This window comes from Bacteroides sp. AF29-11 (assembly GCF_003602895.1).
GTDB classification, from domain to species: domain Bacteria; phylum Bacteroidota; class Bacteroidia; order Bacteroidales; family Bacteroidaceae; genus Bacteroides; species Bacteroides uniformis.
The window spans coordinates 1-57,671 of record NZ_QTLY01000011.1 but is presented as its reverse complement, the minus strand read 5'-3'; the positions used below and the strand labels follow the sequence as shown (position 1 = coordinate 57,671).

54 protein-coding genes and 1 pseudogene (1 of these 55 running past the window's edge) are annotated in these 57,671 nt (G+C 46.5%); 21 read left to right on the top strand and 34 right to left on the bottom strand.

What is annotated here, in order from left to right; genetic code table 11:
• The 3 genes in view from DWZ03_RS18005 to DWZ03_RS17995 are tightly spaced (at most 17 nt apart) and all read left to right on the top strand, a layout consistent with a single transcriptional unit that may run on beyond the window.
• A protein-coding gene (locus DWZ03_RS18005) for an efflux RND transporter periplasmic adaptor subunit (RefSeq protein ID WP_005826657.1) crosses the window boundary here: on the top strand, window positions 1-239 show its 3' portion. It extends 1,036 nt beyond the left edge of the window; the window shows 239 of its 1,275 coding nt (coding positions 1,037-1,275); the start codon falls outside the window, past its left edge; its stop codon occupies window positions 237-239.
• Window positions 240-246: 7 nt separating this feature from the next.
• A complete protein-coding gene (locus tag DWZ03_RS18000; protein ID WP_120130489.1) occupies window positions 247-3,357 on the top strand; it encodes an efflux RND transporter permease subunit in 3,111 nt (1,036 codons plus the stop codon).
• Window positions 3,358-3,374: 17 nt separating this feature from the next.
• Complete coding sequence (locus DWZ03_RS17995) at window positions 3,375-4,751, top strand: efflux transporter outer membrane subunit (protein WP_057088121.1); 1,377 nt, start codon at window positions 3,375-3,377, stop codon at window positions 4,749-4,751.
• Window positions 4,752-4,840: 89 nt separating this feature from the next.
• Here DWZ03_RS17995 and DWZ03_RS17990 read toward each other — a convergent pair whose 3' ends face one another.
• Together DWZ03_RS17990 and DWZ03_RS17985 are read right to left on the bottom strand one after the other, a co-directional pair.
• Entirely contained in the window at window positions 4,841-5,332 is a 492-nt protein-coding gene (locus DWZ03_RS17990) for a cold-shock protein (RefSeq protein WP_120130488.1), read from the bottom strand.
• 79 nt (window positions 5,333-5,411) lie between these two features.
• Window positions 5,412-5,717 carry an RNA recognition motif domain-containing protein gene (locus tag DWZ03_RS17985; protein WP_057088124.1) on the bottom strand — a complete coding sequence of 102 codons (306 nt, stop codon included), beginning with the start codon at window positions 5,715-5,717 and terminating at the stop codon, window positions 5,412-5,414.
• Window positions 5,718-6,024: 307 nt separating this feature from the next.
• Here DWZ03_RS17985 and DWZ03_RS17980 point away from each other — a divergent pair, with 307 nt between their 5' ends.
• From DWZ03_RS17980 to DWZ03_RS17965, 4 genes are all read left to right on the top strand, one after another.
• On the top strand, window positions 6,025-7,671 hold the full coding sequence (locus DWZ03_RS17980; RefSeq protein ID WP_005826644.1) for a diphosphate--fructose-6-phosphate 1-phosphotransferase: 1,647 nt from the start codon (window positions 6,025-6,027) through the stop codon (window positions 7,669-7,671).
• Between the two features lie 69 nt (window positions 7,672-7,740).
• Window positions 7,741-8,604, top strand: coding sequence for a glycoside hydrolase family 25 protein (locus DWZ03_RS17975; RefSeq protein WP_080650792.1), 864 nt, complete (start codon window positions 7,741-7,743; stop codon window positions 8,602-8,604).
• Between the two features lie 144 nt (window positions 8,605-8,748).
• Entirely contained in the window at window positions 8,749-10,053 is a 1,305-nt protein-coding gene (locus DWZ03_RS17970) for an ABC transporter permease (RefSeq protein ID WP_016273402.1), read from the top strand.
• Between the two features lie 6 nt (window positions 10,054-10,059).
• On the top strand, window positions 10,060-11,331 hold the full coding sequence (locus DWZ03_RS17965) for an ABC transporter permease (RefSeq protein WP_016273403.1): 1,272 nt from the start codon (window positions 10,060-10,062) through the stop codon (window positions 11,329-11,331).
• A 4-nt stretch (window positions 11,332-11,335) separates the two neighbouring features.
• On the opposite strand, the gene prmA is transcribed toward DWZ03_RS17965, so the two are convergent.
• Entirely contained in the window at window positions 11,336-12,178 is an 843-nt protein-coding gene (prmA, locus tag DWZ03_RS17960; protein ID WP_057256391.1) for a 50S ribosomal protein L11 methyltransferase, read from the bottom strand.
• A gap of 280 nt (window positions 12,179-12,458) precedes the next feature.
• On the opposite strand from prmA, the gene DWZ03_RS17950 reads away from it, so the two are divergent.
• A complete protein-coding gene (locus tag DWZ03_RS17950; protein ID WP_120130487.1) occupies window positions 12,459-13,835 on the top strand; it encodes a hypothetical protein in 1,377 nt (458 codons plus the stop codon).
• 36 nt (window positions 13,836-13,871) lie between these two features.
• Window positions 13,872-15,533 (top strand): OmpP1/FadL family transporter, encoded by a 1,662-nt coding sequence (locus DWZ03_RS17945; RefSeq protein WP_044468198.1) that lies wholly within the window; start codon window positions 13,872-13,874, stop codon window positions 15,531-15,533.
• A 111-nt stretch (window positions 15,534-15,644) separates the two neighbouring features.
• Here DWZ03_RS17945 and DWZ03_RS17940 read toward each other — a convergent pair whose 3' ends face one another.
• The 6 genes from DWZ03_RS17940 to DWZ03_RS17915 form a co-directional block, all read right to left on the bottom strand.
• The gene (locus DWZ03_RS17940) at window positions 15,645-16,550 is read right to left on the bottom strand and encodes an outer membrane beta-barrel protein (protein ID WP_120130486.1); all 906 of its coding nucleotides are present in this window, start codon (window positions 16,548-16,550) and stop codon (window positions 15,645-15,647) included.
• Between the two features lie 20 nt (window positions 16,551-16,570).
• Window positions 16,571-17,041 carry a DUF4252 domain-containing protein gene (locus DWZ03_RS17935; RefSeq protein ID WP_005826627.1) on the bottom strand — a complete coding sequence of 157 codons (471 nt, stop codon included), beginning with the start codon at window positions 17,039-17,041 and terminating at the stop codon, window positions 16,571-16,573.
• Between the two features lie 12 nt (window positions 17,042-17,053).
• Window positions 17,054-17,512: a hypothetical protein gene (locus DWZ03_RS17930; RefSeq protein WP_005826626.1), complete on the bottom strand. Its 459-nt coding sequence runs from the start codon at window positions 17,510-17,512 to the stop codon at window positions 17,054-17,056.
• Window positions 17,509-18,033, bottom strand: a complete 525-nt coding sequence (locus DWZ03_RS17925; protein ID WP_005826624.1) for an RNA polymerase sigma factor — start codon at window positions 18,031-18,033, stop codon at window positions 17,509-17,511. Before DWZ03_RS17925 ends, DWZ03_RS17930 begins: the two co-directional genes overlap by 4 nt.
• A gap of 124 nt (window positions 18,034-18,157) precedes the next feature.
• Complete coding sequence (locus DWZ03_RS17920; protein ID WP_005836026.1) at window positions 18,158-18,715, bottom strand: NADH peroxidase; 558 nt, start codon at window positions 18,713-18,715, stop codon at window positions 18,158-18,160.
• Window positions 18,716-18,741: 26 nt separating this feature from the next.
• A complete protein-coding gene (locus DWZ03_RS17915) occupies window positions 18,742-19,176 on the bottom strand; it encodes a Fur family transcriptional regulator (protein WP_005826619.1) in 435 nt (144 codons plus the stop codon).
• 297 nt (window positions 19,177-19,473) lie between these two features.
• Here DWZ03_RS17915 and DWZ03_RS17910 point away from each other — a divergent pair, with 297 nt between their 5' ends.
• Window positions 19,474-21,399 (top strand): NAD(+) synthase, encoded by a 1,926-nt coding sequence (locus tag DWZ03_RS17910; RefSeq protein WP_120130485.1) that lies wholly within the window; start codon window positions 19,474-19,476, stop codon window positions 21,397-21,399.
• Window positions 21,400-21,672: 273 nt separating this feature from the next.
• Here DWZ03_RS17910 and DWZ03_RS17900 read toward each other — a convergent pair whose 3' ends face one another.
• From DWZ03_RS17900 to DWZ03_RS17800, 20 genes are all read right to left on the bottom strand, one after another.
• Window positions 21,673-22,503 carry a transporter substrate-binding domain-containing protein gene (locus DWZ03_RS17900; protein WP_044467289.1) on the bottom strand — a complete coding sequence of 277 codons (831 nt, stop codon included), beginning with the start codon at window positions 22,501-22,503 and terminating at the stop codon, window positions 21,673-21,675.
• Window positions 22,504-22,514: 11 nt separating this feature from the next.
• Window positions 22,515-24,725: a putative porin gene (locus DWZ03_RS17895; protein ID WP_120130483.1), complete on the bottom strand. Its 2,211-nt coding sequence runs from the start codon at window positions 24,723-24,725 to the stop codon at window positions 22,515-22,517.
• Window positions 24,726-24,979: 254 nt separating this feature from the next.
• A complete protein-coding gene (locus DWZ03_RS17890) occupies window positions 24,980-25,525 on the bottom strand; it encodes a 2-oxoacid:acceptor oxidoreductase family protein (RefSeq protein WP_005826606.1) in 546 nt (181 codons plus the stop codon).
• 22 nt (window positions 25,526-25,547) lie between these two features.
• Window positions 25,548-26,309: a thiamine pyrophosphate-dependent enzyme gene (locus tag DWZ03_RS17885; RefSeq protein WP_005826605.1), complete on the bottom strand. Its 762-nt coding sequence runs from the start codon at window positions 26,307-26,309 to the stop codon at window positions 25,548-25,550.
• Between the two features lie 11 nt (window positions 26,310-26,320).
• A complete protein-coding gene (locus DWZ03_RS17880; RefSeq protein WP_005826603.1) occupies window positions 26,321-26,494 on the bottom strand; it encodes a hypothetical protein in 174 nt (57 codons plus the stop codon).
• Complete coding sequence (locus DWZ03_RS17875; RefSeq protein ID WP_016273409.1) at window positions 26,491-27,576, bottom strand: 3-methyl-2-oxobutanoate dehydrogenase subunit VorB; 1,086 nt, start codon at window positions 27,574-27,576, stop codon at window positions 26,491-26,493. The genes DWZ03_RS17880 and DWZ03_RS17875 overlap by 4 nt, the downstream gene beginning before the upstream one ends.
• A gap of 19 nt (window positions 27,577-27,595) precedes the next feature.
• Window positions 27,596-27,823 (bottom strand): ferredoxin family protein, encoded by a 228-nt coding sequence (locus tag DWZ03_RS17870; RefSeq protein WP_005826600.1) that lies wholly within the window; start codon window positions 27,821-27,823, stop codon window positions 27,596-27,598.
• A gap of 16 nt (window positions 27,824-27,839) precedes the next feature.
• Entirely contained in the window at window positions 27,840-28,115 is a 276-nt protein-coding gene (locus tag DWZ03_RS17865) for a tetratricopeptide repeat protein (RefSeq protein ID WP_005826598.1), read from the bottom strand.
• A 175-nt stretch (window positions 28,116-28,290) separates the two neighbouring features.
• Complete coding sequence (gene rpiB, locus DWZ03_RS17860; protein WP_005826596.1) at window positions 28,291-28,728, bottom strand: ribose 5-phosphate isomerase B; 438 nt, start codon at window positions 28,726-28,728, stop codon at window positions 28,291-28,293.
• Window positions 28,729-28,819: 91 nt separating this feature from the next.
• Window positions 28,820-30,829, bottom strand: a complete 2,010-nt coding sequence (locus DWZ03_RS17855; RefSeq protein ID WP_118274961.1) for a transketolase family protein — start codon at window positions 30,827-30,829, stop codon at window positions 28,820-28,822.
• Window positions 30,830-31,019: 190 nt separating this feature from the next.
• The gene (locus tag DWZ03_RS17850) at window positions 31,020-32,564 is read right to left on the bottom strand and encodes an alpha-N-arabinofuranosidase (protein WP_120130482.1); all 1,545 of its coding nucleotides are present in this window, start codon (window positions 32,562-32,564) and stop codon (window positions 31,020-31,022) included.
• Window positions 32,565-32,587: 23 nt separating this feature from the next.
• Window positions 32,588-34,186, bottom strand: a complete 1,599-nt coding sequence (locus tag DWZ03_RS17845; RefSeq protein WP_120130481.1) for a xylulokinase — start codon at window positions 34,184-34,186, stop codon at window positions 32,588-32,590.
• 124 nt (window positions 34,187-34,310) lie between these two features.
• Entirely contained in the window at window positions 34,311-35,819 is a 1,509-nt protein-coding gene (araA, locus tag DWZ03_RS17840) for an L-arabinose isomerase (RefSeq protein WP_005836040.1), read from the bottom strand.
• A 38-nt stretch (window positions 35,820-35,857) separates the two neighbouring features.
• Window positions 35,858-36,544, bottom strand: coding sequence for an L-ribulose-5-phosphate 4-epimerase (locus tag DWZ03_RS17835; protein WP_044468144.1), 687 nt, complete (start codon window positions 36,542-36,544; stop codon window positions 35,858-35,860).
• A 9-nt stretch (window positions 36,545-36,553) separates the two neighbouring features.
• Window positions 36,554-37,231 carry an NUDIX hydrolase gene (locus DWZ03_RS17830; protein ID WP_044468143.1) on the bottom strand — a complete coding sequence of 226 codons (678 nt, stop codon included), beginning with the start codon at window positions 37,229-37,231 and terminating at the stop codon, window positions 36,554-36,556.
• Between the two features lie 33 nt (window positions 37,232-37,264).
• On the bottom strand, window positions 37,265-39,007 hold the full coding sequence (locus tag DWZ03_RS17825; RefSeq protein ID WP_044468142.1) for a sodium:solute symporter: 1,743 nt from the start codon (window positions 39,005-39,007) through the stop codon (window positions 37,265-37,267).
• 22 nt (window positions 39,008-39,029) lie between these two features.
• Window positions 39,030-40,169 (bottom strand): aldose epimerase family protein, encoded by a 1,140-nt coding sequence (locus DWZ03_RS17820; RefSeq protein WP_117959099.1) that lies wholly within the window; start codon window positions 40,167-40,169, stop codon window positions 39,030-39,032.
• A gap of 266 nt (window positions 40,170-40,435) precedes the next feature.
• The gene (galK, locus tag DWZ03_RS17810; protein ID WP_005826576.1) at window positions 40,436-41,590 is read right to left on the bottom strand and encodes a galactokinase; all 1,155 of its coding nucleotides are present in this window, start codon (window positions 41,588-41,590) and stop codon (window positions 40,436-40,438) included.
• Between the two features lie 49 nt (window positions 41,591-41,639).
• Entirely contained in the window at window positions 41,640-42,950 is a 1,311-nt protein-coding gene (locus DWZ03_RS17805; protein ID WP_005826573.1) for a sugar MFS transporter, read from the bottom strand.
• A gap of 42 nt (window positions 42,951-42,992) precedes the next feature.
• Entirely contained in the window at window positions 42,993-44,090 is a 1,098-nt protein-coding gene (locus DWZ03_RS17800; protein WP_034528954.1) for an aldose epimerase family protein, read from the bottom strand.
• A gap of 198 nt (window positions 44,091-44,288) precedes the next feature.
• Between DWZ03_RS17800 and DWZ03_RS17795 the strand changes: the two genes are divergently transcribed.
• Complete coding sequence (locus tag DWZ03_RS17795) at window positions 44,289-45,260, top strand: type I phosphomannose isomerase catalytic subunit (protein ID WP_005836045.1); 972 nt, start codon at window positions 44,289-44,291, stop codon at window positions 45,258-45,260.
• Window positions 45,261-45,334: 74 nt separating this feature from the next.
• Here DWZ03_RS17795 and DWZ03_RS17790 read toward each other — a convergent pair whose 3' ends face one another.
• From DWZ03_RS17790 to DWZ03_RS17775, 4 genes are all read right to left on the bottom strand, one after another.
• The gene (locus DWZ03_RS17790; RefSeq protein ID WP_005826570.1) at window positions 45,335-45,595 is read right to left on the bottom strand and encodes a hypothetical protein; all 261 of its coding nucleotides are present in this window, start codon (window positions 45,593-45,595) and stop codon (window positions 45,335-45,337) included.
• Window positions 45,596-45,607: 12 nt separating this feature from the next.
• Window positions 45,608-45,961 carry a phage holin family protein gene (locus tag DWZ03_RS17785; protein ID WP_005826569.1) on the bottom strand — a complete coding sequence of 118 codons (354 nt, stop codon included), beginning with the start codon at window positions 45,959-45,961 and terminating at the stop codon, window positions 45,608-45,610.
• A gap of 19 nt (window positions 45,962-45,980) precedes the next feature.
• On the bottom strand, window positions 45,981-46,190 hold the full coding sequence (locus DWZ03_RS17780) for a YtxH domain-containing protein (RefSeq protein ID WP_005826568.1): 210 nt from the start codon (window positions 46,188-46,190) through the stop codon (window positions 45,981-45,983).
• Window positions 46,191-46,282: 92 nt separating this feature from the next.
• On the bottom strand, window positions 46,283-47,560 hold the full coding sequence (locus tag DWZ03_RS17775; protein WP_120130480.1) for a DEAD/DEAH box helicase: 1,278 nt from the start codon (window positions 47,558-47,560) through the stop codon (window positions 46,283-46,285).
• Window positions 47,561-47,734: 174 nt separating this feature from the next.
• Here DWZ03_RS17775 and DWZ03_RS17770 point away from each other — a divergent pair, with 174 nt between their 5' ends.
• The 10 genes from DWZ03_RS17770 to DWZ03_RS17725 all read left to right on the top strand — a co-directional run bounded on the left by DWZ03_RS17770 (window position 47,735) and on the right by DWZ03_RS17725 (window position 57,205).
• A complete protein-coding gene (locus DWZ03_RS17770) occupies window positions 47,735-48,139 on the top strand; it encodes a lipocalin-like domain-containing protein (RefSeq protein WP_195657627.1) in 405 nt (134 codons plus the stop codon).
• A gap of 48 nt (window positions 48,140-48,187) precedes the next feature.
• On the top strand, window positions 48,188-48,688 hold the full coding sequence (locus DWZ03_RS17765; protein WP_117749527.1) for an SPOR domain-containing protein: 501 nt from the start codon (window positions 48,188-48,190) through the stop codon (window positions 48,686-48,688).
• Window positions 48,689-49,223: 535 nt separating this feature from the next.
• On the top strand, window positions 49,224-50,048 hold the full coding sequence (gene cysQ, locus DWZ03_RS17760; protein WP_117713963.1) for a 3'(2'),5'-bisphosphate nucleotidase CysQ: 825 nt from the start codon (window positions 49,224-49,226) through the stop codon (window positions 50,046-50,048).
• 7 nt (window positions 50,049-50,055) lie between these two features.
• Window positions 50,056-51,609, top strand: a complete 1,554-nt coding sequence (locus DWZ03_RS17755) for an SLC13 family permease (RefSeq protein ID WP_120130478.1) — start codon at window positions 50,056-50,058, stop codon at window positions 51,607-51,609.
• A 21-nt stretch (window positions 51,610-51,630) separates the two neighbouring features.
• The gene (gene cysC / locus DWZ03_RS17750; protein ID WP_005836053.1) at window positions 51,631-52,236 is read left to right on the top strand and encodes an adenylyl-sulfate kinase; all 606 of its coding nucleotides are present in this window, start codon (window positions 51,631-51,633) and stop codon (window positions 52,234-52,236) included.
• Window positions 52,237-52,242: 6 nt separating this feature from the next.
• Window positions 52,243-53,154 carry a sulfate adenylyltransferase subunit CysD gene (gene cysD, locus DWZ03_RS17745; RefSeq protein WP_005826557.1) on the top strand — a complete coding sequence of 304 codons (912 nt, stop codon included), beginning with the start codon at window positions 52,243-52,245 and terminating at the stop codon, window positions 53,152-53,154.
• Between the two features lie 31 nt (window positions 53,155-53,185).
• Window positions 53,186-53,545 carry a four helix bundle protein gene (locus DWZ03_RS17740; protein WP_057281831.1) on the top strand — a complete coding sequence of 120 codons (360 nt, stop codon included), beginning with the start codon at window positions 53,186-53,188 and terminating at the stop codon, window positions 53,543-53,545.
• Entirely contained in the window at window positions 53,542-55,044 is a 1,503-nt protein-coding gene (cysN, locus tag DWZ03_RS17735; RefSeq protein ID WP_120130477.1) for a sulfate adenylyltransferase subunit CysN, read from the top strand. The genes DWZ03_RS17740 and cysN overlap by 4 nt, the downstream gene beginning before the upstream one ends.
• A gap of 63 nt (window positions 55,045-55,107) precedes the next feature.
• Window positions 55,108-56,214 carry a sulfotransferase family protein gene (locus tag DWZ03_RS17730; RefSeq protein ID WP_120130476.1) on the top strand — a complete coding sequence of 369 codons (1,107 nt, stop codon included), beginning with the start codon at window positions 55,108-55,110 and terminating at the stop codon, window positions 56,212-56,214.
• A 25-nt stretch (window positions 56,215-56,239) separates the two neighbouring features.
• Window positions 56,240-57,205 (top strand): PCMD domain-containing protein, encoded by a 966-nt coding sequence (locus DWZ03_RS17725; RefSeq protein ID WP_120130515.1) that lies wholly within the window; start codon window positions 56,240-56,242, stop codon window positions 57,203-57,205.
• Between the two features lie 82 nt (window positions 57,206-57,287).
• Here DWZ03_RS17725 and DWZ03_RS17720 read toward each other — a convergent pair.
• Window positions 57,288-57,671 (bottom strand): annotated as a pseudogene (locus DWZ03_RS17720) (hypothetical protein); the annotation flags it as partial.

Sequence of the window (57,671 nt, the reverse complement as noted above, 5' to 3'; positions counted from 1 at the left end):
AACTGGGACCTGAATTTGGCAACAATTGGGTGGTTGAGCGTGGTCTGGTTGCCGGAGAACAAATTGTGACTGAAGGTTTCCACAAGCTGACTCCGGGTATGAAAGTACGTGCCCAGGCTGCCGTTCCTAAAAAGGAGGAAGAGCAGACGAGTGATTCTCTGAACAAGCAGGTTGTTTCCGAAACGAAGCAGACTACTCCGGCTGAGAATAAATCAAAGGACAACAACCCTTCAAAGTAATGATGTTATGAAAGTAAGTTTCTTTATAGACCGCCCGGTATTCTCGGCGGTGATATCGATTGTGATTGTAATTGTCGGTATCATTGGCCTGACCATGCTGCCGGTAGACCAATATCCGCAGATAACGCCTCCCGTAGTGAAAATCAGTGCTTCCTATCCGGGAGCCAGTGCATTGACTGTTTCGCAGGCGGTGGCAACCCCTATCGAGCAAGAGATAAACGGTACTCCCGGTATGCTGTACATGGAGTCCAACAGTTCTAATTCCGGAGGATTTTCAGCTACGGTCACTTTCGACGTGTCTGCCGACCCGGATTTGGCTGCCGTAGAAATACAGAACCGTGTGAAACTGGCGGAGAGCCGTTTGCCAGCCGAAGTGATTCAGAACGGTATTTCTGTGGAAAAGCAGGCTCCCAGCCAATTGATGACTATCTGTCTGACTTCCAGTGACCCGAAGTTCGACGAAATTTATTTGAGTAACTTTGCTACTATCAATGTACTCGACTTGTTGCGCCGTATCCCCGGTGTGGGACGTGTTTCCAACATCGGTAGCCGCTACTATGCCATGCAGATATGGGCGTTGCCCGACAAACTTGCCAACTTCGGACTGACGGTGCAGGATTTGCAGAATGCCCTGAAGGACCAGAACCGTGAGTCTGCTGCGGGTGTTTTGGGACAACAGCCGGTGAAGGGACTCGACATTACTATCCCTATCACTACCCAGGGACGTTTAAGTTCGGCAAAGCAGTTTGAGGACATTGTGGTCCGTGCCAATGCCAACGGTTCCATTATCCGTCTGCGCGATGTGGCGCGTGTTTCATTGGAAGCATCTTCATATAGCACGGAGAGTGGCATCAACGGTGAGAATGCTGCCGTTCTCGGTATCTATATGCTTCCCGGGGCCAATGCAATGGAAGTTGCAAAGAGCGTAAAGGCTGCTATGGAGGAAATCAGTGCAAATTTCCCTGAGGGGATGAGTTATGAGATTCCCTTCGACATGACGACTTATATTTCCGAATCCATTCACGAAGTGTACAAGACGTTGTTCGAAGCGCTGATTCTGGTGGTGCTGGTTGTATTTCTATCCTTGCAAAGTTGGCGTGCGACGGTGATACCGATTGTTGCGGTACCTATTTCCCTGATTGGTACCTTCGGTTTCATGCTTATTTTCGGTTTCTCTCTGAACATACTGACTTTGCTTGGATTGATTCTCGCCATCGGTATTGTGGTGGATGATGCCATTGTGGTGGTGGAGAATGTAGAACATCTTATGGAGACGGAGAAATTGAGCCCGTATGAAGCTACCAAAAAGGCGATGAACGGATTGGCAAGTGCCTTGATTGCCACATCATTGGTGCTCTGTGCCGTGTTTGTGCCGGTAAGTTTCTTGAGCGGAATCACCGGACAGTTATACCGTCAGTTTACCATTACTATCGCCGTTTCCGTATTGCTTTCTACGGTAGTGGCCCTGACGCTTAGTCCCGTCATGTGTTCGCTCATATTGAAGCCCGACAGTGGAAAGAAAAAGAACATAGTTTTCCGCAAAATCAATGAATGGCTGAACTTGGGCAATCACAAATACGTGGCTGTCATTAACCGGGTCATCAGGAATCCCCGCCGCTTGATGAGTGCGTTCGGCCTGGTACTGGTTGCCATTTTCATTATCCACCGGTTGGTGCCTACCAGCTTCCTGCCGGTAGAAGACCAGGGCTATTTTAAGATAGAGTTGGAGTTGCCGGAAGGTGCTACTTTGGAGCGAACCCGTGTGGTGACCGACCGTGCCGTGCAATACTTGGAGAAGAATCCCTATGTGGCCTATGTGCAGAACGTGACGGGTAGCAGCCCCCGTGTGGGTAGCAACCAGGCACGCAGTGAGCTGACGGTTATTCTGAAACCGTGGGAAGAGCGTAAGGGGATTTCCATCGATAAGATAATGGAGAATGTGGAGCAGGACCTGAAGGAATATCCCGAATGCAGGGTCTACCTTTCCACACCGCCGGTCATTCCGGGATTGGGTACCTCGGGAGGTTTCGAAATGCAGCTTGAGGCGCGTGGAGAGGCGACGTTTGACAACTTGGTGCAGGCGGCAGATACGCTGATGTATTATGCCCAGAAGCATAAGGAGCTGACGGGGCTTTCATCATCCTTGCAGTCTGAAATACCGCAACTTTATTTTGATGTGGACCGTGATAAGGTGAAAATGCTGGGTGTGCCCCTGGCGGATGTATTCTCTACCATGAAGGCCTATACCGGTTCAGTATATGTGAATGACTTCAATATGTTCAACCGTATATATAAGGTGTATATCCAGGCCGAGGCTCCTTATCGTGAGCATAAGGACAATATCAACTTGTTCTTTGTAAAGGCAAAGGACGGAGTGATGGTGCCGCTTACTTCCTTGGGAAATGCCTCTTATACCACCGGTCCGGGCAGTATCAAGCGTTTCAATATGTTTACCACTGCCGTCATCCGCGGTTCTGCGGCACAAGGCTACAGTTCCGGCCAGGCAATGGAGATTATGGAGCAGATTGCACGTGACCACTTGCCGGACAATATCGGTCTGGAGTGGAGTGGCCTTTCCTATCAGGAAAAGAAGGCGGGAGGACAGACGGGTCTTGTGCTTACGCTGGTATTCCTTTTCGTATTCCTCTTTTTGGCTGCGCAATATGAAAGTTGGACGGTGCCTATCGCTGTATTGCTTTCACTGCCGGTTGCCGCTTTGGGTGCCTATCTGGGCGTTGTGATATGCGGATTGGAGAATGATATTTATTTCCAAATCGGCTTGGTGATGCTGGTGGGGCTTGCGGCAAAGAATGCCATTTTGATTGTGGAGTTTGCCAAGGTGCAGGTTGACAAGGGAGGAGACTTGATACAGTCTGCCATCCATGCTGCCCAACTCCGTTTCCGGCCTATCCTGATGACTTCCCTCGCCTTTGTATTGGGAATGCTTCCTATGGTGTTGGCAAGCGGACCGGGCTCGGCGAGCCGTCAGGCCATCGGTACGGGTGTTTTCTTCGGAATGATATTTGCCATTGTATTCGGTATTGTGCTTGTACCGTTCTTCTTTGTCCTGGTATACAAGACAAAAGCCAAAGTGCAGCATAAGATTAAGAAAGACTGATTTTAAAGACAACGTTTATGAAAAGAAAGAACATATATATTATTTTGTTGCTGAGTATGTTTGCCCTTACCTCATGCAAGGTGGGCAAGAGCTATGTGCGTCCGGAGATGGCATTGCCGGATAGCCTGGCACAGCAGCAGGATAGCATGAGCATAGCCGATGAACAGTGGCAGGCAGTTTATACGGACAGCACGCTGCGTGCTTTGATAGACCGTGCTCTGGAATATAACAAAGACATGCTGATTGCAGCTTCCCGTGTCAAGGAGATGGCTGCCCAAAAACGTATCAGTGTTGCCAACCTTCTGCCGCAGCTCACCGGAAAGGTGGAGGCTGAGCGCGAGGTGGAGAATTACGGTGGTCATAGCCGTGATGTAGGCAATACTTACGAAGCCAAGGCGTTGCTCTCTTGGGAACTGGACCTTTGGGGAAACTTGAGATGGAAGAAAGTGGCTGCTGTGGCCGAATATTTGCAAAGTGTGGAGGCGCAGCGTGCGTTGCGCATGACCATCGTTGCCGAAGTGGCGCAGGCTTATTATGAGCTGGTAGCCCTTGATACGGAACTGGAGATTGTGCGCCAGACACAAAAGGCGCGTGAAGAGGGAGTGCGCTTGGCGCGTATCCGTTTTGAAGGAGGGCTGACCTCGGAGACCTCTTATCAACAGGCTCAAGTGGAGTTGGCTCGTACGGCTACTCTTGTTCCGGATTTGGAACGCCGTATCTCTCTGAAAGAAAATGATATATCCTTCCTTGTGGGGGAATTCCCTACCCGTATCAAGCGTGTCAATTTTCTGCAGGAACTGGATGTGCCGGAGTTCTTACCGGTAGGTCTGCCTTCCGATTTGTTGGAACGTCGCCCCGATGTCCGTGTGGCAGAGCAGCAGTTGAGGGCTGAACATGCCAGAGTGAAAGTTGCTTATACCAATATGTTCCCCCGTTTGGCCCTGACCGGACAATTTGGATTGGAAAGTGATGTGTTATCCAATTTCCTGGAATCTCCCTATTCCTTATTGAATGGGGCAGTCTTGGCACCACTTTTCGGTTGGGGAAAGAACCGTGCTGCATTGAATGCACAGAAGGCTTCTTTTGAAGCCGAAGTGCATAGCTATGAAAAGACAGTGCTGAATGCTTTTAAGGAAGCGAAGAATGCCATTGTAGATTTCAATAAGATAAAGGAGGTCTACCAACTGCGTGCCAAACTTGAACGTTCTGCCAAGGGATATGTGGATTTGGCACAGTTGCAATACATCAACGGTGTCATCAATTATATGGATGTGCTCGACGCCCAGCGTGGTTATTTCGATGCCCAAATAGGAGTGAGCAATGCCATCCGCGACGAACTTATTGCCATGGTAAATGTCTATAAGGCGTTGGGAGGCGGCTGGCAAACCGAATGACGTGTGATTAAAGAAAACAGTAAGGGCGTGTATATACCATCAAATATTCGGTATATACACGCCCTTGTTCTATAATTGGCTTATTTCATCTAGGATTCTGTAGTCTCCTTGTCTTCTTTCTTTTCCTTTGCCTTTTCTACTTCAAGAGCTACGTTTACGGCATTCATGCCTTTAAGGCCACGTTCAAGGTCGAACGTCACAATATTGTTTTCTGCTATATCTGTCAGCACATTATTAATGTGGAAAAAGTATTTTTCGACCCCGGATAAGTCCTTGATGAAGCCGAAGCCTTTCGACTCATTGAAAAACTCGATACGTCCTCTGCGGATGACCGGTTCTTCCTTGTCTTTTTTGGGAGTTGATATGACGATTTCTTCCAGCTTTATTTCTTCTTTGGGAGCGTTTTCTGCCGGAGGAGTAGAGGTTATCATGCCGTTTTCGTCAACATAGGCAATCATATCTTCAAAGCTGTTGGCTTTGTTGGATAGTTTCTTTTCTTCTTTCTTTTTCTGTTTTTCAGCCCGTCGGGCGAGTCTTTTCTTTTCATTTTCACGCTTGTCTGCGGAGATGGATTTGGCCATGTATTTTTATTTATTGAGTTATAAAAAAAGCAGGGGGCATTGTTACAACACCTCCTGCTCTTGTCAGTAGTTAAGAATATTAATATCTTCTGGAGTTGTAACCGCCTCTTCTGTCGCGATTGCCGCCATTGGAAGGTCTTTCTTCTCTGGGGCGTGCAACGTTTACTGAAATCTGTTTGTGGTCAAATTCAGCACCGTTCAATTCGTCAATGGCTTTTTGGCCTGCTGCATCGTCCGGCATTTCTACGAAACCGAAACCTCTGGATCTTCTTGTTTCTCTGTCTGTAATGATTCTTGCAGAAGAAACTTCTCCGTACTCTGAAAATAAATCGCTCAAATCAGCGTCTGTTGTGCTGAAGTTTAAACCTGAAATGTAAATGTTCATTTGAAATTTTAATTAATTGTAATTATTAAATTGGAGTATGGAGAATAATTATGGAAGAGACCGCCTAATAATAGTTGTATATTAAAAGAAGAACAATGCGATAACGACTCGTAACTCAAACTTTGCGGCAAAGATAACACAATAAATCAGTTAATTGCTTTCTTCTCCTTTTTATTTTAGGATAAAAAACGATAAATGTCATTTTATACATTATTTCGGCCTCTCGTTTGCATATCTTACGAAAAAAAGCGAAATTTGCGACGCTTTTAAACGGAACTTTACTAACACCTTTAAATAATTAAGAGAAATGACTAAAAGTGCATTGCAAATTGCAAGGGCTGCCTATCAGCCCAAACTTCCGAAAGCGCTGAAAGGAACTGTTAAGGCTGCAGAAGGCGCAGCTACTCAGTCTGTTGCTGACCAGGAAGAAATCAAGAAATTGTTCCCCAACACGTACGGAATGCCTTTGATTAAGTTTGAAACTACCGATGAGGTGGTTAACTTCCCCGCAATGAACGTGGGTGTTATCCTTTCCGGTGGACAGGCTCCTGGCGGTCACAATGTGATTTCCGGTATTTTCGACGGTATCAAGAAGCTGAACAAAGACAGCAAATTGTATGGCTTTATTCTGGGCCCTGGCGGCTTGGTTGACCATAATTATATGGAACTGACTGCTGACATCATTGATGAATACCGCAATACGGGCGGCTTTGACATCATCGGTTCGGGCCGTACCAAGCTGGAAAAGGAAGAACAGTTTGAGAAAGGTTATGAAATCCTGAAGGAACTCGGCATCAAGGCACTGGTAATCATCGGTGGCGATGACTCCAACACCAATGCTTGCGTACTGGCTGAATACTATGCTGCCAAGAATTATGGCGTGCAGGTAATAGGTTGCCCCAAGACCATCGACGGTGACTTGAAGAATGATATGATTGAAACTTCTTTCGGTTTCGATACGGCTTGCAAGACTTACTCTGAAGTAATCGGCAACATCCAACGTGACTGTAACTCTGCCCGTAAATACTGGCACTTCATCAAGCTGATGGGACGTTCTGCTTCTCATATCGCTTTGGAATGTGCATTGCAGGTACAGCCCAATATGTGTATCATCTCTGAAGAGGTTGAAGCTAAGGATATGTCTTTGGACGACATCGTGACCAGCATTGCCAAGGTTGTTGCTGAACGTGCAGCCCAGGGCAACAACTTCGGTACGGTTCTTATCCCCGAAGGATTGGTTGAATTCATCCCGGCCATGAAGCGTCTGATTGCTGAGTTGAACGACTTCCTTGCTGCCAATGCAGAAGAGTTTGCTCAAATTAAGAAATCTCACCAACGCGATTATATCATCCGTAAACTCTCTCCGGAGAATGCTGCCATTTACGCAAGCTTGCCCGAAGGCGTGGCTCGCCAATTGTCTCTGGACCGCGACCCGCACGGAAACGTACAGGTATCTCTGATTGAAACTGAAAAGTTGCTGTCCGAAATGGTGGGTACCAAGCTGGCTCAGTGGAAAGAAGAGGGCAAGTTCGTAGGCAAGTTTGCTGCACAACACCACTTCTTCGGTTACGAAGGACGTTGCGCTGCTCCGTCAAACTTCGATGCTGACTACTGCTACTCTTTGGGTTATGCAGCATCTGCATTGATTGCTAACGGAAAGACCGGTTACATGTCTTCTGTACGCAACACTACTGCTCCTGCCGAAGAATGGATTGCAGGCGGTGTGCCCATCACTATGATGATGAACATGGAACGTCGCCACGGTGAAATGAAGCCGGTTATCCAGAAGGCTCTGGTGAAGCTGGACGGTGCTCCGTTCAAGGCATTCGCCGCTCAGCGTGATCGTTGGGCTATGGAAACAGACTATGTTTATCCGGGTCCTATCCAGTACTTCGGTCCGACAGAAGTTTGTGACCAGGCTACGAAGACTTTGCAGTTGGAGCAGGCTAAATAAGTTGACGCATCAACTAGTTGACAATAAAACGGAGGGGCGGTTCATTCCGCCCTTTCTTTTCATTTACTCATGGCAACCAAGACCTCCACAAATTCCCGGCGCAGAACTGCTGCCGTTCGTCGTTCTTCCTCTCCCTCTTCGCGGAGTAAGAAGAAAACGCAGCCGCGTACCATGCCCGTATGGTTACGTAATTTTTGGGCGGTCTGTATCATTCTTGTTTTTTCTACTGGCTTTTACTGGTTTTTCATTCGTCCTTATGCTTATCGCTGGAAGCCTTGTTATGGTCAGAAAGGCTATGGTGTATGTATGCCTTGCAACTATGAGGTGCATGGTATAGACATATCCCACTATCAGGGAAAGATAGATTGGGAACTTCTGACACATAATAGAGAAGCCAAATTTCCTATCCATTTTATTTTTCTGAAAGCTACCGAGGGTGGCGACCATGGTGATGATACGTTTACGCAGAACTTCGGCCAGGCGCGTAAATACGGTTTTATCCGTGGTGCCTATCATTATTTTATCCCTAAGACCGATGCCCACAAGCAAGCCGATTTCTTTATCCGTACCGTGCAGCTGGTAAAGGGAGACCTGCCTCCCGTACTCGATGTGGAGACTACCGGCAAGCAGTCACCGCAGGAACTTAAAACGGCAGTCAAGACTTGGCTGGATAGGGTAGAGGCGCATTACGGCGTAAAGCCTATTCTTTATACTTCCTATAAATTCAAGAAACGCTATCTCAGCGATTCCATTTTCAATGCTTATCCTTATTGGATAGCCCATTATTATGTAGATTCCGTGCGCTATGAGGGCAAGTGGCACTTTTGGCAGCACACCGATGTAGGCACTGTGCCCGGTATCGAAAAAGAGGTGGATTTGAACGTCTTTAACGGGACACTGGAAGAGTTGCAGGCGCTTACATTGCAGAAGTAATCCGTCGTTACTGTCTTTCATCTGTCCGATAGTGGACATGTGTTCATTTTCGGACACAGGCTTAGTTTCGTTTTTCTTTGATAATCTGATTGTTGGCAGTTTGGTCTGTCTTTTGCTTTTTATCATACATTAATATGTATCTGTATGATAGGAAAATACTTGCAACAATCTTTTATGATGCTGAAGCAGCAACCCTTGTTCAGTTGCTTCTATATTGTCGCTACCGGACTGGCTATCTCTATGGTCATGGTACTGGCTGTCTTGTATTATATAAAGATAGGGGATATCTATCCTGAGACCCATCGTAGCCGTATGCTTGTTGCATCTTCAGCTCATATGCAATATACAAAAGATACGGACTGGAATACTACCTGGAAATTTTCCATCCCTTTTGTAAAGGATTGCTTTTACTCTTTGGAGGGAGTGGAAGCTGTGACTGCCGTGAGCGATGCCGATAGCTGGTTTGTGAAAGTAGGGAATGTGAAGCGTCCTCTTTCAGCACTTGTGAAGCTGACCGATACCGGCTTCTGGAAAGTATTCGATTTTTCCTTCATTTACGGACAACCTTTTACTGATGCCGATTTTCAGAGTGGCATGCGTACAGCGGTTATTTCGGAAGATATGGCTCGCCGTGTTTTTGGAAAAGGGGATGCCGTGGGGGAGTATATCAAACTGAATTATACGGATTACCGTGTATGTGGGGTCGTGAAGTCGCCAAGCTATGCCATGAAGCTGAGTTACGCGCAAGTCTGGTTGCCTTATACCTGCCAGCCTGCCTATGTGAGAGACAATAACCAGTGGGGAGTAATCGGACCGTTTCAGGTGGCAGTTCTTCTGCCCTCGGCAGCAGATGCCGACCGGGTGAAATTGCAGGTAGATGAATATGTACGCAAATTCAATACTCTGCCGCATGATGATTATCATCTGGTGATGCACGGTCAGCCTTATCTTTATTGGAAGACGCTGTTTTATGTCAATGACATGGACGACTTGGATTTCTTTGTGATAGTCCGGCAAATGGGATTGTGGCTGCTGATGCTGTTGTTAGTACCTGCACTCAATTTGTCAGGAATGATTTCCTCGCGCATGGAGCGCAGGCTTCCTGAGATGGGAATACGGAAAGCATTCGGTGCTACCGGGGAACGTCTTTTCTCACAGATTGTATGGGAGAATCTTTTGCTGACGTGCTTGGGAGGCATTATGGGGCTGATACTCTCTTTCAGCATGGTGTACTTTGCTAAGAGTTGGTTGCTGACCATGCTTGACGGAGGAACGCAACCGTTACCGGACAGTGTTCAGATGAGCATAACGACGGATATGCTGTTCAATCCTACCTTGTTTGCAGTTACGTTTGTGGTTTGTGTGGTACTGAATTTACTTTCGGCATTGATACCCACCTGCGTGGCTTTGAAGAAAGATATTGTTTATTCGCTCAGCCGACAAAAATAATAAGTTATGTTACAACAAATCATGAATATGCTGTGGAACAGCCGTCGGCACAATCTGTGGATTATGCTGGAACTGGTGGTGATAACGATAGTCAGTTGGGCTGTTCTGGACCCGTTGTTTGTCTTGACATACAACCAGTCCATCCCGAACGGTTACGATGCTGAAGGACTCTACCGTCTGGAGGTGACGCGTAATAAGGCGGATACACTTTCCGTTCCTGCCCGGGACTTTGAACGGATTATGCAGGGATTGCGCCATCACAAGGACATTGAGTCAGCTACATGTGTGCTGTCCGGAGCCTATCCCAGTTCTCCGGGTAATAATATGAATAGAGTTTTTAAAGATTCAGTAGAGGTACGCATGACGTATATTCCCTTTTTTACGAACTCCGGCTTTTTCCGGACTTGGCGTTTCCGTTCGGCTAAGGATGGTGCTTGGGAGACACTTGAGAAGCTGGAAGTTCCCAAAGGCAGCGTGATAATGTCGGAAGATGCCGTCATGTTGCTTTCCGAAGGCAAGGATTTGATCGGGCAAAGCGTGTACAGTACTTATGATTCCACGGAAATTCGTGTTGCAGGAATCATGAAGCCTATTAAAATGCGGAACAGTATGCAACCTTATCTGGTACGCTTGGTTTCCTATGGAAATGAAGAACAGATGCCCTCATGGGCCTTTGATAGCGGGCTGCGTATATTTTTCCGGACAAAGGCGGATGTTTCCGAAGGGCGTTTTATAGAAGAATTCATGTCGTGGGTGGATGATAACCTTTCGTCCGGTTCGTTGGTGTTCACGAAACTGACTCCTTTCCATGAAGTGCAGCGTGAAAGTGATTTGCAGGAAGGAGCTACGAACGAGATACGGATGAAGTATGCTTTGGCCTATTTCTTCATGATAAATTTGCTGTTGGCTGTAAGCGGTACCTTCTGGCTGCATACACGGACTCGCCGCGAGGAAATAGGTATCCGCCTATCCTATGGAGCCTCTCCCGGAGGTATCTGCCGAATGTTGATAGGAGAGGCTTTTATCATGACAACCATAGCTGTCTTTGTCGGTTGTTTCTTGTATTTCCAGTGGGCCTATTATGAAGGATTCTATACGCTGGATGACGGCGTGCCGGGATATGGCGACCTTTACCTGACCAATCATTTCTTTGCACATTTCTGCATCGTATCACTGCTGGTATATGTGGTGATGATGGCGGTGACATGGCTTGGTGTATACATTCCAGCGCACAGTATCAGCCGTATATCGCCGGTAGAAGCGTTACGGGATGAATAAATGCTCATTTTCTGAACTTCACCGCTGCCCATCGGTTCTTCTCACGATGGTGGACAAAGTGCAGTCCGTTACGTTCGGCTTCTTCGCGGATGACGGGAATGTCATCTATGTAGAAACCGCTCATCAACAACTCCGCTCCGGGATTCATGCGAGCTATGTAGTGCTTCATGTCCGCCAGGAGGATATTGCGGTTGATGTTGGCGATAACCATATCAAACGGACCTTTGCTTTTCAGAGAGGAGGCATCGCCTTGGGATACGGCAATGTTGTCCACTCCATTCAATGCTATATTTTCGAGGGAGTTACGCACGCACCATTCATCTATGTCGATAGCCGTACAAGGAGAGGCTCCACGCATGCGTGCCAGTATGGCAAGGATGGAAGTTCCACAACCCATATCGAGCAGTGATTTGCCTTGCAGGTCACTGTCCAGCAGTTCGCCGATGATGAGGCTGGTGGTCTCGTGGTGCCCCGTGCCGAATGCCATCTGCGGATTGATGACGATGTCATATTCAGCCTGGGGAACATCATTGTGGAAAGTGCTGTGGATGACACAGCGGTCTCCGATGACGATGGGCTGGAAGAAGTTCTTTTCCCATTCTTCGTTCCAGTCTTTATCTTCGGCTTCCACATAGCTGTATGCTATTTGCGTGTCGGGCAGGGGGAAGTCGGCAAGTGCCTCTTTGAGGACGGTTTCGCTATAAAGGTCTTTCTGTATGTAAGCGGTGATGCCGTCGGTCTGCTCGACAAAACTTTCAAAGCCGGCTTCGCCCAAGACGCCGGAAAGTACATCGTTGACTATTTCTGTGCACGGAACGGTGCGGAATGTAAATTCTAAATATTTCATCGGAATATGATTGTTTGTTAAATACAGAACATGATTTTTAGAAGCAAACCAGTTTCTGCGTATATTTGTTTATCTTTCTGCAAAGGTAATGCAAACCGAGGGTAGAATAAAACGAACGTGCTCTTTTTTATCCGGCAGGGACTTTGATTTATTGAATGATAGGGTATTTAGGGAATTCCCTATAAATCTTTGGGGAAAATCTGCTGCATGGGATAAAATCCGGCGTTATCTTTGTGACGTGAAGAAATAGATAAACGTAAAATCCATAAACCAAACTAATATGAAAAAGATTGTTTTTTTATCGCTTTTTGCCTTGTGCCTTCCATGGACACTGGTGGCACAAAGTATAGATGACGACCTTTACTACACTCCTTCCAAGAATAAGGAAGAGAAAAAAGAGGAGGTGAAGCGGGAGAAGAAAGTCGCTGCTCCCGTAGAAGAGATTGTAGTAAAGTCGAATGTACCGACCACTGTCTATTCATCGCCGGGAAGTACCACTGTTGTTGTAAAAGACCGTAAGGGAAACACCCGCGATGTGGACGAATATAACCGCCGTTACGACTCCCGCGACAATGATTTTGTGATGGAGAACGATACCCTTTACATCAATGAAAAAGAAGATGACGGCTTGGACGGCGAATGGGTGAACGGTGAGTTCGAAGGTTCGCAGGATGATTACGAGTATGCTACCCGTATTATCCGTTTCCGCAATCCCCGTTATGCCATCAGCATCAGCAGCCCACTGTATTGGGATGTGGTCTATGGCCTGAATTCCTGGGATTGGAACGTGTACACCGATGGTCTGTATGCATACGCTTTCCCTACATTCACCAACCGCTTGTGGTGGGATTGGCGCTATAACTCTTATGGTTGGGGCGGTTATCCTTACTATGGCTGGGGATGGAACAGCTGGTACGGTCCGAGCTGGAGCTTTGGCTGGGGCGGCTGGTACGGCGGTGGCTGGTGGGGACATCACCATCACTATCATCCCGGATATTATCCCGGTGGCGGTGGTCATTGGGGAGGCGGCCATTGGGGAAATGCATATACCAATAGACGTTCTTATGGTCCGAGCCGTTCTTCATATGCCGGAAACAGAGTATCGTCTTCCACTTCCCGCCGTTCTTCTGTTGTAAATGGAGGGCAGACTGTACGTCGTAGCAGTACTACTTCCGGTCAAGTGAGACGTAGTAGTACCGGTACGTCAGCCCGTCGGGTGGTGGGTACAAGAAGTTCGTCTACAGTTCGTTCGGGTTCTTCTGCAACTCGCTCAAGTGTAAATCGTTCGAGTGCAGCTTCTACCCGCCGTTCCACTTACACCCGTCCAAGCAGTACGCGTAGTAGTTCATATAATAGCAGTGTAGAAGGAGTTCGCAGCAGTCGTTCTTCCGGTGTACGTTCTTCTGTTGGAACTTCAACACGCAGCAGAACTTCATCGACTTATAACAGAGGTTCAAGCACTGCGCCGACACGCAGCTATTCTAATGATAACAATCGTAGCAGCAGTCGTTCATATTCTGCTCCTGTACGTTCATCCGGTAGCACCCGTTCTTCTTCCAGCTTCTCTTCAGGCAGTAGCTCACGTTCCAGTTACTCCAGTGGTGGTGGCGGTGGTGCCAGTCGTTCCAGTGGCGGCGGTGGTTCCAGAAGACGGTAAGTATAAGTATGTTTTAATCTAACAAGACTAAGAATTATGAAGAAGATAACCATGATAGCCCTTGCTATGTTTACAGCTGTAGGCGCAGGGGCACAGACAATATATGATGCAACGAATATTGCACAGAAGGAATTGAATGGAACCGCCCGTTTTGTCGGAATGGGCGGAGCTATGGGAGCATTGGGTGGTGATATTTCTACCATAGGAACCAATCCTGCCGGTATCGGTATTTATCGTAGCAATGATGCTATGCTTACCTTTGGCTATTCAATGACGGGTACAGAAAGCAATTATGTAGGTAATAAATTTGAAACGAACAAGAACCGCTGGAGTTTTGATAATGCCGGTTTTGTGATAGCTTCGAAGATAGGCAATCATACTCCTTTGCGGTATGTGAATTTTGGTTTTAATTACCACAAATCAAAGTCATTCTATAAGAATATGACGATGCAGGGGTTGATGGGAAGCATAGATAATCAATATGTATCTCAAGTGCGGAGTATGGCGCAGCAGGCTACGGATGCAGCTTATGCGTTCTATCATCGTCCTCAATATGATTACCCGGATCAAGGAGCTTATTTGGACTATGGGCGCAAGGATATTTATCAACATAATTATGCTGGATGGCTGGGGACTATGGGGTATCAAGGTGCACTTGTTCTTGAGGATATAGAAAGTGAGGACTATAATACTTATCCTCCTTATATTCCTTCCGAAGCGGATGCTTATTTCTTGTCGCGTGAGCGTGGCGGTGTTGACCAATATGATTTCAATATCTCCTTCAATATAAATGACCGTTTTTACTTTGGTGTTACTCTGGGTGCTTATGATGTGGATTACAACAAGTATTCCCTTTATGATGAAAAGTATGCCTATACATTGGAAGGAGATACACATGTTTATGATGACGAAGGTTATTCCTTGGAGAGCTTTAATCGTATACATGGTTCGGGTTTCGACTTTAAATTCGGCGCCATTTTCCGGCCGATTGAAGATTCTCCGCTTCGTATAGGTTTAGCTGTGCATACTCCTATCTATTACAAACTGACTTATACTACGGGGGCATTACTGACTTCGGATTTGTATTTGCCTGATGATGCGGGGAATGAACGTCTTACTCGTACAACTGTAGATACTTATTCTGCATTGGGCGGTAGAGACATGGACCGTGACTTTAAACTGCAAACCCCGTGGGTGTTTAACGCCAGTTTAGGCTATACGGTAGGTAATAATCTGGCTTTGGGAGCTGAATATGAATATGAGGATTACTCAAGCATGAAGTTCAAATATCCTGAAGGTGATGAGATGGCATGGGAAACGGGTGAGGCTGACCTCTGTATGAAAGGGGTAAGTACGCTTCGTTTAGGAGCAGAATACAAGCCGATACCTGCTTTCTCTCTGCGTGCCGGTTACAATTACAGTACTGCAGCCTATAAAAAGGATGCTATTAAGGCATTGCCTTCCAATTCTATAAATACAGATACGGATTTTGCCAATAGCAAATCGATGAATACTTTCACTTTAGGTATCGGTTATCGCTTTTCTTCGTTTTATGCGGATTTGGCTTATAAATTCGATACTTATAAATCTGATTTCTATCCGTTTTATAATGATATAAATGGCTTGGTAACACCGCCAACAACGGAAGTTACCAACACTCGCAGTAAAGTGCTATTTACATTGGGCATGCGTTTTTAGAAGAACAATTTTTATTGCAGATAACCTTTCATTGTCAATACCTTAGGGTATAAAAGAACTCCCCGGAATGTACAAATACATTTCGGGGAGTCTTGTGTTATAGGGGAGGGATTACAGATACCATGCCACGCCAAATGAATAGGGAGATACTTCCGGTCCCTTGTTTTTTTGGAATAATCCGTATGTGGAATAGCGCAGGTAAATGCCGATATTACCATAACCGGCTTGTGCCAGCAGATTTATGCCGACGGGCTGCACATACATACCTTTGCCTACGGTTTTCTTCTTGCCTCCGTTGATGTGTGAGAATGACTTCACGCTGTGACGTATCTCAAATTCGGGACCGGCATTGAAGAACACTTTGTTTCTTCCCACTCTTTGCTGCCATTCCATCAATACGGGTACACGGAAGAAGAAATGGCGCAGACGGCTTTTATTGTAACTGGTGTCTTCGTTGCCTGCGGTGAAGATGCTGGTTCCGTTTTCCTTCAGCAAGGCATAGTTACCGTCGATATTGAAAGAACGGTATCCCCAGCTGACTCCCAGGTTGATTCCCCAATGCGGGTTCTTCTTGAAGTTGTGATATACGGAGAGGATGTTGAAGCCGAATTCCCATGACTTGGATAAGTCGAGTCCCATCTTGTCGCTTGCTCCGAAGGAAAGGAAGTCGTTAGCCAGCCGGCTGTAGCCAATATACAGACCGGAACAGTGCGGTTCGTAAGCATTGTATCTTCTCTTTTTGGGGATGAATGGCAGTGCGTCGAGGAAAGTGCGCTTGTCTGCATCCACTTTCTCGAGATAGACTCCTTCATAAATTTGTACTTCTTTCTTTTCTCCGTCTTCCAACTGCTCTTCGTACACCTTGATGCGCATGTCTCCTTTTCCTTTCCGGATGATGATGGAGTCGCCTTGTGTCTGTACTGTAGCTTTCTGTTCAGGGTCAGTCTGTTGTTGTGCTGCCATGCGGCCGGCCGGCACAGCAAGCAGGCAGGCCAAAATCATAATTCTGGTTTTCATATCGTATATTGTTTTTAGTGTTATTCCGATTTGTAAAGCATATCCATCATTTCCTTTTCACTGAGCAGACCCTCTATGTAAATCAAAGTGCCCATGGAGTCTTTTCCTATCTTGAAAATGATGTAGCGGTTCAGCTTCTTTCCATTGCGTTCCACCTCTTTCAGTTGGTAATAAGCGCTACGCAGCACACCGCTTTCCATTACCTCCTGCGCCTTCTTTGCGTTATCTTGCTTGTCGTGTACAATGGCCTGCTGAATTTCCCGGCGATAGGGGGATACATTCTTGAACACAAGGCTCTTGTAGGTAGTCATGCGGTAAGATTTCAGGATACTGCCGTTCAGTTCTACCCTGGTCACGTCCTTTTGCTCGCCATACTTGCTGAATAGGTCGGCTATTTGCAGTCTCTCTTGTGCATGTACAAAGGCTGGCAGGCAAATCAGCAGGGAAAAGAGGCACAGACTACGTATGCAAATCAGTATAGATGTTTTCATAACCTTGTTATATTAGTGTTGAAACAGTAAGTTGCTTAAATCTTCATCCGTGAAGCTGGCGTTCTGCAGGGCTTCTAGTGCTTTGGCTTCCACCAGTTTCTCGTCTGTATACCGCTGGCCGTCGATGACGACATAATTTTCGGGAACACCGGAAAGCGGAAATATAATCTTAGCTACCCCGAGAAGCAGGAGCAATCCGGCGGCAATGCCGCTGACAGCATAGAATGTGCGATAGAGACGGAAAGGCTTCCGCTGTGCGGGTACTTCCTTTGCCGATTCTGTTGTTACGGATTTTTCCTCTGTCGGTTCTGCCATTGAAGTTGCTTCCCGGTTCAGATAAGCGAATAGGGGGCGGTACGTTTGCAGGTGCTCCGGCACTTCCTCTTCGGTAAAGAAACGGCGCAGTTCACGCTCTTCTTCGCAGGAAGTTTCCCCTTCGAAATATTTATCCAGCAGTTCATCTATCTTCATGGCTCATTTCTCCTTTCTTTTCTTTCTTGTATGGTTCGCAGGTAAACGTCTCTCACTTTCTTCCGGGCTCTTGACAGATTGCTGCGGATGGCTTCCGGTCCGCATCCCGTGATTTCGGCGATTTCGTCCGTTTCGTATCCTTCGATGTCCTTCATCCGCATGATGGTGCGTTGAAGATTGGGCAGCGAGTCGATGATTTCGTGCATCAGGTGGATTTCATCTTTGATTTCCAACAGCCGTTCCGGTGTTCCGGTGGGGGATGCCGCCTGCACTATGTCGAGAGATAGGGTGTCGTTGCGTTTGCAGCGCCACATATCTATACAGATGTTGTGCGTCAACGTCATGGCAAATGCTTCGATGCTCCGGTATTGCTCCAGTTCAAGCCTTTTGTTCCATAGCTTGAGCAGTACCTCCTGGACGGCATCTTCTGCATCCTCCGGTTCGTCGGTCAACTTCCGTGCATAGTTCAACAGCTTGGCACGGAGTGGAAGAACGGTTATTTTGAATTCTTTGAGTTCCATTTACACAGATAAGACGAATGGGAAATACAAACGTGACATTGTAAAGTGAAAAAAGTTGGAATAAAAAAAGGGACTTACTAACATTAGCAGTCCCTTTTCTTCACATTACTATAAAAGTATAGGATTATTTCTTGAAATAGCGGTTGTACAGACCTTCGAAACCTTTACCGTGACGGGCTTCGTCCTTAGCCATTTCGTGAACGGTGTCATGGATAGCGTCGAGGTTCAATGCTTTGGCACGGGTAGCGATACGCTTCTTGTCTTCGCATGCACCTGATTCTGCGTTCATTCTCTTTTCGAGGTTTGTCTTGGTGTCCCATACGCAGTCACCCAGCAGTTCAGCGAATTTAGCAGCGTGTTCTGCTTCTTCCCAAGCGTAACGCTTGAAAGCTTCTGCAACTTCAGGATAGCCTTCACGGTCTGCCTGGCGGCTCATTGCCAAGTACATACCAACTTCTGTACATTCGCCCATGAAGTGGTTGTTTAGGTCCTTAATCATTTCGTCGTCGCAACCTTTGGCTACGCCGATTACGTGTTCGTCGGCAAATACCAGCGGGCCGTCAGCTGTTGCTTCTTCAACTTCTACGAACTTGCTTGCGGGAGCTTTACACAATGGGCACTTTTCGGGAGCTGCATCTCCTTCGTATACGTAACCGCATACAGTACATCTAAATTTTTTCATTTTCTCTCAGATTTTAATTAGTTGAATTAGTTATTCTTTGTTGTTCTTAAACGTTCTTCTTCTATGCAATGTTTACAGATTCCTTTATAATAGTAGTGGATTTCCTGCACATCGTGCCCGTCCATATCCATGTCGACCACTTTCTTGATGTTGTTATTGCACATCAAGTCATAAATCTTTCCGCAACGCTTGCACAAGAAATGACCGTGCGGGCTGGTATCGGCATCATAACATGTGTTACGCTCGTCGATAGTCAGGGTTTGTGCGGCACCTTGCTCGCTCAGTAGTTTCAAGGTATTGTATACCGTTGTTTTAGACAGTGTCGGTATGGAGGGAGACAGTGCCGTATAGATTTCATCCACCGTGGGATGCGTACGATGCTCTATCAAGTAATTCATGATGGCTATGCGCTGTACTGAAGGCTTGATATTATGATTCTGCAATCGTTTTACTACATCCATATAATCTAAAGTTTCAAACTTGTAATTATTACATTTTTAATTCACTTGCAAAGATAGGAAGTTCCTATAATTCTCCAAAAGATTTTTGGAAAATTTTTAGTTGCGGTCATTAAAATTGTTTATATATGTTCCTCTTCTTGTAGGCAGGTTGCCGTATTTTTGCCATAAAAGCGAAGGCAGGATGCACCCCGGCTTCAGTCGGTTTCTCGTGCCGATATAGAGAAAACGTTTTTCTCTTATCTCTCTTAATCAGAATTTTGCCGTATCTTTGCACCGAATAAATAATATAGCATCCTTATGAATTACGGATATGTAAAAGTAGCGGCGGCTGTGCCCCGTGTCAAGGTGGCTGACTGTAAGTTCAATGCCTCAGAGATTGAAAAAGAGATTATTATAGCCGACGGGAAAGGTGTGCAAATCATTGCTTTTCCGGAGTTGTGCATTACCGGATATACTTGTGGCGACCTCTTTGCCCAGCAACTTCTGCTCGAAGAGGCGGAAATGGGGCTGATACAGATTCTGAACAATACGCGCCAGATGGATATCATTTCGATATTGGGCATGCCCGTTGCACTGAACGGTGTGTTGCTGAATGCGGCGGTTGTCATTCAGAAGGGGAGAGTGCTGGGCGTTGTCCCGAAGACTTATCTTCCCAATTATAAGGAGTTTTATGAGAAGCGCTGGTTTACTTCCGCATGTGATGTGGCAGAAAACAGTGTGCGCCTTTGCGGGCAGATTATTCCGATGGGGAGAGACCTGCTGTTCGAAACGGCAGATACCACTTTCGGAGTGGAGATATGCGAAGATTTGTGGGCACCCATACCGCCCAGTTCCACGCTGGCACTGCAAGGTGCGGAAATCTTGTTCAATCTTTCGGCCGACAATGAAGGTATCGGCAAGCACAATTATCTGCGCTCGCTTATCAGCCAGCAGTCGGCACGGTGCATTGCCGGTTATGTATTCAGCTCATGCGGTTTCGGAGAATCCACTACGGATGTGGTGTTTGCCGGCAACGGACTGATTTATGAGAACGGGACTCTGCTGGCGGCAAACGAACGCTTCTCTTTCGAAGGGCAGGTGGTCATCAGTGAAATTGATGTGGAACACTTGCGTACGGAGCGCCGGGTGAATACGACCTTCGCGGCTTGCCATGCAAATTGTGTTTCGGCCCTTCCGGTACGAATCTCTACGGAGTATGTCAACAGCAGGGATTTGAACCTGACACGTACTTTTGAACCGCATCCATTTGTTCCGCAGGGGATAGCGTTGGACGAACGCTGTGAGGAGGTATTCTCCATCCAGGTGTCCGGACTGGCGCAACGTCTGGTGCATACTAAAGCGAAGAGTGCCGTTATCGGCATTTCGGGTGGACTGGATTCTACGCTGGCGCTGCTGGTTTGCGTAAAGACTTTCGATAAGTTGGGATGGTCCCGCCAGGGTATTGTCGGTGTCACCATGCCGGGATTCGGAACGACCGACCGTACTTACACGAATGCCATCGACCTGATGAACTCCCTCGGTGTGACTGTCCGCGAAGTCAGTATCAAGGAGGCCTGCATACAGCATTTCAAAGACATAGACCATGATGTCCATGTGCACGACGTGGTTTACGAGAATGCGCAGGCACGGGAGCGTACCCAAATCTTGATGGATATTGCCAACCAGACCTGGGGAATGGTTATCGGTACGGGCGACCTTTCGGAACTTGCTTTAGGATGGGCCACTTACAACGGCGATCACATGTCGATGTACGGTGTGAATGCCAGCGTCCCCAAGACTCTGGTGAAGCACTTGGTGAAATGGGTGGCAGAGCATGATATGGACGATGCTTCACGTGCTACCTTGCTCGATATTGTGGATACTCCCATCAGCCCGGAACTGATTCCGGCAGATGAGAACGGTAATATCCAGCAGATTACCGAGGATTTGGTGGGGCCGTATGAGCTTCACGACTTCTTCCTTTATTACTTCCTGCGCTGCGGTTTCCGTCCTTCCAAGATATTTTTCCTGGCAGCACGCACATTCAAGGGGATGTATGATGAAGAAACCATCAAAAAATGGTTGCAGACTTTCTGCCGCCGTTTCTTCAACCAGCAGTTCAAGCGCTCCTGCTTGCCGGATGGTCCGAAGGTGGGCAGTATCTCTCTGAGCCCGCGCGGCGATTGGAGAATGCCGAGCGATGCTTCGTCGGAGATATGGCTAAGGGAGGTGGAAGGACTCTAATTCTTTACTTCGGGTATGCCGTAATATCGATATGGGTATTTGATGACTGCATCTTGTTTGCATTCTTGCTGCATGTGTTTTGCAGTGCGACTGCAAACGTGTTGCAGTATCACTGCAAAACTGTTGCAGTCGTACTGCATATCGGTGTGCAGCGCCACTGCAACGGCTTTGCAGTGGCACTGCAAAATGTATGCAGGATTTTGCAGTAATAAGCTGTTGATTAATAACTGGTTGTAAAAGTAGGGATATGCTGCGTGTATGGAAAAGTGCAGCTTAGTTTCGTTTCCCGTAGTATCGTTTGTAGATTTTCTTGTATTCCTTTCCCTTTTTGAAACTATCCAGCCATGTGTTGAGGCTGTCCAGCAGGATAGGGGACTGTTTGCTTACCCCCCAGGAATAGAATTGCGTGAAGCTGATGGCGGTATTGATGTCTATTTGAGGAATGCTGTCGGCTGCGGTACGGGCAATGCTTTCGTCGCATACGGCATAGTCGATGTCTCCGTGGGCTACCAAGGCAATCAGTTGTTCGGAACCGTACTTCTCTATTTCCTCAACGTAGATGGTGTCGCCTATCTCATTTCCCAGGTTGCGGATGCGTAGTATGGAAGGGGAGCCTTTCACTACGTGCAGTGTCTTTCCAGCCAGGTCCAGTTGGCTTTTGATGAATAATGACGAGTCGGAAATATTCTCAAGCTTGCGTTGCACCAGCACTTGCTTGTTCAGCACAATAGGGGTGGTAAGCAGCAAGGAGTCTTTCAGCTCACTGGTGGCGAGGATGCCGTAGGCAATCACGTCATATTGCCCGTCGGCCAGGCCTTCCAGCCGCTTGTTGAAGCTCATTTCCGGTGATATGGCCGCTTGCAGCCCGTGGTCGCGTGCAAAAGCTTCTATCAGCTCGTAGTGGAAACCGGACAAGGTGTCATCATCCACATAGAAACTGATGGAGTTGTATTCCGTCGAAGCATGTATGATGCCTTCGGCAGCTATCTCGGCATAATCGCGCGGATGACCTTTCGGTTTCTCTTCTTTCTTGATGAGATAGTGGGCAATGAGAGCCGCCGCAATTCCCAGAAGTGCGTATTTGAGCAGTCTGCTTTTCGTCATACAGTCATCTGTTAGTCATAGAAATTCCATGAGACGCCAATTTTGAACAAGCGCGGATTGATGGGGTAGTGCGGCACCAGGAAGGAATTGGCGCTTCCCATACCCGCGTTGACGTGATACATCATGGCAAAGATACGCGTCCGCTTCAAGTGCAGGTTGGCATATACGTTTACGATGGGGTAACCGCCTATTTCCACCAAATCGTCCGTAGGTTGCAGATGGAACTGCTGGACGCCGGGTGCATAGGCAGGTGCGTTGTACTTGGTGAAGTAACGGACATCGGCACCCAACTGAACGGTCAGCACCTTCTTGGCGAGTTTAGCCAGTATATAGAAGTTATGGTAGAGCGAGAGTTGGGGCAATGGAAGTACTGTTTCATTGCTCGTCTTCTGCCAGGTCACCTCGTTGTCCAGGTGGAAGACACCGAGGCGGAAGTCTTGTTTCAGCGTGGCAGACAGCACTTGTATGTTGCCTCCGTTCTGTTCGGGCAGGGCGCTTTGGTTGAAGTAAGTGTAGTTCTTTATATTCTCTACACCGGCACGGAGATTGGTTCCCCAATGGGAAATGTTCAGCTCGCCTTCCACACGCGTACGGAATTCTTTGTCCATGTTGTCGTTGTCCCAGTTGTAGTGGTTGGAGTGATAATGACGCATATAGAAGGAAGGAAGCGTGTTGCTCACATAACCGCGGGCGTAGAAGTTCACCGTATCTTTCCATAGACGGAAGTTCAGGTCCAGATTGGCGTTGACGCGGAACTGCCCGATGGCTTTGTCTACCAACCCCACTTCACCGTTTACGTTGTAGTGCAGCAGTTTGCCTTCGCGCTTGGCGAGTTCGCCACCCAGGAAGATTTCCTGCTCGGTGTAGCGGATGCGGCGCATGTCGGTAAGTGTGTCCGTATTCATCAGGTCGTACCGGCTGAACTTGTGGGAGATATAAGCCGTAAGTCCGGCTTTGGCGTATTTGTTGAAACCTTCCAGCAAGGCTATTCCGAACACGTTCTTTACACTGAATGCCGTGGTGGAGTCGTTGCTGTAATTCTTGTAAAGCTTGTAGTCTTCCGGGAAGAATCCTTCGGGCTCGCTTCCCGAACGGAATTGGTGCCGCGACCGCTCTACTTTCAAGGTATGGATAAAGCTGGTGACGGGGACGAACTCTTCTTCGAAAAGTGAGTCGTTGTCTGCGGTAGAAACAGACGGCAGGCTGTCATTGGTAGCTGCAAGTGTGCTGACCGATTTTGATGCTATGCTGTCGTTTGGCAATGCTATGTCGTTGTTCGAAGCGGATATTTCGGATTCAGAGGACGGGGAGGATGAGGCTTTGGGTGCGGATACCGTCGGTTTGCCTTCTTGTGTGTTCCGTACTCTCCGCGTAAAACCAAGACGATAGCGCTGTGTCAGATAGATATAAAAATCCTTGTTACGGTTGGAACTCTGTTCCAATTTGACCGGAATAGTGGTGGACTCGTACTCTTTCTTTCCTCCGGACATGTTTTCGGGACGGGTGATGTATTGGTCGTCTGCAATACCGCCGTTCTCGTTCATCTTCAGGAAAAAGTTGTTGTAGACTGCTTGTACCTGGTATTTCTCGCCGATATAGCTACCGAACAGTCCTGCATTGAAGTGCGAGGTGGACTGGTTCTGGTAATAACCGCGCCCGTACAGATAGTCGATGTTGAAGCCAAATGCCAACTGCTTGTTGACGTTGACGGAGAAATAGGACTTGAAGCGTTCTTCACCGTTCACTTTGTTGCCGGCCTTGTAGTAGGTAAGATTGGTGTAAGGCACGTTGCTGTTGGTGAAAAGCACCTGGTCGGGACGTGTGAAAAAACTGGAGAAGGGAGCCATGAAGATGGTAGGTTCGCTTTCCTCCCGTTCGAAGAACAGACGTGAGAGACGTGGAGAACCTAAATTTCCCAAGTAGTTGTAGTGGCCGAACATTCCTTCCACCAGATTGGTGCTCTGGAAGTTGAGGCTGGCTGTGTCGGCAGGTATGATGGTACGGTTGCCCAGTGTCTCACTTAGTTTCCACATGTAAAGCTTGGGCGGAAGACTTTGAATCTCAGTATTGGTACTGTCTTCCAGATTGTCCGGCTGGGTATTCGGGTCAATCTGGTTACCGAACCGGTCGCGATTGTTCATCGGGTTTAAGGTGTTTTGCGCCATAGCCCCCCATATCCCTATAACGGACAGAAATATATATGTCAGTACAATTCGTCTCATAATTAGGCGCAAAGATACAATAAAAAATTATTTGCTTACTGAATTCAGCCTTTTTTGCTTCTTTTAAACTGTCTTGTTTTCTGTTTTGTTCTATACTGCTTCCGGTTCTCTGCCCTTGAATCCATACTTTTTCCGGCTTGAAATGAAATAAGCCCTTGCAATAAATCAATATCACAAGGGCTTATCCGTTTTCCTTTATCTCTTATTCTGGCGTAAAGTTCCTCCTCTTATGGGGAGTGGCTTTACATAGCCTTTCATTTCATTTCCTGAATAAGTTCCATTCCTTTCTTGATAGCTTCTTCGTTCATCGGTATCAAGTGGTGGTGGCGTTCGGGCAGTGTCTTCTTCAATCCTCTGAGTACACTGTCCAGTGTAACCATCGGCTTGATTTTCAATAATCCACCCAATACAATCATGTTGAATGCCTTGGCGTTGTTCATTTCATTGGCGGCATCCATGGCGTTGATGCGGTAAACGTGGATGTCCTTACGCGTCGGCGGGTTGATGATGCCGTAACCGTCGTAGATAAGTACGCCTCCGGGTTTTACCTTGCTTTCGAATTTCTCCAGTGACGGCTGGTTCAGGATGATGGCGGCATCGTACTTGCTTAAGATGGGTGAGGATATTTTCTCGTCACTTACGATGACTGTTACGTTGGCTGTACCACCACGTTGTTCCGGTCCGTAAGCCGGCATCCAAGTCACCTCTTTGCCTTCCATCAATCCGGAATATGCCAAAATCTTTCCCATGGACAATACACCTTGTCCACCGAAGCCTGCTATAATGATTTCTTCTTTCATTGTTCTTCTGTCTTTAGCATGATTATTTATCTTTCAGGTCGCCCAGCGGATAGAAGGGGAACATGTTCTCTACCATCCATTCATTGGATTTCGCAGGAGACATCTTCCAGCCGGAGTTACAGGTGGAAACGATTTCCACAAGGTTGGAACCTTTGCCTGCCATAGAGTTCTCGAATGCTTTGCGGATAGCCTTTTTCGCTTTGCGGATGGCGGGAACGGACTGTACGCTTTGGCGTGTCACGTAAGCGGTTCCTTCCAATTGTGCAGCAATATCGGCCATCTTCAGCGGATAGCCGTGCAGATGCACGTCACGTCCGTAAGGGCTGGTCGATGTCTTCATGCCTACAAGGGTAGTGGGAGCCATTTGTCCCCCGGTCATACCATAGATGGCATTGTTGATGAAGATGATGGTGATGTTTTCGCCGCGGTTCAAGGCGTGGATGGTTTCGGCAGTACCGATACAAGCCAGGTCGCCGTCTCCTTGGTAAGTGAACACCAGGCGGTCTGGCCAAAGGCGCTTGATGGCAGTGGCAAGTGCGGGCGCACGTCCATGGGCGGCTTCCTGCCAGTCGATGTCTATATAATTATAGATGAACACGGCACATCCCACGGGGGAGATGCCTATTGCTTTGTCTTCCAGTCCCATTTCTTCGATAACTTCGGCTACGAGTTTATGAACTACGCCGTGACTGCATCCCGGGCAGTAGTGCATGGGATTGTCGTTCATCAGAGTCGGTTTCTTGGCAACCAGATTCTCGGGCTTTATAATATCTTCTTTTGTCATAATCACTTCTCCTATCTGTTGGTGAACCGTATGAAAAACTCCATCAACTTGACGAATATCGCCGCGCCGCAGACGTAGATGAACAGCTTGAAGTCATCTTTTGCAGCAAAATATATAATGATAGCTGCCAAGGCAAGTACCATGAAGAGAATGTTCAGTACGTTTCTTATTTTATCAGGATTCATTTCTTAATCAGTTTTTCTTTCAATGCATCTACTATCTCATCCGGATCGGGAACAATGCCGCCGAGGCGTCCGAAATGTTCCACTTTCACTTTACCGTTCACGGCAAGGCGGACATCTTCCACCATCTGTCCGGCATTCAATTCTGTAACGAGCATACCTTTCACCTTGTCGGCATACGCGGCAATGGCTTTGGTCGGGAACGGCCACAACGTGATGGGGCGGAGCATACCTACCTTGATTCCTTCTTCGCGTGCCAGCTCCATTGCTTTCTGTCCGATGCGTGCCATAGAGCCGAAGGCTACAATCAGGTAGTCGGCATCATCGCAATGAATTTCCTCGAAGCGAACCTCATTCTCTTCTATCTGCTTGTATTTGGCCTGGAAACGGATGTTGTTCTTTTCCATTTCTTCCGGTTTCAGTTCCAATGAGGTGATGACGTTGGGTTTGCGGCCATTGGTTCTGCCGGTAGTGGCCCATGGGCATTGTTCGATGACTTCCGCATCGGTGCGGCGTGGCTTTTGTACCGGGAGCACCACTTTTTCCATCATCTGGCCGATGACACCGTCGGCAAGGATAATTGCCGGATTACGGTATTTGAAGGCAAGTTCGAATGCCAGTCCTACGAAATCTGCCATTTCTTGTACGGAAGCCGGAGCAAGGGCAATCAGACGATAGTCACCGTGGCCGCCTCCTTTTACTGTCTGGAAATAGTCGGCCTGGCTCGGTTGGATGGTTCCCAGACCGGGACCGCCGCGCATAACGTTTACAATCAAGCAAGGCAGCTCGGCACCTGCCAGATAAGAGATACCTTCCTGCTTTAGGCTGACACCGGGGCTGGAGGAGGAGGTCATGACCATTTTACCACTTCCGGCACCGCCGTACACCATATTGATAGCTGCCACTTCACTTTCTGCCTGAAGAACCACCATGCCGGTCGTCTCCCAGGGTTTCAGTTCGGCAAGAGTTTCCAATACCTCCGATTGCGGAGTAATGGGATATCCGAAGTAACCGTCTGCACCGCAACGGATGGCTGCGTGGGCGATGGCTTCGTTTCCTTTCATTAATACAACTTCTTCTGCCATATTCTACTGATTTACAGATTTATTCTACTTTTATTTTATATACTGAGATACATCCGTCCGGACATACTGTGGCGCACGAGGCGCAGCCGTTACAAGTATCTTCCAATATCTGGTGGGCATAGTTATACCCTTTCACATTCACCTCCTTGGTGAGGGCTATTACGTTGAGCGGACACGCTACCACACACAAGTTGCAGCCTTTGCAACGTTCGGTGTCTACTACGATTGCTCCTTTGATTTTTGCCATAATTTACGTTCTTTATTTATTGATTGTACATATCCTTGTTGTAGAAGTTCAGGATGTCCATAGCCATTTGATAGGCATGTTGTGCCGGGCTTTCGGGGTTCAGGTCGATGGCATACTGATAGTTGTTCAGTGCTTGTTGCCAGTTGCCTTGTTTCCGATAGGCATTTCCCCGCAGGTAGTAAGCTTCGTCTTTGCCGGGAAAGTCTGTTTGCAGTATTTCGTCAAGCTGCTGGATGGCTTGCTCTACATTTCCCTGGTTGATAAGCTCTTTTATGGTATTCAGTCGTTCCATATCTAAAAAATATCCGGGTTATCGAACCACAAAGATAGTTTTTATTTGAAGACAATGAGCATCTTCACTGTGAAAAATAAGAAAAAGGGGCAAATAAAAAGCCCGAAGTTTCTCACGATTCTATCAGAATGTCAGAGCTTCGGGCGGATATCATAAAGAATGTGATTCTACTGCTTTACAAGTGTACCGGTATCTTGTCCACTCTTCGTTGGTGGCGTCCGCCTTCGAATGGTGTACTGAAGAATTCCCTCATAATCATGTCGGCTTCTTCGGTACTGATGAATCGCCCTGGCATGACAAGCACATTGGCATCATTGTGCTGGCGTGCCAAATGGGCTATTTCTGCCGTCCAGCAGAGGGCTGCGCGGATACCCTGATGCTTGTTCAGCGTTATGCTGATACCTTCACCGCTTCCGCAGATGGCAATTCCCGGATAGCACTCTCCGGCTTCAACGGCCAGTGCCAAAGGATGTGCAAAGTCGGGATAGTCGCAACTCTCGGTTGAGTAGGTCCCGAAGTCCTTGTAAGCCCAGCCTTTGGCTTCCAACCAGCCGCGAACATATTCCTTCAATTCGAAGCCTGCATGGTCGGAACAGATTCCTATTGTTTTCATGATGGTCAGTTAATATACCAATGTGCCAATGTGCTGATGCCTGCAACTTGTAGGGCGCGGGCAATCAGCACATCAGCACATCGGATAATGATTATAACATTGCTTTTACTTGCTTGTAAACGTTCTCTGCGGTGAAACCGAGCTTTTCGTCCAGCACTTTATAAGGTGCCGAGAATCCGAATGATTCCAATCCCCATACTTTACCGCGGGGACCTACCAGCCCTTGCAGTGTGACGGGCAGACCGGCTGTCAGGCCGAATACCTTGGCACCACACGGGATAATGCCTTCTTGATATCCCGGAGCTTGGCTACGGAACAGACCTTCGGAAGGAACGGACACGATACGCACCTTGATGCCATCCTTGCGCAGCAATTCAGTACCGGCTACCAATGTGGCAACTTCCGAGCCTGAAGCAACGAGGATTATATTTGGATTTTCATCGGAGCCGGCTACAATATAAGCGCCTTTGGCAACTTGTTCGTAATCGTTGCCTTCGGGCAGGTTGGCGATGTTCTGGCGGGAGAAAATCAAACCGGTTGGGGTTGTGGTATTTTCCATTGCCAGTTTCCATGCCACAGTTGTTTCTTCTGCATCTGCCGGGCGGAGTACCAACATGGAATTATGTCCCTTGTGGTTTTTCAGTTTTTCCATCAGGCGGATTTGGGCTTCCTGCTCTACCGGTTCATGGGTAGGACCGTCTTCACCTACACGGAAGGCATCGTGTGTCCAGATGAACTTCACGGGAACTTCCATCAGGGCTGCCATACGTACGGCAGGTTTCATGTAGTCGGAGAATACGAAGAAAGTTCCGCAAGCGGGGATTACACCGCCATGCAGTGCCATACCGATACAGCAACATGCCATAGTCAGCTCGGCAACACCGGCCTGGAAGAATGCACCGCTGAAGTCACCTTTCTTGAAGGCATGTGTTTTCTTGAGGAATCCGTCTGTCTTGTCGGAATTGGAAAGGTCGGCAGAAGCAACAATCATATTTTCTACTTGAGTGGCGAGAGCACTGAGCACAGTGGCAGATGCTGCGCGGGTGGCAACGCCTGCTTTCTGTTCGATGGCGGCCCAATTCACTTCGGGAGCCTTGCCGGAGAAAAACATTTCCAGTTTGGCAGCCTTTTCCGGATTGGCTTTTGCCCATGCGGCTTTGGCTGCATACTTTTCAGCCATGATTTTCTTCAGCTCAGTTGCACGCTTGGCATATAGTTCGGCCACTTCGGGGAAGATGACAAACGGATTTGTCGGGTCACCACCCAAATTCTTGATAGTGTTTATATAAGCGTCGCCGCCCAGAGGAGCACCGTGCGTGGCACAATCAGCCTCGTAGCTGCTGCCGTCTGCCTTGCGGGCACCTTTACCCATTACGGTATGACCGATAATCAGCGTCGGACACTCTTTCTCAGCTTTGGCTTCGTTCAGTGCACCGCGGATGGCATCGGGATCGTTACCATTGATTTTAATGACTTTCCAGCCCCAAGCTTCGTATTTCTTGCCGGTATCTTCGATGGTCACATCCTTTGTCTCGGTAGAAAGCTGAATGTCGTTGGCATCATAGAACATGATGAGATTATCCAACCCTAATGCTCCGGCGATACGGCCTGAGCCTTGGGAGATTTCTTCCTGGATGCCACCGTCAGAAATATAAGCGTAGATGGTCTGTGGCATTACTTCTTCGAAACGTGCCTTCATGAACTTGGCTGCGATGGCTGCACCGACTGCAAATGTGTGTCCCTGGCCGAGCGGTCCGGAAGTGTTTTCGATGCCGCGCATGATGTCACGTTCGGGATGTCCCGGAGTAGGGCTTCCCCATTGGCGGAACTCTTTCAGTTCGTCCAGCGTGAACTTGCCGGTCAGGGCCAATGTAGAGTAAAGCATCGGTGACATGTGTCCCGGGTCGAGGAAGAAACGGTCACGACCTTCCCAAGCCGGATTTTCAGGGTCATATACCAGGAACTCTGAGAAGAGTACATTTACAAAGTCAGCACCACCCATGGCACCGCCCGGATGCCCGGAGTTGGCTTTCTCAACCATGGATGCAGCAAGGATACGGATATTGTCCGCCGCACGGTTCATAAGTTTGTTGTCGTTCATATTGAATCTAATTAATTTTGAATATTATCAATAGGTTATTTGGTCCTTGTAGGTTTTCCAAGGGCAAAGATAACTCTTTATGCGTAATTCACAACACTCGAAGAGTGTCTTTTTTATCAGTATTACTGCCTTTTTGCTGCTAAAATGATACTAAACGTATTTAGCTGATTTTGTGCGGTGCACGGTAGTTTTACTGTAACTCAATAGTAACGATTGATTTGGCCGGAAGTTTAATCTTGAGAATATCTTTATTGATTTTTACCTCTTTGAACGGAACGGGTTTCACATTGTCGGGATTTTCAAATGAATTGTAGTCCGTCAGATTGGTGGAAGTCAATATTTCACCAACTGCTTTCTTGGCTTTCGTTCCAGACAGATTGATGGTCACTTCCTGTGCATTGTCTGCATCTACGTTGGACATGGAAATGTGTATCTTGCCGTTTGGGTCTTTGGAGGCGGTAGCGCTGACCATTGGTATTCTGCGGTTGTCGCGTACATCCATCATGTCGCAGTTCAGCTCAAGAGGAATGTAGGTGGCATCCTGGTGTACATTGTACATTTTGAATACATAATAAGTGGGGGTGAGTACCATGTTTTTTCCGCTGGTCAGAATCATGGATTGCAATACATTGACGATTTGGGCAATGTTTGCCATTTTCAGACGGTCGGTATATTTATGGAAGATGTCGAAGCTGAGGGAGGCGACAAAAGCATCACGCAATGTATTCTGCTGGTACAGATGTCCGGGATTGGTACCCGGTTCAGTGTCCCACCAGGTTCCCCATTCGTCAAGCATAAGAGCTACGTTCTTTTGAGGGTCGTATTTATCCATAATGGTGCAATGCTTCTTGATGACATCTTCTATTTCGCGGCATTTGCCCAGTGTCCAGTAATAGTCGTCTTTACTGAATTGGGTGGCGGCGCCTTTACTGCCGTTCCATCCGCTGACGGTATAGTAGTGCAAGGAAAGACCGTGCATACGGCCGCCTACGCGGTCCATCAGCACTTTGGTCCAGTTATAGTCGTAGTCGCTGGCACCGCTGGCTATCTTGAAAAGGCTATTGCCGTCATAGTTGCGGCAGTAGGTGGAATAGCGGCGGTAGAGGTCGGCATAATATTCGGGACGCATGCTCCCACCGCAACCCCAGCTTTCGTTACCCACACCGAGGTATTTCACTTTCCAGGCTTTGTCGCGACCGTTCTGGCGGCGCAGGCGTGCCATGGGGGAGTCTCCTTCGGAGGTCATGTATTCCACCCATTTGGCAAGTTCTTCTACGGTACCACTGCCTACGTTTCCGCTGATATAGGGTTCACAACCCAGCATTTCGCAGAGATTGAGGAACTCATGGGTTCCGAAACTGTTGTCTTCGATAGTGCCTCCCCAGTTGTTGTTCACCATTTTGGGGCGGTTTTCTTTAGGGCCGATACCGTCCATCCAGTGGTATTCATCGGCAAAGCAGCCTCCCGGCCAGCGAAGGACGGGTACACGGAGCTCCTTCAGTGCATTGAATACGTCGGTGCGATAACCGTTGATGTTGGGAATATCGGAGTTTTCACCTACCCAAAGTCCGCCATAGATACAAGTTCCCAAATGCTCTGCAAATTGGCCGTAGATTTCTTTGGGAATGATTTGCCCGCTCTGGTCTGTGTGTAAAGTGATAGTGGCACTTTTCTGTGCGAAGAGTGACAACGAGGTGGAGAGAAATATGCTACTGATAAATAACTTTGTGTTCATAGTTTTTTAGTGTTATTAAATACTTAGTTCTTGAATCTTACTGCTGCTTCTTCGATGGGCAAACCTGCTTTATAGCTTTCAATGTAGGTGTTGAATCCGCTTACATCTTCGGCTGTCGGTGAGATTTCAATACCGGCATCTCCGGTGAATACATGCTTGTCCAGGAAGTCGGCAAGGGATTGGCTGTTTCCGTTATTTGCGAGGTAGGAAGCGAGGAGGGCAATACCCCAGGCACCACCTTCGCCGGCTGTTTCCATAACGGAAATGGGTGAATTGATGGCAGCTGCCAGTATTCTCTGGCCTACTCCTTTGGTTTTGAAGAGTCCTCCGTGACCGGTGATTCTGTCTACTCTGATTTTCTCTTCATTGAAAAGGATGTCGTTGCCGATTTTGAGAACTCCCACTGAAGCATACAGATGGGTGCGCATGAAGTTGGCAAGGTTGAACTTGTCGTTTGCCGAACGTACAAACAGTGGACGTCCGTCTGCCAGTCCCGTTATAGGTTCGCCTGATATGTAGTTGTATGAGATGAGGCCTCCGCAGTCTGCATTGCCTGTCAGGGCGTGGTTATAGAGCTTTCCGTAGATTTCGTCCATATCTACGGGGATACCCATCAGTTCCTGGTATTCTTTGAAAATATTGATCCAGGCATTGAGGTCGGAAGTGCAATTGTTGCAATGCACCATAGCTACGAGGCTTCCGTCGGGGGTGGTTACCATGTCAATCATTTCGTAGGGCTTGGACAATTCTTTCTCCAATACAATCATTGAGAAAGAGGAGGTGCCTGCCGATACGTTTCCAGTGCGCTGCTTTACGGCGTTGGTGGCAACCATGCCGGTTCCTGCGTCACCCTCGGGCGGACAGACGGGAATTCCTGCTTTCAGATGTCCCGATACGTCGAGGCGACTGGCTCCTTCGGGAGTAAGGAAGCCTGCGTTTTCACCGGCCGACAATACCTTCGGCAGAATATCTCGAAGCCTCCAGTCGTATCCTTTCGGAGCAATAAGTCTGTCGAACTTATCCACCATTTCAGAAGAATAGTTTTTGGTGATGGGATCGATGGGGAGCATACCGGAGGCATCTCCTATGCCCAGTACCTTTTGACCGGTTATTTGCCAGTGGACAAAACCTGCAAGGGTGGTCAGGTAATTGATGGATGGAACGTGTTCTTCATTATCGAGGATGGCTTGGTAGAGGTGGGAAATGCTCCAACGCAGAGGGATGTTGTAGACAAATAGTTCGGATAGGGCTACGGCAGCCTGGCCGGTATTAGTATTTCTCCAGGTACGGAAGGGTACAAGGATTTCTTCTTTTTCGTTGAATGCCATATAGCCGTGCATCATGGCACTGACACCGATGGCTGCCAGGGTTTCTATCTCTGTATCGTAAAGGCTCTTTACATTAGCACGAAGGTCTGCGTAGCAATCCTGCAACCCATACCAGACAGCTTCGACGCTATATGTCCACAGTCCGTCGACTAACTGATTCTCCCAAGTATGGCTTCCCTGGGCGATGGGTTTGTTTTCCTGGTCAATCAAAACCGCCTTGATTCGTGTGGAACCGAGTTCTATGCCAAGGATGGCCTTACCTGCCTCAATGGTTGATTTTGCATCTAATTTCATGGTATTAATGATAATTTACGGATTTATAGTACGATTATAAACAACGGATTACTAATTGCAAACTACTAGTTACGTTTGTGGTACGTGTAATTAGTAGTCCGCAATCGGTAATCCGTAATGATTATCAGCAAAGTGCCTTGTTCAGCATATAGTAGACTTCATTCATGCGCAGTTCTTTTTTGAACTCGCTGATGGTGGTATTTTCATCGATGACTACCATTTCGATGCCGGCCATTTCGGCAAAGTCTTCCCAATATTCCACCGTCAGGTCGTAGGAGAAGCTGGTATGATGTGTACCTCCGGCCAGAATCCAGGCTGCAGCGCCCACCTCGAGGTTGGGCATTGGAATCCACAGTGCGCTGGCAACGGGCAACTTGGGCAGAGGCTTGCTCTTGATGCATTCTACTTTGTTCACAATGAGGCGGAAGCGATTGCCCAGGTCTACGATGGTAGCGGCTACACCTTCACCTTGCTTGCTGGTAAATACCAGGCGGGCTGTTTCGCTGTCGATACCGATGCTCAGACGGTGCACTTCCAGTTTCGGCTTCTGTTCGGCAATCAGTGGACAGACTTCCAACATGTGTGCCTGCAGGATGGCGCTCTTTTCTCCGTCGAAGTTCAGCGTATAGTCTTCGAGGAAGGAGCACCCCTTCGGCATGCCTTGACTCATCACCCAAGTGGTACGGTATAGTGCCGCAGTTTTCCAGTCGCCTTCGGCACCGAAGCCGTAACCTTCCGCCATCAGTCGCTGTGAGGCCAGTCCGGGGATTTGGTCAAAGTCGCCCAAATCGTTGAAGTTGGTGGTGAAGCCTTTGGCACCCGTGTCTTTCAGCACGCGGCGAATGGCGATTTCGGCCTTGGCGGAGTTCCATACTTTGGTGTAGGCTTCCGTACGTGCGTCTTCCAGTTCGGGAGCGTGGTCGTAGAGCTTGAAGTATTCTGCTACGAGTGCCTTCACGTCCTCGTCGCTGACAGCATTGTAGTGTGTCATCACATCATTGATGGGATAGTAGTCCACATGATAGCCCAATACTTGTTCGGCACTGACCTTGTCACCGTCTGTCACAGCCACGTTGTTCATCTGGTCGCCGAAGCGGATGATGAGCATATCCTGCGCATCAGCCCATGCGGCAGCTACGCGCATCCATGCGGCAATCTGGTTTTGGGCTTTTTCGTCCTGCCAGTGGCCTACTACCACTTTGCGGTTCTTTCGCATACGTGTCACGATGTGTCCAAATTCGCGGTCGCCGTGAGCCGATTGGTTTAGGTTCATAAAATCCATGTCCATCGTCTCCCAGGGAATTTCCTTGTTGAACTGTGTATGGAAGTGTAGTAATGGCTTCTTCAGTTCCTGCAAACCGTGAATCCACATTTTGGCAGGAGAGAAGGTGTGCATCCAGGTGATGACTCCGATACACTTATCGTCGTTGTTGGCGGCTTTGAAGGTAGCGGTTACTTCTTTGGATGAATTGACCGTACCTTTATATACTACCTTTACGGGCAGTTTCCCGGAATCATTCAGACCTTTCACCATTTCATTACTATGTGCGTCTACTGCGATAACTGCGTCACCTCCGTACAAGAGCTGTGCTCCGGTTACGAACCATACTTCATATTGTTCAAATGTGTTCATACAATTTATTTTTATAGTTTATATTTAAAGAATGATAGTTATTTCTGTCCATAATAAGCGTTAGGACCGTGCTTGCGGCTGAAATGTTTTTCTATCAGCAGCGGATTCATGGTCAGATTGGGGTTCACGGCATAGGCTATACTTGCCATTTTTGCCACCTGCTCCATCACTACGGCATTATGTACCGCTTCGTGTGCGTCTTTTCCCCACGAGAAAGGACCGTGGTTCTTTACCAATACTCCGGGAGTATGTACCGGGTTCAGCCCCTCAAAGCGTTTTACGATGACATTTCCCGTTTCCAGTTCATACGCTCCTTCCACTTCCTCCTTCGTCATGTCTGCTGTGCAGGGTATGGCGTCGTGGAAGTAATCGGCATGTGTTGTCCCGATATTCGGTATGTCACATCCGGCTTGTGCCCAGGCTGTGGCGTAAGTAGAGTGCGTGTGCACCACACCGCCGATTTCGGGGAATGCTTTATAGAGAACCAGGTGGGTCGGCGTGTCTGAAGAGGGCTTTAACCGTCCTTCCACGACCTTACCGTCAAGATTCACCACTACCATATCTGTAGCTTTCATGTCATCGTAGCTTACACCACTGGGCTTGATGACTACCAATCCCGTCTCACGGTCGATGGCCGAAACATTGCCCCAGGTGAAGATAACCAGTCCATGCTTCACCAACTCAAGATTGGCATGGAATACTTTTTCTTTCAGTGCTTCTAACATAACTCTATTTTACAGTTTAAATTTCGGTGCCTTACGATATAGATTCTCGTTGAACTGATATAGTGCAGCTCCCCGTTTGGAGCCGGTTTTGTCTATTTTGTCCGTCTTTTCGATACAGTCCAGTTCGGCTATCCGCTTACGGAAGTTGCGTTTGTCCATGGCTTCTCCATAGATGGCTTCGTATAGACTTTGTAGCTGCGATAAGGTGAACAGCTTGGGTAGCAGGTTGAAGCCTATCGGCTCGGTAGAGGCCTTCTGCTGCATCAGCTTCCGTGCCTGCGCTACCATTTGCGGATGGTCGAAAATCAGTTCCGGCAGTTCGTTGATATTTACCCAAAATGCATTGTGTTTCTGCACCAGTTCTTTATCATACTCATTGATGTTGATTAGTGAGTAGTAGGCAATAGAGACAACACGTTCGCCCGGGTCACGGCCGATGGCTCCGAATGAGCCGACCTGCTCCATGTATACATTGTCCAGTCCGGTCAGTTCATGCAGTACGCGTTTGGCAGCATCGTCCACGCTTTCATCCTCTTGTACAAATCCTCCCATCAGAGACCATTCGCCCATTGCCGGCTGAAAGTTACGCTTCAGCAGCAGCAGGTTCAGTTCCCCTTCGTTGAAACCGAAAATGATGCAGTCCACGGAGACGTAGAATTTGGGGTTCTTACTATAATAAGTTGTCATAAGTATGTATATTTATCGTTTGACAGTTGAGTGTTACCAGAAATAAATATAGAATAGAGCACAGAGAATCACAACTCCCAGTGAAGCAATGACATCCCATTTATTCCAACTTTCTCTGATTAGTTTTTTGTAACTGCCGGTGAAGGTTATGGCTTCTATCTGCTCGGCAGTGGGTTTGGGAGTGAAACAAGAAACTACTGCCATCAGTACGAGCAGGAATACAAGCAGCCAAATTTCGAAGATGAGCCAGTTGGTCTGCCAGAACCAGCTGGTGTATTCCCAGTACCAGCCGTTCATGACGTCTTTACCGGTATTGGTAAAGATATTCGTCAGTAGGCGTACCATACCGATGATGAATCCTACAATCATGCCTACTTCACCCGCTTTCGGTGTAATCCGTTTTGAGAAGATACCCAATGCAAATACGGCTACCATGGCAGGAGCCAGGAGTGACTGGATGCCTTGGAGGTAATCGTATAGACTTCCTAGACTCATCATGATGGGAATCCATGCCATACCAAGGATAACAACTACTACTGTGGCAATACGTCCTACCAATACGTAGGTAGCTTCACTTTTACCTTTGCACATGGGTTTATAGAAATCTTCAGTGAAGAGAGTGGCACATGAATTGAAGAATGCAGCCAGCGAAGCAACCAGGGCACAGATGAAACCGATAGTTACAATGCCTTTTACACCGGCGGGCAACACGTCTTTTACCATAACGGCAAAAGCGGCATCTGTGTTTGACATGTCGAACTCGCCTTTGGCGGCCAGGGCTGCTGCCACCATGCCCGGAATGAGGAACATGAATACCGGCAGAATCTTGAAGTAACCGGCTGCAATGCTACCGCGACGGGCGCGCTTCATTACGACATCATTCGCTTCTCCTTTACTTTGTCCAAGCACACGTTGAACAATGTGCTGGTCTGTACACCAATACCAGAAACCGATGATGGAAGCTCCGATGAATACCCAAAAACCGGGATATTCCTGATACATCGGGTCTGCTTCACTCCAATGGAACATGTGGTTGGCACCGTATGCATGGCCGTCTGCTCCTACATTCATGGCATTGCGGGCATGTTCCATCATTTCTGTCCAGCCGGTAGCGATACTTCCACCACCTAGAGCTGACAGCCCCAGGAACAGAACGAGAAAGGAACCGATAATTAGAATAGGGGTCTGGATAGCTGAAAGGGTCATTACCCCCTTCATACCACTCAATACCGTGAAAAGACCGGTCAGTACAATCAGGCCGATAGCTCCGTACCAGAATGGTAGTCCAAGAAGAAATTCGAGGAAGATACCTCCGGTATAGGCTGTTACGCTCACTTTAGTCAGAATGTAGGCAATCAGTGTTATGATGGAGAGCCATGAACCCGTGCGTTGTGTGTAACGGTATTTCAGAAAATCGGGCATAGTGATGATTTTTCCCATCTTATTATTCAGCAACTGATAGAACGGAACAAACAACCATCCTAAAAGAAGAATCATCCAGCCTTGCATTTCCCAGTGAGCCATGCCTACTCCCGATTTTGCTCCGGTTCCGGCAAGACCTACCAGGTGTTCCGAGCCAATGTTGGCAGCAAAGATTGCTGCACCGATAATGTACCAGGGTTCTCCTTTACCAAATAGATAATCAGCACTGCTTGCTCCTTGTTGCATACGTTTGTCTTTCTGGACAGCACGCCATACAGCCCATATTACAGCTGCCATGCCGACTATGAGGATTACCCAGTCGAGCCATATAAATTCATGTGAATTCCAATTCATTGTACGATGTGTATTTAAAAGGTTATTTTTCTATAGTGAATTTAAAGATACATTCGCTGTTGTAAATTTGTCCGGGTTCCAGTACGACAGAAGGCCATTGGGATTTGTTGGGGCTATCCGGATAATGTTGTGTCTCGAGGCATACGGAAGCGCGTTGGTTGTAAGTAATGCCTTTTTTACCTTTTACGGTGCCGTCCAGGAAATTCCCGGTATATACTTGTATGCCTGGCTCATTGGTATAAACTTCCAGGGTGATGCCGCTTATAGGCGATGTCAGTTTGGCTGCCACTTGGGATAGGTCACCTTTAGTATTCAGTACCCAATTGTGGTCATATCCGTTTCCATTCTTTATTTGTTCAAAGTCCGTCCGGTTGATGTCTTGTGCCACACTCTTGGGAGTGGTAAAGTCCATTGGTGTTTCTTTGACGGAGATGATGTCACCCGTTGTCATGAAAGTACTGTCTACCGGAGTATAGTTGTCTGCATTGATGTATAAGATGTGGTCTGTTGCTGCCTTTGAAGGATCACCTGATAAATTGAAATAAGAATGGTTAGTCATATTGATAACCGTCTTTTGGTCTGTTGTTGCACTGTATTTTATATCAATGGCATTGTCATCCGTTAACTTGAAAAGTACTTTTGCCGTAACATTACCCGGGAAATTCTCGTCTCCATCCGGTGAAATGCGGGTGAGCTCCAGAGTTGTGCTGTCAATGGGATTGGCACTGTATACTTGGTATTGCCATCCTTTGGGGCCACCGTGCAGGCAATGTCCGAAATTGTTCTGTGGTAACTGTATGGTATCTCCGTCAAGAACGATTTTCCCTTGGTTAATCCGGTTGGCGTAGCGTCCGATAGAAGCACCAAAGTCACTTGGAATGTTGATGTAATCGGCAATGCTGTCAAAGCCCAATACTACATCCTGCATAACTCCATTTTTGTCGGGTACCATAATGGATACAATACGTCCCCCAAAGTTTGTGATGCATACTTCCATGCCCGCTTTATTCTTCAGCGTATAAAGCTGTGTCTGGGCGTCATTGACTGTTGTTTGGAATTTTACTGGATCAAGACCGGACAGCGTAAGCGTTGTTTCTGTCTTTTGATTGCACGCAGTTAGCATCATTGCGGCAATTCCTGCAAGTAGAACATGTCTTTTCATGGTTTTGTATTTAATGTAAATGAGATGATTATCTTTCTTTGGGTGTAAAAGTAACACTTTTCTTTAGTGTAGGCTGTACACTTTTATATGTTATGCAACATAAGTGTCAAGAAACATATCTGTGCCAACTGGCTGTACAGATAGATGTGTTCGGAATAAACTTCTCGGATGATTTTGTTTTTAGAGTGGAAAACGGTGGAATAGGGGAGAAGAAAAAGGCGCTTCCCATTACTGGGAAACGCCTTTTATTTGAATGCTGATGTCTATTATTCTAATCTGCGGGCACCGTCGCTGATGACTACATCATATACTTTTGGGCTTCTGCCGAACTTCTTCTTGAATTCATCTTTTGCTTTTTCGATGAATGTACTGTACAATTCATCCTTTACCAGATTGATTGTACATCCACCGAATCCACCGCCCATGACACGTGAACCGGTAACTCCACAATCGAATGCAAGGTCATTCAGAAAATCGAGTTCTTCGCAGCTTACTTCATACAACTTACTCATGCCATGATGTGTTTCATACATCTTTTGGCCTACAGTTTCATAATCGCCTTTCTCCAGGGCGTCGCAAACGTCGAGTACGCGTTGAATCTCTTCGATGACATATTCTGCACGCATATAGTCTTCTGCGCTGATGTCGGCTTTGGCTTCTTCCAGCATGCCCATGGTAACGTCACGCAGGAATTCTACGTGTGGATGCTTCTTCTGAACAGCGGCAACAGCAGCTTCGCAGCTTTGACGACGTTTGTTGTATGCTGAAGATGCAAGTTCGTGTTTCACTACAGAATCTACAAGAACCAGACGATAGCCTTGCGGGTCGAATGGGAAATACTGATATTCCAGTGAACGGCAATCCAGGCGGATGAGGCTTCCTTTTTTTCCGAATACAGAAGCAAATTGGTCCATGATACCACAGTTTACGCCACAATAGTTGTGTTCTGTAGATTGTCCCACTTTTGCCAATTCAAATTTGTCTATCTTGTTGTCACCGAACAAGTCGTTCAAAGCATAGGCATAGGTACTTTCCAAAGCTGCTGACGAGGACATTCCTGCACCCAGAGGCACATCGCCTGCAAAAGCGGTATTGAAACCTTTTACATCTACACCGCGTTTCATCATTTCCCGGCACACGCCAAAGATATATCTTGCCCAGCTTGCGCGGGGTGCATCTTCTTCATTCAAGCCAAATTCCACATAATCTTTCAAGTCGATGGAATAAGCTTTTACTGTGTTTGTGCCGTTGGGCTTTATTTCTGCAATCATTCCCTTATCGATTGCTCCGGGGAATACAAAACCACCGTTATAGTCTGTATGCTCACCGATAAGGTTGATGCGACCCGGAGAAGCATAAACAGCTCCCGTTGTTCCGTCAAAGTGCTTGATGAAACGGCTTCTTACGTATTCTATATCCATGATATTTATATTTTATAAGGTGAATAAATAAATTACCTATATTTTCTTGTTAATCGACCTTGATGTCCTTATTGACATTTTTGCAGCCTACCAAACCGTAGAACAACAGATAGCCAAGGGCTGCGATGATAACCCAGTAACTCGGCATGAAACCTGCAATGTCGGCCACCAAACCTTGGATAACGGGCAAGATGCCGCCGCCGCATACCAATACCATGAACAGACCGGAAGCCGCTGCCAGATATTTACCCAATCCTTCTACGGCCAGATTAAAGATACCACCCCACATGATGGAAGTACACAGACCTACCAGTACCAGATACATTGCATTGATGGGTACTTCTGCAAATCCGAAAGAGAGACCTCCCGTAGCACTTTGTTGGAGTACCGGCAGATTGACAAGCGAACCGGTAGATGAGAAGATGGCAAGGAATACCAAAAGTAAGCCTAATGCGGAAGTAAAGGTAAGCATTGCCTTACTGGAGATTTTTGCACCCAATGAAGCGCCGGCCAGACGTCCAATCAGCATGAGGAACCAATATGTACCTACAACAAAACCGGAAATGGTGGAAGAAATGCCTGCTCCTCCCTTTTCAATCGGATCGGTCAAGAACAAGTTCAGAGTACCCGGTACACCAACTTCGACACCTACATATACAAAGATCGCTATAGCTCCCAAAATGAAGTGGCGGAATTTTAAAGCGCCTGACATCAACTTACCGATAGGTTCTGTTGAAGTTGCAGCATTGGGTTCCGGTATGGGCACAATCAAAAGAACGAAGAACGCGATGGCAAATACAGCCATTGCTGTGTACATTACAGGGAATATCTGAGAGATAGTAGCTTTTTCAATGGAACCGGCAATCAGGATACCTACGAACATCGGAGTAATGGTGGCCATTACGGAGTTGAAAGAACCACCCACTTGGATAAGCTGGTTTCCTTTGTTACCTTCGCCGCCGAGCTTGTTCAGCATCGGGTTGACTACCGTATTAAGCAAACACATGGAGAAACCGGCGATGAAAGCGCCAATCAAATATACGGCAAAAGCCATATCAGGGCTTGAATGACCTGATAAATATTGGATACCTACACCGATAAAGCCTACAGCTACTGCTATCAATGCCGTTTTTTTATACCCTACCCGTTGTAGTAAGATGCCGCTTGGTATTCCCATCACTGCATATGCAATAAAGTTACCAAAGTTACCCAACATCCCTAAAGCGTTGGATACTGAAAACTGATTTTTCAGTACGATTCCCATAGGGGCAGCAAGGTTGGTAACAAATGAAATCATACCAAAAAGGAAGATCATCGTGATAATTGCGATGAGTTTACCATTCTGTTTTTGTTGTGTCATGGTTTTGTAAAATTAATAAGTTTATAAATTGGATTAGTTATTTCATTCTTGTACACCAAACTTGTAGATTGTCACTTGCTGGTACTCATCACCCGGTAGCAATACTGCCGACGGAAAATGGGACTTGTTGGGCGTATCGGGAAAACACTGGGCCTCAAAGCAGACTGCACTTCTTGCAGGGAAAGTGGCTCCATGGGCACCTTCAAAGCCCCCGAGCCAGTTTCCTGTGTAGAGCTGGACGCCATTTTCAGTGGTATATACTTCCATCGTTCGCCCGCTGTTGGGCTCTATGCAGGTGGCTGCAAGGCTCAGCTCTCCACTTTCAGTCTTGTTCAGTACATAGCAATGGTCATATCCTGCGCCATTCACAATTTGTGTATGTTTCTCATCAATTCGTTCACCAAGAGTATGGGGAGTACGGAAATCCATAGGAGTACCTTCTACCTTCAATATCTCTCCGGTAGGAATGGATACTTCATCGATGGGTACATAAAAATCTGCGTTGATGGTAACGATATTGTTTAAGACTGTAGGGGAGGGATTGGCTATACCGGCAAGATTGAAGAAACCGTGATTGGTCAGATTGACGATGGTGGCTTTATCGGTAGTAGCCCGGTATTCGATGACCAGAGCATTGGTCTCATCCTCCAGGCGATAAGTCATTTCTACTTCGAGATTTCCGGGGAAGCCCTCTTCGCCGTCAGCGGATGTGTAGTTGAAGATGACTGTTGATGGCTCTGGCTGGACAGCATCCCATACACGGGTATGAAAACCAGTCGGACCACCATGCAGTGAGTTGGGACCATTGTTGATTGCCAATTGGTGCTCTTCGCCGTATAAAGTAAACTTTCCTTTAGCTATCCGGTTACCGTAGCGTCCGATGGTAGTGTTTAGAAAAGGTTCCGGGCTGTTGATTACATGTTCAATACTGTCGTGTCCTAATACAACATTGGCATATTTGCCATTTTTGTCGGGTACCATGATGGAAAGTATTGCACAGCCGTAATTAGTAACTGCAACTTCCATTCCCTGGGCATTCTTCAGGATAAACAAATCTGTCTTTTTGTTATTTATATCCTTTTGAAAGTCTTTTTGGTTCAAACCGGACAAATTACTTTCTGTTGGAGTAGTGTTTATCATATTCATGGTATTAATTAAATTTCTTGCAAATAAAAAGAAATTCTTTTGTTCCCCCAAGTAATTGGAAGGAAATGTGGAGAACATTTTAGGAAAGTTTAGCGTTTAACAAATGGAATACAAATTGATATTTTTTGTATGTTTGCCCCCGGAATCTAAAAAAATCACATCATTAACAGAAAGTTCTAATAAAAACAACGAATGTATCCTCTAAAATTTGAGCCTATTCTGAAGCAGACGCTTTGGGGAGGCGACAAGATTATTCCATTCAAACATTTGAATGATACCCTTGCCAATGTAGGCGAGAGTTGGGAAGTGTCGGCAGTAGAAGGCAGTGAGTCTATAGTGGCCAATGGTGCAGACAAAGGATTGACGCTGCCGGATATGGTCAGAAAATATAAGGAAGACCTGGTAGGAGAAGCCAACTATGCACGTTTCGGAAATAAGTTTCCTTTATTGATAAAGTTTATTGATGCCAAGTTGGACTTGTCGATTCAGGTACACCCGGGTGACGAGTTGGCTAAGAAACGTCATAACAGTTTTGGTAAAAATGAAATGTGGTATGTTATTGCTGCTGACCAGGGTGCCAAGCTGATTTCCGGTTTTGCAGAGCAGATTACTCCGAAAGAATATAAGGAACGAGTGTATAATGGTACGTTTGCGGATGTTCTGCAGACTTGCGCCATTAAACCGGGCGATGTGTTTTATGTGCCTGCAGGTCGGGTACATGGAATCGGTGCGGGAGCTTTTGTAGCAGAAATACAGCAAACGTCGGATATCACTTACCGTATTTTTGATTACAATCGTAAGGATAAGGATGGTAAATCAAGAGAACTGCATACAAGCCAGGCCATTGATGCCATTAATTTTGCAGATGTGCAGGACGATTTTCGTACGGAGTACGAGCAGGTGCAGAATGAACCGGTAGAAATGGTGGCAAGCCCGTATTTCACGACTTCCATCTATGACATGACGGAAGAAATCACTTGTGACTATTCTGAACTGGATTCTTTTGTTATTTTTATTTGTGTGGAGGGTTCTTGCCGTATTATTGATAATGAGAAGAATGAAGTTTCCGTACAAGCGGGCGAAACAATCCTGCTGCCAGCTGCAACCCAAGAAGTGACGATTGTGCCTGAAGGAGCAGTGAAGTTGCTTGAGACGTACGTATAAAAGTGCTCAGACTATATCGGATAAAAAAGAGGGGATGACTGTTATGGCCATCCCCTCTTTTTTTATCCGATATTCTATCTCTTTCTTCCAAATATTTTTCTGAATTTCTTCATTACCTTTACCCCCAATACTATACCGTCAAAAACAGCCATACCCGTGTTGAATGCTCTCATCATGGCATTTGCCTTGTTGGTAGCTGGTTCCAGCGGAGCAAAAATTTCTTGTGTAAGCCCAGTCATGATTTCTTTCTGGAGTCGTATTTCTTGTAGCAGCATGGCTTTTTTCTGGGCGATGCTTTCTAAAGTGACGGGAGTCGTATTGGTCGTATTATCCATGAATATTTCGAATTAATTGTCTAAGAATAATTCTGCGATAAGTTTTACTGTCGGATCAATAATGAGCTTTTTGCGGAATAGGACAAGCAGAACGATGAGTAGGATATGGAAGCACGTGATAAGTGCAAAACTCATCATTAGCCCGCCTACCAGCGGAGCTAAGATATAGACCAGCGTAAACGACAGATGAAACAGAACCACTACGCCGAGTATGACGACCAATAGCACCAATAAAAGTGTAGAAAGCAGTTTGGATAGTTTTTCGGTGACTTCCAGTTTGGTATATTCTTTTTGCAGCTCCAGGTATTTCTTGAATTCAATGAAGAGCTGCTGCATATTTTCTATACTTTTGTCGTCTGCAAACATAGTGGTTCTGTTTTTTACCTTATTCCGTTACCTCACCTTTGATTTCCGCAGCAATTTCATCTACCAAGTCTTCCATTTCGCTTCGGTTCAGACGAATCCCTTTCTTACGGAGAATTTCTGCGATTTTGTTACGGGTGTCTTCTCCTTTTTCAGGAGCAAATAAGATACCGAGGGCTGCACCTACTGCGGCGCCACCCAGGAAAGCTGCTAAAACATTTAATCCTTTCATAATGATATTCCTTTCTTTTTGAGGTTCGTACGACAAAACTAACAAATTTTTTTGAAACTTTGTTCGGAATATCAGTTTTTTTATGATTGTCCTTATCTTCCAACTCCTTTTTGGGTGTTGTTTTGCGAGGTTTGCTTTTTTCTTCTCCAAAAGTCTCCATTCGTACGGCTCCCGCGATAGATTTTGTTTTCCTTGGTTTTGGCCTTAATTTCTTCAGTCTTGATTTTCTGTGCTTTTAAACCATCGGCGGTGACAAAAGGGTGTTCTTTTATTACTGGGATACTTTTCCCTATCAATTTTTGGATATCTTTCAGGTAAGGCAGTTCTTCCGATTCGCAAAAGGAGAGGGCAATACCGTCGTGGCCGGCACGTCCGGTTCGTCCGATACGGTGCACGTATGTTTCCGGAATGTTGGGCAACTCATAGTTGATGACGTGTGATAGTTGGTCCACGTCGATACCTCGTGCTGCAATATCGGTTGCTATCAGTACACGCAGTTCATGGTTCTTAAAGCCGGTCAGTGCTCGCTGTCGGGCATTCTGCGACTTGTTTCCATGTATGGCTTCGGCTCTTATTCCGGACTTACTAAGGGTACGTGCAAGTTTGTCTGCTCCATATTTAGTTCTGGTGAAGATAAGTACGGACTTGATAGCCGGATTCTTCAGCAGATGAATCAGTAAGTCTTTTTTCTCTTTTTTCTCAACGAAATAGACTGATTGGGAGATTGTGTCAACCGTAGACGATGCAGGGGTGACTTCCACTTTCTCGGGGTGCGTCAGCATGGAGTTTGCCAAGGTCTCTATTTCTGGAGGCATTGTGGCCGAGAAGAAGAGAGTCTGCCGTTTTGCTGGCAACAACTTTAATATGCGTCGGATATCATGTATGAATCCCATGTCTAGCATCCGGTCCGCTTCGTCCAATACGAAGAACTCGAGCGCTTTTAGGTTAATGAAACCTTGGTTGACCAGGTCTTGCAGTCGTCCGGGAGTTGCAATCAGTATTTGTACTCCACGTTTCAGTTCGTCTGTCTGTGGCTTTTGTCCTACACCGCCGAAGATGACGGCATGTCTCAATCCGGTATACTTACCATATGCACTGAAGCATTCTCCTATCTGTATGGCCAACTCGCGGGTCGGCGTCAGAATGAGTGCTTTGATACTTTTGCGGTTATCCGTTTTATATAACTTTTGCAAGATAGGGATGGAAAATGCGGCGGTTTTGCCTGTTCCGGTTTGAGCACATCCTAATAAGTCTTTTCCTTGAAGTAATATAGGGATCGATTTTTCCTGGATTGGGGTAGGGGTGGAATACCCCTCTTCTTGAAGAGCCTTCAATATAGGTTCTATCAAATTCAAATTTTCAAATGTCATGTAATCAATTAAGTGAGCCTCATGCTCTGTTTATATTTGGCAAATATACGTCAAGTCTTCCGGGAAATCTCTTTTTATGGAGGGGTTTAATTATATTTAACTAAGGATGCTGAGGTATAATCGCATGTTATGGTGTACTTTTGTTCCATATTTAGATAGTGGCATGGAAAAATGATGAAATTGCATTTAAAATATCTTTGGATTGTATTGGTGGCTTGTACTTTGACCGCTTGCATGAATGGTGGGGGTGACTTGGCCGGTAAGTGGCAGTTGCGTCAGTATCAATATGCCGACGGTACATCAGAGAAGGTGGACAGTGTATTCTATAATTTTCAAAAAGGAAGTTTTTCTGCCATATGTTTGTTGAAATATGGAGGGGTGACTACGTTTTTTGGAAATTATTCTTTGAAAGGTGCTGAAATTTCCATTATTTTGTTGCCTGAAAGTGTTAACTATAAAAACTATGATACTTATTTCGGGTGGCCGGAAGGAAAACGTACCTTTAAAGTAGAAGATTTGTCCTACTCTTCATTGCGTTTGGAATATGAGGGCACGAAATCTATTTTTCGAAAATTTTGAGATAAAGAATAAGAATAGACGATTTTACTAATAAAAACAATAGAAAAGATGAAAAAATTAGCCGTATTGGGAATGGGAGTATGCATAGCTCTGGCATTCTCTTCTTGTAAATCAAGTGAAAGTGCTTATAAGAAAGCATATGAAAAGGCAAAACAGCAGGAATTGGCCGAGCCGCAAACAACTGCCCCTGCTGAAGAGGTGGCTCCAGTGGTTACCGCTCCAGTAGAAGTAAAGGTGGTGGAAAGTGCACCTGCCGGCATGCGTCAGGAAAAGGTGACTGTGGTATCAGGTGGTACCAGCTTGAAAACCTTTAGTGTAGTTTGCGGAGCTTATAGCGTGAAAGCTAATGCGGAAGGTGTGAAGCAGGCATTGGTGAATGAAGGCTATACTGCAATGGTAGTTCATAATGCAGAAAGAAATCTGTATCGTGTAGTTATCGGTACATTCGATGACAGAGCATCCGCCGAGAATCTGCGCGACTCTTTCAAAGCTAAACATCCTTCGAATGATGACTTCCAGAAGGCATGGTTGCTGTATAGCGTCAATTAATAGAATTCTTTTTGGTAATTCATAACAGAAAGGAATGTATGTTTCCTTTCAAGATGAGGCAGTAACTGCGAAGTTACTGCCTTTTTCATGATATGCCGAAAGAATGTGAAGGCTGGCGCTGTCGCGTGTTTGGTTTGGCAAAACAAAGTGTTTCCTTTAACAGAACAGTTTGTTTCATTAAAGAGAACACTTTGTTTCTCTTAACAGAACATCTCGTTCTATCGCATAAAAACAAAATGTTTTTATATACTGAAACAACTTGTTTTTAAAGGTTGAAACAAAGTGTTCAGTACTGTGAACTAACGGACTAATTGAGAAAAGACCCAGATAAACTCATGTTGTCACAGTCTCTTTAGTTCCTCTTCCTTCGTGAATATTTCACTCTATTTCTCTGCTCCGGATTGATTTTCTTGATTGTGAAAAGTGCTTATAATATTCTCTCTTTCGTTTAAAAGAAGTTATAAAACAAGAGGTGGAAACTTTTAGACCTGAAAAAGTTTTTAATTTTGTGCCTTATCTTTGAGAAGAATATAGTATGGAACGACGATATATACTGAATGCGATTGATGCCGCTTTGCAGGCTGGCGAGAAAATTCTTTCCATTTACGATGATCCGGCATCGGATTTTCAGGTAGAAAAAAAAGCGGATAATTCTCCTCTTACTATTGCCGACCGTAAGGCTCATGAAACTATCTGCCGTTTTTTGGCTGATACACCTTTCCCTCTGCTAAGCGAGGAAGGCAAACATTTGCCTTTTTCGGAACGACGGAGTTGGGAAACTTTATGGATTGTAGACCCTTTGGACGGTACGAAGGAGTTCATCAAGAGGAACGGTGAGTTCACAGTGAATATAGCTTTGGTGCATCACTCAGTACCGGTAATGGGAGTCATTTATGTGCCGGTAAAAAAGGAGCTCTATTTTGGAGTGCATGATTCGGGTGCTTATAAGCTATCCGGTATTACTGCACGTGATGGAATGTCGTGGGATGAACTGCTTGCGAAAGCTGTCCGGCTGCCGGAAACAAGCGTGCACGAACGGTTTGTAATTGTGGCTTCCCGTTCGCATCTGACGCCCGAGACAGAAGATTATATCGAGAAAATGAAATGCAGCCATGCGGAAGTTGAGCTTATATCAAGTGGAAGTTCCATCAAGATTTGTCTGGTAGCTGAAGGCAAGGCTGATGTATATCCTCGTTTTGCCCCTACGATGGAATGGGATACGGCGGCTGGGCATGCTATTGCACATGCTGCCGGAATGGAAATTTATCAGGCGGGGAAGGAAGAACCTTTGCAATATAATAAGGAGGATTTGCTGAATCCGTGGTTTATCGTAGAACCCAAGCATACCGAAATAAAATAACGACTTTATGACATTTGAGATATTGTTTGTGCTGCTGGCATTGTTGGGCATGGTGATTGCCTTGGTTCTGGATAAAATGCGTCCGGGCATGGTGCTCTTTTCTGTCGTAGTATTGTTCTTGTGTGCAGGTATCCTCACTCCTAAGGAGATGCTGGAAGGGTTCAGTAATAAGGGGATGATTACTGTTGCCATGCTGTTTTTGGTCAGTGAAGGCATCAGGCAGTCGGGTGCTTTGGGGCAAGTAATCAAGAAGCTGCTTCCCCAAGGTAAGACTACGGTCTTTAAAGCGCAGTTCCGTATGTTGCCCACCATTGCTTTTATTTCAGCTTTTCTAAACAATACTCCGGTGGTTGTTATCTTTGCTCCCATTATCAAGCGTTGGGCCGAATCTGTAAAATTGCCTGCTACCAAGTTCCTTATACCCCTTTCTTATGTGACGATACTTGGCGGAATCTGCACCCTGATAGGGACGTCGACCAATCTGGTGGTGCATGGTATGATATTGGAAGCCGGATATGAAGGCTTTACTATGTTCGAGTTGGGTAAAGTGGGCATTTTCGTCGCGATTGCAGGCATCCTTTATCTGTTCGCTTTTTCCTCAAGGCTTTTGCCGGATGTTCGTACGGATGCGGTAAAGCTGGAGGAGGAGCCGGAGGAGCATGGAGATTTGCATCGGGTGGAAGCTGTACTCGGCGCCCGTTTTCCCGGTATCAACAAGAAACTCGGGGATTTTAATTTCAAGCGGCATTATGGGGCTGAGGTAAAAGAGATCAAGCGTAGCGGTCAGAGCATTGTCGGAAATCTGGAAAATGAATATCTCCGCGAAGGGGATACGCTGGTGGTGATGGCTGATGACTCTTTTGTAAAGACCTGGGGGGAATCTTCGGTGTTCGTGTTGCTGGCCAATGGCAAGGATACGGAACCGGTGCCCGGAAAGGGAAAGCGCTGGTTTGCCTTGGCTTTGCTGATATTGATGATAGTGGGTGCAACGGTTGGTGAACTTCCGGTTGTCAAGGAAGCTTTTCCGGAAATCAAGTTGGATATGTTTTTCTTCGTTTCCATTACTACTATCATTATGGCCTGGACAAAGATATTTCCGGCCCGCAAGTATACCAAATATATATCTTGGGATATTCTGATAACGATTGCTTGTGCTTTTGCTATCAGCAAGGCGATGGTGAATTCCGGAGTGGCAGATGCTGTGGCGCGTTTCATTATAGGCATGAGCCATCATTATGGCCCCCACGTGTTGCTGGCTGCTGTGTTTATCATAACGAACTTGTTTACAGAACTGATTACGAACAATGCGGCCGCGGCACTCGCTTTCCCGTTGGCACTTTCCATCTCTTCACAGATGGGAGTCAGTCCGATGCCTTTCTTCGTTGTAATTTGTATGGCGGCTTCTGCCAGCTTCTCCACTCCTATAGGGTATCAGACTAATTTGATTGTACAAGGTATCGGTAACTATAAGTTCACGGATTTTGTACGCATCGGGTTACCTTTGAATATCATTACTTTCCTGATATCCATTTTCTTGATTCCTTTAATTTGGCCATTTTAAAAAAAGAAGAAATAATAACATATGGAAGAAAACAACCACATATATCCGATATTTGACAAAATGCTGATGCGGAAAGACAAAGAAGACTTGTTGAAGCAGCACAGCGTGATGGTTTGGTTTACCGGCTTGAGCGGCTCCGGCAAAAGTACGATAGCCATTGCCTTGGAGCGCGAACTTCATAAAAGAGGATTGCTTTGCCGTATCCTGGATGGTGACAACATCCGCAGTGGCATCAACAATAACCTCGGTTTTACGGAGGCCGACCGTGTGGAGAATATCCGGCGTATAGCCGAAGTTTCCAAACTCTTTCTTGATACGGGTGTTATAACAATCGCGGCTTTTATCAGTCCTAATAACGATATTCGTGAAATGGCGGCTGATATTATCGGACAAGACGATTTTCTGGAAGTTTATGTCAGTACCCCGCTTGAAGAGTGTGAACGCCGTGACGTGAAGGGACTTTATGCCAAGGCACGTAAGGGAGAAATCAAGAATTTTACAGGTATTTCCGCGCCTTTTGAGGAACCGGCTCATCCGGCTTTGACGTTGGACACCTCTGTTCTCAGCCTGGAAGAATCGGTCAATAAACTGTTGGAACTCATTTTACCAAGAATTCAGAAGAAATAAGATATAATGAAAGAAGAATATAAATTGAGCCATTTGAAGGAACTCGAAGCAGAGTCCATTCATATTATCCGTGAAGTGGCAGCGGAGTTTGAAAATCCGGTGATGCTGTATAGTATCGGCAAGGATTCTTCGGTTATGGTGCGCTTGGCCGAAAAGGCGTTTGCTCCCGGCAAAGTGCCGTTCCCGTTGATGCACATCGATTCCAAGTGGAAGTTTAAGGAGATGATACAGTTCCGTGACGAGTATGCCAAGAAGTATGGTTGGAACCTGATAGTGGAAAGCAATATGGAAGCTTTCAATGCAGGTGTCGGGCCTTTTACGCATGGCAGCAAGGTGCATACGGACTTGATGAAAACGCAGGCTTTGCTCCACGCATTGGATAAGTATAAGTTTGATGCGGCATTCGGTGGTGCTCGCCGCGACGAGGAGAAGTCACGTGCCAAAGAGCGTATTTTCTCTTTCCGCGACAAGTTCCATCAATGGGACCCCAAAAATCAGCGTCCCGAATTGTGGGATATTTATAATGCCCGGGTACATAAAGGAGAGAGTATCCGCGTATTTCCGTTAAGTAATTGGACGGAGCTGGACATCTGGCAATATATACGTTTGGAAAACATCCCTATTGTGCCGTTGTATTTTGCCAAGGAACGTCCTTGTGTGGAGATTGACGGAAATCTGATAATGGCGGATGACGACCGCTTGCCGGAACAGTACCGCGACCAGATAAAGATGCGTATGGTGCGTTTCCGTACGCTGGGTTGCTGGCCGTTGACCGGTGCTGTGGAAAGCGATGCCGATACCATCGAGAAGATTGTCGAGGAAATGATGACCACCACCAAGAGTGAACGGACGACCCGTGTCATTGACTTCGACCAAGACGCAAGCATGGAGCAGAAGAAGCGCGAGGGATACTTTTAAATTGACAATTGATAATTGACAATTGACAATTATGGGGAAAGGTAATCTCATAATGGATAAATCGTTTGCTTTTGCAATACGGATTGTCAGACTTTACAAGTTGCTGTGTGAGCATAGAAAGGAGCTTGTTCTTTCTAAGCAAATATTGAGAAGCGGAACAGCTGTAGGTGCTTTGATTAAGGAAAGTGAACATGCTCAGTCAAAAGCTGATTTTATCAATAAATTGAGTATTGCTCTAAAAGAAGCAAATGAAACAGAATATTGGCTGATGCTATTAAAAGAATCTGATTATCTCTCAGCGGATGAATATAATTCCATAATAGAAGATTGTAGGGAACTGTTGAGGCTCCTTATTTCGATTATAAAAAAAATGAAAGAAAATAAAGTATGAAAGATAGGTGTAAGGACGAATTGTCAATAGTCAATTGTCAATTGTCAATTTCGGAGTTTCTCCGAAAGGATGAGCAGAAAGACTTGTTGCGCTTACTGACTGCCGGTTCTGTGGATGACGGAAAATCCACATTGATAGGCCGTCTGTTGTTCGACAGCAAGAAACTATATGAGGACCAGCTGGACGCACTGGAACGCGACAGCAAGCGCATGGGAAATGCCGGCGACCACATTGACTACGCCCTTTTGCTGGACGGCTTGAAGGCGGAGCGCGAACAAGGCATCACCATCGACGTGGCATACCGCTACTTCTCGACCAACAATCGTAAGTTTATCATTGCCGACACTCCGGGACACGAGCAGTACACACGCAACATGATTACCGGGGGCTCTACAGCTAACTTGGCAATTATTCTGGTGGATGCACGTATGGGTGTCATTACGCAGACGCGCCGGCATACTTTTCTGGTGTCGTTGCTTGGCATCAAGCATGTGGTGCTTGCTGTCAATAAGATGGACCTGGTGGATTTTTCCGAAGAACGTTTTAATGAGATAGTCGATGAATACCGGAAGTTTATAGCTCCATTGGGTATTCCTGACGTAAACTGCATTCCGCTGTCAGCTTTGGATGGCGACAATGTGGTGGAGAAATCGGAACGTACTCCTTGGTATGAGGGTATTTCACTTCTTGACTTTCTGGAGACGGTACATATTGACAACGACCATAATTTGAAGGATTTTCGTTTCCCGGTTCAATACGTCTTGCGCCCCAATCTCGATTTCCGTGGTTTTTGCGGTAAGGTGGCTTCGGGTATTATTCGTAAGGGAGATGAAGTGATGGCATTGCCTTCCGGTAAGAAGTCGCATATCAAGAGTATAGTTACATACGACGGCGAATTGGATTACGCCTTTCCGCCCCAGTCCGTCACCTTGACTCTGGAGGACGAAATAGATGTGTCGAGAGGGGAAATGCTGGTACATCCGGATAACCTGCCCGTCATGGACCGCAATTTTGAAACGATGCTGGTTTGGATGGATGAAGAGCCGATGGATATCAACAAATCATTCTTCATCAAACAGACCACCAATATAAGCCGCACCCGCATCGACAGCATCAAGTATAAGGTGGATGTCAATACGATGGAGCATCTTTCCATTGACAACGGAAAGTTGAGCAAGGAAACATTGCCGATGCAGCTCAATCAAATTGCGCGTGTGGTGCTGACTACTGCCAAAGAGCTTTTCTTTGACCCTTATCGGCAGAATAAGGCTACCGGTTCGTTCATCTTGATAGACCCGATAACCAACAATACCAGTGCTGTAGGTATGATTATCGATAGGGTGGAGGATAAGGACATGCACTTAGCTGAGGACCTGCCTATACTGAATTTGCCTAAGCTGGGTATAGCTCCCGAACATTACGAAGCTATAGAAAAGGCTGTGAAAGAGCTGGAACGCCAGGGCGTGGCTGTACGGATAGAGCGCAGTACTTCTTTATAAGTATTGCAGTTCTCTCTCGGTATCACCGGAAGAAAACCATAACATATTAATATAAAGATAATAATGGGATTGTTAGAATTCAATAAGCTTCCGATAAACACCCTGGTAGGTGCGGATTGGAAAACATTCAAGGATATAACGGGCGGTCGTGACATCGGTGCTGCCTACAAAGGCAAGTATCGGCTGACAAAAGTTGTCTGCCGCCTGCTGTCCACTTTGGCTCCTCTGCAGGACAGACGCTATGAAAAGCTCCTGGCAGATAAGCCCTTGGAGCATGATCCGGTGTTCATTTTGGGACACTGGCGTAGCGGGACTACGTTTGTGCATAATGTTTTCTCCTGCGACAAGCATTTCGGCTACAACACGACATACCAGACTGTATTTCCGCATCTTATGATGTGGGGGCAGCCTTTCTTCAAGAAGAACATGAGTTGGTTGATGCCGGACAAACGTCCCACGGACAATATGGAACTTGCCGTTGACCTTCCGCAAGAAGAGGAGTTTGCTTTGGCAAATATGATGCCCTACACCTATTATAATTTCTGGTTCCTGCCCGAATATCAGCAAGAGTATGCCGATAAATACCTGCTGTTTGATGACATCACAGAGAAAGAGCTGAAAGTATTTGAGGAGACTTTCGTCAAACTGATAAAGATTTCTCTTTGGAATACGAACGGAACCCAGTTTCTTAGTAAGAATCCGCCTCATACGGGACGTGTGAAAGAGCTTGTCAAGATGTTCCCCAATGCCAAGTTTATCTATCTGATGCGTAATCCTTATACTGTTTTCGAAAGCACACGTAGTTTCTTTACTAACACCATTCAGCCGTTGAAACTGCAGGATATCAGTCATGAGGAGCTTGAGAAGAATATTTTGTCCATTTATGCCAAACTGTATCATAAGTACGAAGCGGACAAGGCATGCATTCCTGAAGGAAACTTGATAGAGGTGAAGTTTGAGGACTTCGAAGCGGATGCAATGGGAATGACTGAACATATCTACAAGGCTTTGTCCATTCCGGGCTTTGCAGAGGCGCGTGCCGATATCGAAAAGTATGTAGGCGGAAAGAAAGGATATAAGAAGAATAAATACAAGTATGATGAGCGTACAGTGCAGTTGGTTCAGGATAACTGGAATTTTGCGCTGGAACAGTGGAAGTACGATTTATAATGATTGTCAATTATCAATGAGAGAAATGATTCAAAAGAAAATTCGTATGTTGGGAGTGCTGTCTGCCATGCTTTGTTGTGGAGCCGTTTCTGCGCAGCAGCACGAGGTAGAGATGATTCCTTTTGGAAATATGGATCAATGGATTGACCGCCAAATCAAGGAATCCGGTATTATTGGCGGTGCCACGAAGAATGTGTATGCCATCGGGCCTACTGCTACTATCACTGAAAGCAAGGCGTACAAGAATATGGGAGGTTCGCCGTGGGCGACATCCAATGTGATGGCGCGGGTAGCCGGTATCACGAAAACTAATACTTCTGTTTTCCCGGAAAAGAGAGGGAATGGTTTCTGCGCCCGCATGGACACCCGTATGGAGAGTGTGAAGGTTTTTGGAATAGTAGATATCACGGTGCTGGCTGCCGGCTCTATGTTTCTGGGTGAGGTGCACGAACCTATCAAGGGGACCAAAAATCCGCAGAAAATGCTGAATTCCGGCATACCGTTCACAAAGAAACCTATCGCCATACAGTTTGATTATAAAGTAAAGATGTCCGACCGCGAGAAGCGTATCCGTGCAACGGGCTTTAGCCGTATCACAGATGTGGAAGGAAAGGACTTCCCGGAAGTGAATCTGTTTCTGCAAAAGCGTTGGGAGGATGAGAAGGGGAATATCTATGCCAAGCGCGTAGGAACGATGGTCGTAAGATATTATACTACTACCGATTGGCATAATAATGCCACTTATTCCATCATGTACGGTGATATTACCGGTGACCCTGCGTACAAGGCCCACATGATGCGTCTTCAAGTTGAAGAACGCTATGCAGTTAATAGTAAAGGAGAGAGCGTACCTATTAAGGAGGTTGCCTGGGGAACGGAAGATGATGTGCCTACTCATTTGTTGTTACAGTTTACTTCCAGCCATGGTGGTGCTTACATAGGTTCTCCCGGTAATTCGTTGTGGATTGACAATGTAAAATTGGTATATTAGAATAAAAGCAGTTAAAGTTGGATGTCATACTTTAGCTGCTTTTTTAATGGAGTCACTGAGACTTTGGGTTACTTCTTATTTCTTATTTCAGATGAATTTTGTATGTCAGCCCTCCACTGAAATATTTCATCCTCTGCATTTCCACCTGCACATGCAGATGCTTGAACAACAGATAGGTGGCTCCCAAGGCAAAGTCCTTGGAGTCATATTCCGCTATCACCCTCAGCTGCGGATGGAAGGACGGATTGTAGGTGACACCCAGTGCAAAGCCATTCAGCTTGTACTCCTTGCGGTTGTTGTAAAGGTAGGAAAGATGGACACCAATCTCCTCTTTACCCACAACGGGTATATGCTTGGAGGCGGCAATGTAGAAACGGCTGTAATATCCGTTACCTTCCGTGGTGCCGACTTGCCCCCCTCCGGAAGAAGTGAACGGGTCGGACGTCCCCAGCACGACAGCCGGCAT

Excerpts from the sequence above, each read along its gene's own strand:
- DWZ03_RS17870 (WP_005826600.1), bottom strand. The coding sequence starts at position 27,823 with ATGGCAAAAATCAAAGGAGCAATCGTAGTAGACACCGAACGTTGCAAA.
- cysC (WP_005836053.1), top strand. The coding sequence starts at position 51,631 with ATGGAAGAAAACAACCACATATATCCGATATTTGACAAAATGCTGATG.
- prmA (WP_057256391.1), bottom strand. The coding sequence starts at position 12,178 with ATGAAATATTTAGAATTTACATTCCGCACCGTTCCGTGCACAGAAATA.
- DWZ03_RS17990 (WP_120130488.1), bottom strand. The coding sequence starts at position 5,332 with ATGGCCAAATCCATCTCCGCAGACAAGCGTGAAAATGAAAAGAAAAGA.
- DWZ03_RS17940 (WP_120130486.1), bottom strand. The coding sequence starts at position 16,550 with ATGAAAACCAGAATTATGATTTTGGCCTGCCTGCTTGCTGTGCCGGCC.
- DWZ03_RS17850 (WP_120130482.1), bottom strand. The coding sequence starts at position 32,564 with ATGAACACAAAGTTATTTATCAGTAGCATATTTCTCTCCACCTCGTTG.
- cysN (WP_120130477.1), top strand. The coding sequence starts at position 53,542 with ATGAAAGATAGGTGTAAGGACGAATTGTCAATAGTCAATTGTCAATTG.
- DWZ03_RS17740 (WP_057281831.1), top strand. The coding sequence starts at position 53,186 with ATGGGGAAAGGTAATCTCATAATGGATAAATCGTTTGCTTTTGCAATA.
- DWZ03_RS17800 (WP_034528954.1), bottom strand. The coding sequence starts at position 44,090 with ATGATAAACACTACTCCAACAGAAAGTAATTTGTCCGGTTTGAACCAA.
- galK (WP_005826576.1), bottom strand. The coding sequence starts at position 41,590 with ATGGATATAGAATACGTAAGAAGCCGTTTCATCAAGCACTTTGACGGA.
- DWZ03_RS17780 (WP_005826568.1), bottom strand. The coding sequence starts at position 46,190 with ATGAAAGGATTAAATGTTTTAGCAGCTTTCCTGGGTGGCGCCGCAGTA.
- DWZ03_RS17980 (WP_005826644.1), top strand. The coding sequence starts at position 6,025 with ATGACTAAAAGTGCATTGCAAATTGCAAGGGCTGCCTATCAGCCCAAA.
- cysQ (WP_117713963.1), top strand. The coding sequence starts at position 49,224 with ATGGAACGACGATATATACTGAATGCGATTGATGCCGCTTTGCAGGCT.
- DWZ03_RS17935 (WP_005826627.1), bottom strand. The coding sequence starts at position 17,041 with ATGAAAACATCTATACTGATTTGCATACGTAGTCTGTGCCTCTTTTCC.
- DWZ03_RS17970 (WP_016273402.1), top strand. The coding sequence starts at position 8,749 with ATGATAGGAAAATACTTGCAACAATCTTTTATGATGCTGAAGCAGCAA.
- DWZ03_RS17875 (WP_016273409.1), bottom strand. The coding sequence starts at position 27,576 with ATGGCAGAAGAAGTTGTATTAATGAAAGGAAACGAAGCCATCGCCCAC.
- DWZ03_RS17890 (WP_005826606.1), bottom strand. The coding sequence starts at position 25,525 with ATGAAAGAAGAAATCATTATAGCAGGCTTCGGTGGACAAGGTGTATTG.
- cysD (WP_005826557.1), top strand. The coding sequence starts at position 52,243 with ATGAAAGAAGAATATAAATTGAGCCATTTGAAGGAACTCGAAGCAGAG.
- DWZ03_RS17895 (WP_120130483.1), bottom strand. The coding sequence starts at position 24,725 with ATGAGACGAATTGTACTGACATATATATTTCTGTCCGTTATAGGGATA.
- DWZ03_RS17930 (WP_005826626.1), bottom strand. The coding sequence starts at position 17,512 with ATGAAGATAGATGAACTGCTGGATAAATATTTCGAAGGGGAAACTTCC.
- DWZ03_RS17835 (WP_044468144.1), bottom strand. The coding sequence starts at position 36,544 with ATGTTAGAAGCACTGAAAGAAAAAGTATTCCATGCCAATCTTGAGTTG.
- DWZ03_RS17825 (WP_044468142.1), bottom strand. The coding sequence starts at position 39,007 with ATGAATTGGAATTCACATGAATTTATATGGCTCGACTGGGTAATCCTC.
- DWZ03_RS17985 (WP_057088124.1), bottom strand. The coding sequence starts at position 5,717 with ATGAACATTTACATTTCAGGTTTAAACTTCAGCACAACAGACGCTGAT.
- DWZ03_RS17830 (WP_044468143.1), bottom strand. The coding sequence starts at position 37,231 with ATGACAACTTATTATAGTAAGAACCCCAAATTCTACGTCTCCGTGGAC.
- DWZ03_RS17950 (WP_120130487.1), top strand. The coding sequence starts at position 12,459 with ATGAAAAAGATTGTTTTTTTATCGCTTTTTGCCTTGTGCCTTCCATGG.
- DWZ03_RS17915 (WP_005826619.1), bottom strand. The coding sequence starts at position 19,176 with ATGGATGTAGTAAAACGATTGCAGAATCATAATATCAAGCCTTCAGTA.
- DWZ03_RS17805 (WP_005826573.1), bottom strand. The coding sequence starts at position 42,950 with ATGACACAACAAAAACAGAATGGTAAACTCATCGCAATTATCACGATG.
- DWZ03_RS17755 (WP_120130478.1), top strand. The coding sequence starts at position 50,056 with ATGACATTTGAGATATTGTTTGTGCTGCTGGCATTGTTGGGCATGGTG.
- DWZ03_RS17995 (WP_057088121.1), top strand. The coding sequence starts at position 3,375 with ATGAAAAGAAAGAACATATATATTATTTTGTTGCTGAGTATGTTTGCC.
- DWZ03_RS18000 (WP_120130489.1), top strand. The coding sequence starts at position 247 with ATGAAAGTAAGTTTCTTTATAGACCGCCCGGTATTCTCGGCGGTGATA.
- DWZ03_RS17770 (WP_195657627.1), top strand. The coding sequence starts at position 47,735 with ATGAAATTGCATTTAAAATATCTTTGGATTGTATTGGTGGCTTGTACT.
- DWZ03_RS17880 (WP_005826603.1), bottom strand. The coding sequence starts at position 26,494 with ATGAATCCTGATAAAATAAGAAACGTACTGAACATTCTCTTCATGGTA.
- DWZ03_RS17945 (WP_044468198.1), top strand. The coding sequence starts at position 13,872 with ATGAAGAAGATAACCATGATAGCCCTTGCTATGTTTACAGCTGTAGGC.
- DWZ03_RS17920 (WP_005836026.1), bottom strand. The coding sequence starts at position 18,715 with ATGAAAAAATTTAGATGTACTGTATGCGGTTACGTATACGAAGGAGAT.
- DWZ03_RS17975 (WP_080650792.1), top strand. The coding sequence starts at position 7,741 with ATGGCAACCAAGACCTCCACAAATTCCCGGCGCAGAACTGCTGCCGTT.
- DWZ03_RS17765 (WP_117749527.1), top strand. The coding sequence starts at position 48,188 with ATGAAAAAATTAGCCGTATTGGGAATGGGAGTATGCATAGCTCTGGCA.
- DWZ03_RS17910 (WP_120130485.1), top strand. The coding sequence starts at position 19,474 with ATGAATTACGGATATGTAAAAGTAGCGGCGGCTGTGCCCCGTGTCAAG.
- araA (WP_005836040.1), bottom strand. The coding sequence starts at position 35,819 with ATGAACACATTTGAACAATATGAAGTATGGTTCGTAACCGGAGCACAG.
- DWZ03_RS17900 (WP_044467289.1), bottom strand. The coding sequence starts at position 22,503 with ATGACGAAAAGCAGACTGCTCAAATACGCACTTCTGGGAATTGCGGCG.
- DWZ03_RS17775 (WP_120130480.1), bottom strand. The coding sequence starts at position 47,560 with ATGACATTTGAAAATTTGAATTTGATAGAACCTATATTGAAGGCTCTT.
- DWZ03_RS17925 (WP_005826624.1), bottom strand. The coding sequence starts at position 18,033 with ATGGAACTCAAAGAATTCAAAATAACCGTTCTTCCACTCCGTGCCAAG.
- DWZ03_RS17845 (WP_120130481.1), bottom strand. The coding sequence starts at position 34,186 with ATGAAATTAGATGCAAAATCAACCATTGAGGCAGGTAAGGCCATCCTT.
- DWZ03_RS17855 (WP_118274961.1), bottom strand. The coding sequence starts at position 30,829 with ATGAACGACAACAAACTTATGAACCGTGCGGCGGACAATATCCGTATC.
- DWZ03_RS17795 (WP_005836045.1), top strand. The coding sequence starts at position 44,289 with ATGTATCCTCTAAAATTTGAGCCTATTCTGAAGCAGACGCTTTGGGGA.
- DWZ03_RS17785 (WP_005826569.1), bottom strand. The coding sequence starts at position 45,961 with ATGTTTGCAGACGACAAAAGTATAGAAAATATGCAGCAGCTCTTCATT.
- rpiB (WP_005826596.1), bottom strand. The coding sequence starts at position 28,728 with ATGAAAACAATAGGAATCTGTTCCGACCATGCAGGCTTCGAATTGAAG.
- DWZ03_RS17965 (WP_016273403.1), top strand. The coding sequence starts at position 10,060 with ATGTTACAACAAATCATGAATATGCTGTGGAACAGCCGTCGGCACAAT.
- DWZ03_RS17820 (WP_117959099.1), bottom strand. The coding sequence starts at position 40,169 with ATGAAAAGACATGTTCTACTTGCAGGAATTGCCGCAATGATGCTAACT.
- DWZ03_RS17790 (WP_005826570.1), bottom strand. The coding sequence starts at position 45,595 with ATGGATAATACGACCAATACGACTCCCGTCACTTTAGAAAGCATCGCC.
- DWZ03_RS17865 (WP_005826598.1), bottom strand. The coding sequence starts at position 28,115 with ATGGAACGACTGAATACCATAAAAGAGCTTATCAACCAGGGAAATGTA.
- DWZ03_RS17730 (WP_120130476.1), top strand. The coding sequence starts at position 55,108 with ATGGGATTGTTAGAATTCAATAAGCTTCCGATAAACACCCTGGTAGGT.
- DWZ03_RS17885 (WP_005826605.1), bottom strand. The coding sequence starts at position 26,309 with ATGACAAAAGAAGATATTATAAAGCCCGAGAATCTGGTTGCCAAGAAA.
- DWZ03_RS17725 (WP_120130515.1), top strand. The coding sequence starts at position 56,240 with ATGATTCAAAAGAAAATTCGTATGTTGGGAGTGCTGTCTGCCATGCTT.